The 45561-nt window shown below is 63.4% G+C and carries 55 protein-coding genes and 1 tRNA gene; 19 read left to right on the forward strand and 37 right to left on the reverse strand.

What is annotated here, in order from left to right; translation table 11 throughout:
* Positions 1–592: 592 nt before the first annotated feature.
* Complete coding sequence (locus IV113_RS20300) at positions 593–1495, reverse strand: LysR substrate-binding domain-containing protein (RefSeq protein ID WP_291088753.1); 903 nt, start codon at positions 1493–1495, stop codon at positions 593–595.
* 99 nt (positions 1496–1594) lie between these two features.
* Here IV113_RS20300 and IV113_RS20305 point away from each other — a divergent pair, with 99 nt between their 5' ends.
* The 6 genes from IV113_RS20305 (at position 1595) to cas2 (ending at position 8836) form a co-directional block, all read left to right on the forward strand.
* Positions 1595–2575, forward strand: a complete 981-nt coding sequence (locus tag IV113_RS20305) for a tripartite tricarboxylate transporter substrate binding protein (RefSeq protein WP_291088755.1) — start codon at positions 1595–1597, stop codon at positions 2573–2575.
* Positions 2576–2589: 14 nt separating this feature from the next.
* Positions 2590–4716, forward strand: a complete 2127-nt coding sequence (locus IV113_RS20310; RefSeq protein ID WP_291088757.1) for an acetate--CoA ligase family protein — start codon at positions 2590–2592, stop codon at positions 4714–4716.
* Positions 4703–5497, forward strand: a complete 795-nt coding sequence (locus IV113_RS20315) for an enoyl-CoA hydratase/isomerase family protein (protein ID WP_291088759.1) — start codon at positions 4703–4705, stop codon at positions 5495–5497. Before IV113_RS20310 ends, IV113_RS20315 begins: the two co-directional genes overlap by 14 nt.
* A gap of 7 nt (positions 5498–5504) precedes the next feature.
* Positions 5505–6944 (forward strand): aldehyde dehydrogenase family protein, encoded by a 1440-nt coding sequence (locus IV113_RS20320; RefSeq protein WP_291088761.1) that lies wholly within the window; start codon positions 5505–5507, stop codon positions 6942–6944.
* 10 nt (positions 6945–6954) lie between these two features.
* Positions 6955–7767 carry an enoyl-CoA hydratase gene (locus tag IV113_RS20325; RefSeq protein ID WP_291088763.1) on the forward strand — a complete coding sequence of 271 codons (813 nt, stop codon included), beginning with the start codon at positions 6955–6957 and terminating at the stop codon, positions 7765–7767.
* A gap of 796 nt (positions 7768–8563) precedes the next feature.
* The gene (cas2, locus tag IV113_RS20330; protein WP_291088765.1) at positions 8564–8836 is read left to right on the forward strand and encodes a CRISPR-associated endonuclease Cas2; all 273 of its coding nucleotides are present in this window, start codon (positions 8564–8566) and stop codon (positions 8834–8836) included.
* Between the two features lie 377 nt (positions 8837–9213).
* On the opposite strand, the gene IV113_RS20335 is transcribed toward cas2, so the two are convergent.
* Both IV113_RS20335 and IV113_RS20340 read right to left on the reverse strand, forming a co-directional pair.
* Positions 9214–10266: a PIN domain-containing protein gene (locus tag IV113_RS20335; RefSeq protein WP_291088767.1), complete on the reverse strand. Its 1053-nt coding sequence runs from the start codon at positions 10264–10266 to the stop codon at positions 9214–9216.
* 483 nt (positions 10267–10749) lie between these two features.
* Positions 10750–10825 (reverse strand) — tRNA-Arg (locus tag IV113_RS20340).
* Positions 10826–11062: 237 nt separating this feature from the next.
* On the opposite strand from IV113_RS20340, the gene IV113_RS20345 reads away from it, so the two are divergent.
* Positions 11063–11914 (forward strand): c-type cytochrome, encoded by an 852-nt coding sequence (locus tag IV113_RS20345; RefSeq protein WP_291088769.1) that lies wholly within the window; start codon positions 11063–11065, stop codon positions 11912–11914.
* Between the two features lie 31 nt (positions 11915–11945).
* Here IV113_RS20345 and IV113_RS20350 read toward each other — a convergent pair whose 3' ends face one another.
* From IV113_RS20350 to IV113_RS20360, 3 genes are read right to left on the reverse strand one after another with little or no spacing between them, the layout of a single operon-like run.
* A complete protein-coding gene (locus tag IV113_RS20350; RefSeq protein ID WP_291088772.1) occupies positions 11946–12482 on the reverse strand; it encodes a DUF2946 family protein in 537 nt (178 codons plus the stop codon).
* 10 nt (positions 12483–12492) lie between these two features.
* On the reverse strand, positions 12493–13428 hold the full coding sequence (locus IV113_RS20355; RefSeq protein WP_291088848.1) for an alpha/beta fold hydrolase: 936 nt from the start codon (positions 13426–13428) through the stop codon (positions 12493–12495).
* Positions 13429–13487: 59 nt separating this feature from the next.
* Positions 13488–13925, reverse strand: coding sequence for a nuclear transport factor 2 family protein (locus tag IV113_RS20360; RefSeq protein WP_291088773.1), 438 nt, complete (start codon positions 13923–13925; stop codon positions 13488–13490).
* A gap of 138 nt (positions 13926–14063) precedes the next feature.
* Between IV113_RS20360 and IV113_RS20365 the strand changes: the two genes are divergently transcribed.
* From IV113_RS20365 to IV113_RS20375, 3 genes are read left to right on the forward strand one after another with little or no spacing between them, the layout of a single operon-like run.
* Positions 14064–14672 carry a LemA family protein gene (locus IV113_RS20365; RefSeq protein WP_291088775.1) on the forward strand — a complete coding sequence of 203 codons (609 nt, stop codon included), beginning with the start codon at positions 14064–14066 and terminating at the stop codon, positions 14670–14672.
* Positions 14669–15583: a TPM domain-containing protein gene (locus tag IV113_RS20370; RefSeq protein WP_291088777.1), complete on the forward strand. Its 915-nt coding sequence runs from the start codon at positions 14669–14671 to the stop codon at positions 15581–15583. Before IV113_RS20365 ends, IV113_RS20370 begins: the two co-directional genes overlap by 4 nt.
* A gap of 5 nt (positions 15584–15588) precedes the next feature.
* Positions 15589–16116 carry a TPM domain-containing protein gene (locus tag IV113_RS20375; protein WP_291088779.1) on the forward strand — a complete coding sequence of 176 codons (528 nt, stop codon included), beginning with the start codon at positions 15589–15591 and terminating at the stop codon, positions 16114–16116.
* A 13-nt stretch (positions 16117–16129) separates the two neighbouring features.
* On the opposite strand, the gene IV113_RS20380 is transcribed toward IV113_RS20375, so the two are convergent.
* From IV113_RS20380 to IV113_RS20425, 10 genes are all read right to left on the reverse strand, one after another.
* Positions 16130–16702, reverse strand: coding sequence for a cyclic nucleotide-binding domain-containing protein (locus tag IV113_RS20380; protein ID WP_291088781.1), 573 nt, complete (start codon positions 16700–16702; stop codon positions 16130–16132).
* Between the two features lie 118 nt (positions 16703–16820).
* Positions 16821–17237, reverse strand: a complete 417-nt coding sequence (locus IV113_RS20385; protein ID WP_056266665.1) for a F0F1 ATP synthase subunit epsilon — start codon at positions 17235–17237, stop codon at positions 16821–16823.
* 117 nt (positions 17238–17354) lie between these two features.
* Positions 17355–18785, reverse strand: coding sequence for a F0F1 ATP synthase subunit beta (gene atpD / locus IV113_RS20390; RefSeq protein ID WP_291088784.1), 1431 nt, complete (start codon positions 18783–18785; stop codon positions 17355–17357).
* A 43-nt stretch (positions 18786–18828) separates the two neighbouring features.
* Complete coding sequence (gene atpG, locus IV113_RS20395) at positions 18829–19695, reverse strand: F0F1 ATP synthase subunit gamma (RefSeq protein ID WP_291088786.1); 867 nt, start codon at positions 19693–19695, stop codon at positions 18829–18831.
* A gap of 31 nt (positions 19696–19726) precedes the next feature.
* Positions 19727–21283, reverse strand: coding sequence for a F0F1 ATP synthase subunit alpha (gene atpA, locus IV113_RS20400; protein ID WP_056266677.1), 1557 nt, complete (start codon positions 21281–21283; stop codon positions 19727–19729).
* Between the two features lie 54 nt (positions 21284–21337).
* The gene (locus IV113_RS20405; protein ID WP_291088789.1) at positions 21338–21871 is read right to left on the reverse strand and encodes a F0F1 ATP synthase subunit delta; all 534 of its coding nucleotides are present in this window, start codon (positions 21869–21871) and stop codon (positions 21338–21340) included.
* A 29-nt stretch (positions 21872–21900) separates the two neighbouring features.
* A complete protein-coding gene (locus IV113_RS20410) occupies positions 21901–22371 on the reverse strand; it encodes a F0F1 ATP synthase subunit B (protein ID WP_291088791.1) in 471 nt (156 codons plus the stop codon).
* Between the two features lie 128 nt (positions 22372–22499).
* Positions 22500–22745: a F0F1 ATP synthase subunit C gene (gene atpE, locus IV113_RS20415; protein WP_291088794.1), complete on the reverse strand. Its 246-nt coding sequence runs from the start codon at positions 22743–22745 to the stop codon at positions 22500–22502.
* 80 nt (positions 22746–22825) lie between these two features.
* Positions 22826–23695, reverse strand: coding sequence for a F0F1 ATP synthase subunit A (gene atpB / locus IV113_RS20420; RefSeq protein WP_291088796.1), 870 nt, complete (start codon positions 23693–23695; stop codon positions 22826–22828).
* A gap of 27 nt (positions 23696–23722) precedes the next feature.
* On the reverse strand, positions 23723–24250 hold the full coding sequence (locus IV113_RS20425; RefSeq protein ID WP_291088798.1) for an ATP synthase subunit I: 528 nt from the start codon (positions 24248–24250) through the stop codon (positions 23723–23725).
* 132 nt (positions 24251–24382) lie between these two features.
* Here IV113_RS20425 and IV113_RS20430 point away from each other — a divergent pair, with 132 nt between their 5' ends.
* The 4 genes from IV113_RS20430 to lipA are packed head-to-tail and all read left to right on the forward strand — an operon-like array spanning position 24383 to position 27310.
* Positions 24383–25282, forward strand: a complete 900-nt coding sequence (locus IV113_RS20430; protein WP_291088800.1) for a D-amino acid aminotransferase — start codon at positions 24383–24385, stop codon at positions 25280–25282.
* Between the two features lie 14 nt (positions 25283–25296).
* Positions 25297–25581 (forward strand): DUF493 family protein, encoded by a 285-nt coding sequence (locus IV113_RS20435; protein ID WP_291088802.1) that lies wholly within the window; start codon positions 25297–25299, stop codon positions 25579–25581.
* A 47-nt stretch (positions 25582–25628) separates the two neighbouring features.
* The gene (gene lipB, locus IV113_RS20440) at positions 25629–26270 is read left to right on the forward strand and encodes a lipoyl(octanoyl) transferase LipB (RefSeq protein WP_291088850.1); all 642 of its coding nucleotides are present in this window, start codon (positions 25629–25631) and stop codon (positions 26268–26270) included.
* 26 nt (positions 26271–26296) lie between these two features.
* Positions 26297–27310 carry a lipoyl synthase gene (gene lipA / locus IV113_RS20445; protein ID WP_291088804.1) on the forward strand — a complete coding sequence of 338 codons (1014 nt, stop codon included), beginning with the start codon at positions 26297–26299 and terminating at the stop codon, positions 27308–27310.
* 6 nt (positions 27311–27316) lie between these two features.
* On the opposite strand, the gene IV113_RS20450 is transcribed toward lipA, so the two are convergent.
* Positions 27317–28180, reverse strand: a complete 864-nt coding sequence (locus IV113_RS20450) for a UDP-2,3-diacylglucosamine diphosphatase (protein ID WP_291088806.1) — start codon at positions 28178–28180, stop codon at positions 27317–27319.
* Between the two features lie 49 nt (positions 28181–28229).
* The gene (locus IV113_RS20455; protein ID WP_291088808.1) at positions 28230–29396 is read right to left on the reverse strand and encodes a galactosyldiacylglycerol synthase; all 1167 of its coding nucleotides are present in this window, start codon (positions 29394–29396) and stop codon (positions 28230–28232) included.
* 105 nt (positions 29397–29501) lie between these two features.
* On the opposite strand from IV113_RS20455, the gene IV113_RS20460 reads away from it, so the two are divergent.
* Positions 29502–30338, forward strand: coding sequence for a DMT family transporter (locus tag IV113_RS20460; RefSeq protein WP_291088810.1), 837 nt, complete (start codon positions 29502–29504; stop codon positions 30336–30338).
* 118 nt (positions 30339–30456) lie between these two features.
* Here the strand turns inward: IV113_RS20460 and ptsP are convergent, their stop codons facing one another.
* From ptsP to IV113_RS20485, 5 genes are read right to left on the reverse strand one after another with little or no spacing between them, the layout of a single operon-like run.
* Positions 30457–32208, reverse strand: a complete 1752-nt coding sequence (gene ptsP / locus IV113_RS20465; protein ID WP_291088812.1) for a phosphoenolpyruvate--protein phosphotransferase — start codon at positions 32206–32208, stop codon at positions 30457–30459.
* Positions 32205–32474, reverse strand: coding sequence for an HPr family phosphocarrier protein (locus IV113_RS20470; RefSeq protein ID WP_291088814.1), 270 nt, complete (start codon positions 32472–32474; stop codon positions 32205–32207). The genes ptsP and IV113_RS20470 overlap by 4 nt, the downstream gene beginning before the upstream one ends.
* Positions 32443–32889: a PTS fructose transporter subunit IIA gene (locus IV113_RS20475; protein WP_291088816.1), complete on the reverse strand. Its 447-nt coding sequence runs from the start codon at positions 32887–32889 to the stop codon at positions 32443–32445. The genes IV113_RS20470 and IV113_RS20475 overlap by 32 nt, the downstream gene beginning before the upstream one ends.
* A gap of 9 nt (positions 32890–32898) precedes the next feature.
* Complete coding sequence (locus IV113_RS20480) at positions 32899–34164, reverse strand: MFS transporter (RefSeq protein WP_291088818.1); 1266 nt, start codon at positions 34162–34164, stop codon at positions 32899–32901.
* Positions 34161–34715 carry a hypothetical protein gene (locus tag IV113_RS20485; protein ID WP_291088820.1) on the reverse strand — a complete coding sequence of 185 codons (555 nt, stop codon included), beginning with the start codon at positions 34713–34715 and terminating at the stop codon, positions 34161–34163. The genes IV113_RS20480 and IV113_RS20485 overlap by 4 nt, the downstream gene beginning before the upstream one ends.
* A gap of 67 nt (positions 34716–34782) precedes the next feature.
* Here IV113_RS20485 and IV113_RS20490 point away from each other — a divergent pair, with 67 nt between their 5' ends.
* A complete protein-coding gene (locus IV113_RS20490) occupies positions 34783–36048 on the forward strand; it encodes a CaiB/BaiF CoA-transferase family protein (RefSeq protein WP_291088822.1) in 1266 nt (421 codons plus the stop codon).
* An 86-nt stretch (positions 36049–36134) separates the two neighbouring features.
* On the opposite strand, the gene IV113_RS20495 is transcribed toward IV113_RS20490, so the two are convergent.
* On the reverse strand, positions 36135–36836 hold the full coding sequence (locus IV113_RS20495) for a DUF4197 domain-containing protein (RefSeq protein WP_291088823.1): 702 nt from the start codon (positions 36834–36836) through the stop codon (positions 36135–36137).
* A gap of 69 nt (positions 36837–36905) precedes the next feature.
* Here IV113_RS20495 and IV113_RS20500 point away from each other — a divergent pair, with 69 nt between their 5' ends.
* Entirely contained in the window at positions 36906–37430 is a 525-nt protein-coding gene (locus IV113_RS20500) for a TlpA disulfide reductase family protein (RefSeq protein ID WP_291088825.1), read from the forward strand.
* A gap of 78 nt (positions 37431–37508) precedes the next feature.
* Here IV113_RS20500 and IV113_RS20505 read toward each other — a convergent pair whose 3' ends face one another.
* Complete coding sequence (locus IV113_RS20505) at positions 37509–37961, reverse strand: cytochrome c (RefSeq protein ID WP_291088827.1); 453 nt, start codon at positions 37959–37961, stop codon at positions 37509–37511.
* A 147-nt stretch (positions 37962–38108) separates the two neighbouring features.
* Here IV113_RS20505 and IV113_RS20510 point away from each other — a divergent pair, with 147 nt between their 5' ends.
* Together IV113_RS20510 and IV113_RS20515 are read left to right on the forward strand one after the other, a co-directional pair.
* Positions 38109–38783, forward strand: coding sequence for a cytochrome b/b6 domain-containing protein (locus tag IV113_RS20510; RefSeq protein WP_291088829.1), 675 nt, complete (start codon positions 38109–38111; stop codon positions 38781–38783).
* A gap of 81 nt (positions 38784–38864) precedes the next feature.
* Positions 38865–39362, forward strand: coding sequence for a GNAT family N-acetyltransferase (locus IV113_RS20515; RefSeq protein WP_291088831.1), 498 nt, complete (start codon positions 38865–38867; stop codon positions 39360–39362).
* Between the two features lie 78 nt (positions 39363–39440).
* On the opposite strand, the gene IV113_RS20520 is transcribed toward IV113_RS20515, so the two are convergent.
* The 12 genes from IV113_RS20520 to rpsJ all read right to left on the reverse strand — a co-directional run bounded on the left by IV113_RS20520 (position 39441) and on the right by rpsJ (position 45497).
* Complete coding sequence (locus IV113_RS20520; protein ID WP_291088833.1) at positions 39441–39953, reverse strand: peroxiredoxin; 513 nt, start codon at positions 39951–39953, stop codon at positions 39441–39443.
* 133 nt (positions 39954–40086) lie between these two features.
* The gene (rpsQ, locus tag IV113_RS20525; RefSeq protein ID WP_056266767.1) at positions 40087–40356 is read right to left on the reverse strand and encodes a 30S ribosomal protein S17; all 270 of its coding nucleotides are present in this window, start codon (positions 40354–40356) and stop codon (positions 40087–40089) included.
* Positions 40357–40365: 9 nt separating this feature from the next.
* Positions 40366–40572, reverse strand: coding sequence for a 50S ribosomal protein L29 (gene rpmC / locus IV113_RS20530; protein ID WP_291088836.1), 207 nt, complete (start codon positions 40570–40572; stop codon positions 40366–40368).
* Between the two features lie 16 nt (positions 40573–40588).
* The gene (gene rplP / locus IV113_RS20535) at positions 40589–41005 is read right to left on the reverse strand and encodes a 50S ribosomal protein L16 (protein ID WP_056266773.1); all 417 of its coding nucleotides are present in this window, start codon (positions 41003–41005) and stop codon (positions 40589–40591) included.
* A 2-nt stretch (positions 41006–41007) separates the two neighbouring features.
* A complete protein-coding gene (rpsC, locus tag IV113_RS20540) occupies positions 41008–41886 on the reverse strand; it encodes a 30S ribosomal protein S3 (RefSeq protein ID WP_159608379.1) in 879 nt (292 codons plus the stop codon).
* Positions 41887–41901: 15 nt separating this feature from the next.
* Positions 41902–42231 (reverse strand): 50S ribosomal protein L22, encoded by a 330-nt coding sequence (gene rplV, locus IV113_RS20545; RefSeq protein WP_056266781.1) that lies wholly within the window; start codon positions 42229–42231, stop codon positions 41902–41904.
* Between the two features lie 9 nt (positions 42232–42240).
* A complete protein-coding gene (rpsS, locus tag IV113_RS20550; RefSeq protein ID WP_056266785.1) occupies positions 42241–42516 on the reverse strand; it encodes a 30S ribosomal protein S19 in 276 nt (91 codons plus the stop codon).
* 12 nt (positions 42517–42528) lie between these two features.
* Positions 42529–43353: a 50S ribosomal protein L2 gene (gene rplB, locus IV113_RS20555; protein ID WP_056266790.1), complete on the reverse strand. Its 825-nt coding sequence runs from the start codon at positions 43351–43353 to the stop codon at positions 42529–42531.
* A gap of 2 nt (positions 43354–43355) precedes the next feature.
* A complete protein-coding gene (gene rplW, locus IV113_RS20560; RefSeq protein ID WP_056266794.1) occupies positions 43356–43670 on the reverse strand; it encodes a 50S ribosomal protein L23 in 315 nt (104 codons plus the stop codon).
* Complete coding sequence (gene rplD, locus IV113_RS20565; RefSeq protein ID WP_056266799.1) at positions 43667–44287, reverse strand: 50S ribosomal protein L4; 621 nt, start codon at positions 44285–44287, stop codon at positions 43667–43669. Before rplD ends, rplW begins: the two co-directional genes overlap by 4 nt.
* Positions 44287–44958 (reverse strand): 50S ribosomal protein L3, encoded by a 672-nt coding sequence (rplC, locus tag IV113_RS20570; RefSeq protein ID WP_056266802.1) that lies wholly within the window; start codon positions 44956–44958, stop codon positions 44287–44289. Before rplC ends, rplD begins: the two co-directional genes overlap by 1 nt.
* Before the next feature lie 224 nt (positions 44959–45182).
* Positions 45183–45497, reverse strand: a complete 315-nt coding sequence (gene rpsJ, locus IV113_RS20575; protein WP_056266806.1) for a 30S ribosomal protein S10 — start codon at positions 45495–45497, stop codon at positions 45183–45185.
* Positions 45498–45561: the final 64 nt, after the last annotated feature.

Consider the following 45561-nt stretch of genomic DNA (forward strand, 5'->3'; position numbering starts at 1 on the left):
CTCAGCTTCGTACTCGTGGCCGATGGGCTTCGCGGTTTGTGTTAACAGGCCCTAGTCTTTCATCGCTCCAGGTCTGCTCGGGTTCAGCTGCGCCATTTCACTGCATGCGGGGCAGTTCGTTTGGTGACAGGCTGCGAATACACGTCTTCCTGTACCCGGTCTTTATGGCATAGCCGTCCCCCGGAACTCCGGCAGTCGAATGTCAGGTGCTGAACGCCTCCGCCCTTTGGGGCATTTAAATCGAACGACTCCACCCAGTCTTGAGTTGCCCCTCAGGATCTCAGGACCCGCTTGGCAGCGGTTGGTAGTTCAATGCAACGGGGGTGTCAGCCGATCTGTTGTTGTGGCCCAGTGGATGGGCGAAATGCTAGCTATTCCGATGCCGCAGTTGGGGGATCACGTCCACACGTTGGAGGCTGCGAATCCTCGGGTGTTGAGGCTGCTGGACAAGGCCGCAGCCGAATGAGCGAGGTTGAGTGGGTGAGGCCTAGTTCGGTGTGGTGACAGACACTGACCCGTGTGGCGGCTGCAGACCTCTTGCCTGGAACCTTGGGCAAAACTCGACAGTCGACCCTGTGGACATTGACGCGCTCTACAACTCCGACAACAACCCCAATGCCAACAATCGCACTCGCGACGCCACTAGCCGGGCCCCTTCCGACAGCGGCCGCTGACGCGTGAGACTCAGTGCAATAGTCCGACGGATGCTTGGACTCTTGACGCAACAGGCGTCGAGCACTCCAGCCTTGACCTCTTGCGCCACAGCAGTGATTGGCAGTAGCGTGAAGGCGTGACCGCTGGCGGCGACATCCTTCATCGCGGTAGCGGTATCCACCTCCATCACGATGTCGAGTTTCACGTCGTGCCGGCGCGAAAGCACGTCGAGCGTAGTGCGCAGGCCATTGGGCACCGCGGGCAGAACGAGCGGAATGCCGGTTAACGCACGGAAAGGAAACGTCTTCGCAGAGAGTTCTTTGCGACCAGCCTTGCCGATCAGAAAAGTCTCAACCTTGCCGAGCACGTCTTCTCCGCGCAGCGCCGAAGTGCCGTAACGGTTGACAACGATCATGTCCAAGCGACCCGACGCCAGTTGCTCGTCGAGCGATCCACTGAAGCCCTCCGTGACGTGCAGCCGTAGCGCCGGAGCTTTCTCTCGCACATCGGCCAGCAGCATCGGAAGTAGTTGACGCGAAAGCGAGGGCAGGACGCCGACATGCACCGTACCAGTCAACACGCCGGCCGCTTCGCTGGCTGCTGCGTCAAGCTGACGCACCTGATCCAGCAGGCGTCTAACTTCAGGGTACATCCGACGTCCGAAGTCGGTCAGCGCCATCCCGCGTCCGGTGCGATCGAACAGCCGTCGCCCCCACTCCGTCTCGAGCAGGGCGATCTGCCGGCTGATCAACGACTGGGCCGTGTCTGAAGTGATCGCCGCACGTGAAAGCGACTGCATGTCGGCCACCAGCAAGAAGGTGCTGAGCTGTTTGAAGTTCATGCTTTCACTTTAATGGAAATCTGACATCGATATTTTCGTCTTTACGGAATGATCAGCGGCGCCTAATCTCACTCTGAAACCAACCAAAAGGAGACAACCTTGAAATTCACGTACTCATCTGCCGCTGCATTGACGGTGGCATGCCTTCTGGCCGCTCCCTCGCTCCAAGCGCAGGAATTGGCCTATCCCGTTAAACCCGTGACGCTTGTCATTCCCTTCCCGGCGGGCGGCCCGACCGACAACATGGCGCGCGTGCTGGCCCAGAAGCTCAGTGACCGGCTCGGCCAGTCGGTGATCGTCGACAACCGCGGCGGTGCGGGCGGCGGCATCGCCGCCGAACTGGTGGCTCGAGCACCAGCGGACGGTCACACGCTCTTCTTCGGAACCACGGGCACGATGGCGATCAATCCGAGCCTCTACAAGAAGCTGCGCTACGACCCGGTGAGAGACTTCGCGCCGGTGAGCCTGATGGCCACCACGATGAATGTTCTGGTCGTGAGCCCGCAGGTGCCTGCCAAGAACCTGTCAGAGCTGATCGCGCTGGCCAAGGCTAAGCCTGACGAACTGACCTATGGTTCTGCCGGCAACGGCAGCTCGAACCACATCTCGGGCGAGTTGTTCCGCAACTCTGCCGCCATCGAGATCAGTCACATTCCCTACAAGGGTTCCGCTCCAGCGCTCGTCGACTTGTTGGGCGGCCGCTTATCGATGATGTTCGACACCGTTGCCCAGCAAACCAAAAACATCGCCGCGGGCAAGGTTGTTGCGCTGGCGGTCACCGGGCCCAACCGCTCCCCGTTATTGCCCACCGTGCCCACCGCCCAGGAAGCGGGCATCAAGGACTTTGACGTGACGATCTGGTTTGGTGTCCTTGCACCTAAAGGCACGCCCGCTCCGGTGATCGACCGCTTGCAGCGCGAGATGGCCGCCGTGATGGCCACTGAGGAAATGAAGAAACGCATGGAGGCCGATGGCGCCGAGGCGCGAACCACTACACCCACCGAATTTGCTGCACTCATCAAGAGTGACACAGCCAAGTGGGCGCCGGTGGTGAAGAACTCGGGCGCCAGCCTCGACTGAACCAAGTAACTGCTATGCCCTCTTTGCTCGATCCTCGCCTGCAGCAGGCCTTTTCGCCCCGGCGCATCGCCGTTGTCGGCGCCACCGAAGACCGCAACAAAGTAGGCGGTCGGCCACTTCATTACCTTCAGCGCTTTGGCTTCCTGGGTGACGTGTACCCGATCAACCCCAAGCGTTCCATCGTACAGGGCCTGGCAGCCTTCCCATCGATTGCGGCACTGCCTGAAACGCCCGATGTGGCGATCGTCGCAGTCGGCCAGGAGTCCGTTGCCGGCGTCATCGACCAGTGCGCAGCGCGCGGGATCGGGGCGGCCATCGTTATGAGTTCAGGCTTTGGCGAAACGGGCAGCGAAGGCATCGCCAGGCAACAGACGCTGATCGCGCAAGTGCGGCGCCAAGGCATTCGTCTTATAGGGCCGAATGCGCAAGGCGTGGCCAATTTCCGTACCGGCGCGGTGATGAACTTCAGCACGATGTTCATGGAGGTCGCGCCGAAGGACGGTCCTGTTGCCATCATTAGCCAGAGCGGCGCCGCCAGCGTCATGCCCTACGCGATGCTGCGCGAGCGCGGCGTGGGCGTGCGCTACCTAGTGGCTTCCGGCAACGACGCCGACGCTTCTGTCTGCGAATTGGCACTTGCAGCAGCGGCCGACCCGGAGATCCGCGTCGTGCTGCTATACATCGAGTCACTGGGCGACCCGGGCATGCTGGTCGAGGTGGCGCGTTTGGCTGCAGCGCGCGGCGCCGCGGTGGTGGCGCTCAAGTCGGGGCGTAGCGTTAATGGTGCGAAAGCCGCCGCATCGCACACGGGCGCCATAGTGAACGACGACGTGGTGGTCGATGCCTTCTTCGAGCGCCATGGCATCTGGCGCGCACGCGACGTCCACGGCTTGGTCAATGCCGTCGAGCTTTACCTCGCAGCGACACCACGGCCCTCTAGGCACCTGGTCGTGATGAGCCACAGCGGAGCCGTCGGTGTGCTGTGCGCAGATGCGGCCGAGTCGCTCGGTTTGCCGCTGGCGGAACTGGGCCAACCGGCCGTAGAAGCTCTAGCCCGAATCATGCCGAGCTTCGCCACGGCACAGAACCCGGTCGACCTCACCGCCTCGCTCATGACAAACGGAGGCATGTACGCCGACACCTTGGACGCACTGGCAGTCGATCCGCAGGCCGACATGTTTCTCATCGGCGTGCCAGTGGCTGGCGAGGGCTACGACGTGCAAGGCATGGCGCACGACACGGCGCATTTCGCCGCCACGCGTGGCAAGCCGACAGCAGTGTCGGCACCGCAGGCCTCGGTTCGGCAGGCCTTCCGTGACGCCGGTGTGCCCGTATTTGGCCACGAGACAGATGCGATCGAAGCCCTGCATCAATGGAGCCGGCACGGATCACTATTGCGACAGGCGGCCGCGCGCACGGCAGCAGAATCAGCGGGACCGCGCGTGCCGCCGTTGCCGGCAGGCACTGCTCCGTTGCTGAGCGAGGTGGATAGCTTGGCGTTGCTGGCCTGTGCCGGAATTCCGACCACGCCTCATCGCCTGTGCCGGAGTGTCGATGACGCCACAGCTGCCTGGCAAGCACTCGGCCCGGAAGTGGTCGTGAAGGCTTGCTCTGCACAGATTCCGCACAAGTCGGAACACGGCTTGGTGATACTCGACGTGCACAGCGCTGCGCAGGTCGCCGACGCTTGGACCACCTGCACCGAGCGCGCGTCTGCAATGGGCATACCGCTCGATGGCGTGATAGTCGCCCAGCGCGTACGCGGCCGCCGCGAGTTCGCGCTCGGCGTGCGGCAGGACTCGCTCTTCGGCACCGTCGTGATGGTGAGCGACGGAGGTAAATACGTCGAGGCACTGCGCGATTTCGCCGTGTTGCTCTACCCCTTCTCCGAAGCCGATGTGATCGCCAAGCTGCGCGCCCTGCGCATCGCACCGATCCTTGCTGGCGTGCGCGGCGAGCCTCCAGTCGATCTCGACGTGGTGGCGAGGACGGCGGTAGCACTCGGCGCGCTGGCAGCCGCGCATCGTCATGCGATTGCGTCGATCGACCTCAATCCTCTAATCGTCGGCGACGCTGGCCAGGGCGGCTGGGCGGTCGACGCGGTGATCGAACGCAGGGGAGGAACTCATGAATCCAAGTGAAGCGGTCCAGGTCGAAATGCAGGACGCAGTGGCCGTTCTGCGGCTCAATCGTCCGAACGTGATGAACGCGGTCGACCATGCGCTGCGCACTGCCCTCAGGGATCGTCTGTATGCGCTTGATGCCGACGCAGCAGTACAGGCCATCGTGCTCACAGGGAGTGGCGAGCGCGCCTTCTGCGGCGGCCAGGATCTAGAAGAAGCGGCCGCCATCGATGTCGGCACGCTCGCCGACTGGCTCAACCAGCAGCATGCGATGTACCAGGCGGTGCGTGATGTGAACAAGCCGATCGTTGCCGCGCTCAATGGCACCGCTGTCGGGGCCGGATTCCAGATGGCGCTGATGTGCGACCTGCGCGTGGCGCACCCCACGTTGCGGATGGGCCAACCTGAGGTCAAGGCTGGGCTCGCGAGTGTTGTCGGTTCGTACCTCATGTCGCTGCAGATCGGCCATTCACTCAACCAGCAACTTTCGCTTACCGGCGAGCTGATCACCGGCGAGCGTGCGTACCAGTTGGGTCTCGTCAACGACCTTGTCTCGCCTGACCAGGTCCTGCCGCGCGCGCTCGAACGGGCGCGCGCTCTAGCCGCACTTCCAGGCGCCGCCTTACGGAGCACCAAGCAGCGCTTTCGCGGACTCACACAGGCCGGCTTCGAGGACGCGTGCAGCGCCGGTATCCGCTACCAGTTGGAGTGCTACTCGACTGGCCAGCCGCAGCGCGTGATGCGCGAGTTCCTGGCTCGGCGCGATACACACAAGATTCCTAATTCAACCAAGGACTGAGCATCAGATGGCGAAACATACCCAGCTTTTCATCGAAGGCGCGATGGTCACCGCTCGCGGCGAACACGACCTGCCCGTCGTCGACAGCTTCACAGAGGAAATCATTGGCAGCTACCGCACCGCGTCGGCGCTCGACGTGGAGGCCGCCGTGGCGGCCGCTCGACGCGCCTTCGACGGCTGGGCGGCAACGCCTGTCGCCGAGCGCGTAGCGGCCGTTCGCCGTGTCGCCGCTAGGCTGCGCGACCAGGCCGATGCCCTGACCACCGCTATCTCTCGCGAAGTTGGCATGCCCCGGAAGCTGGCCGCTCGCATCCAGGTCGGTGCACCGATCGCTGCTTGGGACATGTATGCGGACCTGGCCGAGCAATTCGAATGGGAATCGCGTGTCGGCCATTCGCTGGTGCAGCAGGTGCCCACGGGTGTGATCGCCTGCATCACGCCGTGGAACTACCCTCTACACCAGATCACAGGCAAGGTTGCTCCAGCGCTTCTCGCGGGCTGTACCGTGGTGTTGAAGCCCTCCGAGCTGGCGCCTACGTGTGCTTTCTTGCTGGCCGAAGCCGTGCACCAGGCGGGGCTGCCAGCAGGCGTGTTCAACCTGATTCATGGCTATGGTCCCGAAGTTGGCGAAGCGCTGGTGCGGCACCGCGATGTGGACATGGTCTCCTTTACCGGGTCGACCCGCGCGGGCCGTCGCATCGCGGCATTCGCGGCCGGCGACATCAAGCGAGTTGCGCTCGAGCTCGGTGGGAAATCTGCCGCGCTGGTATTGCCTGGTGCGGACCTCACCGCAGCGGTCAAGGCCACGTTGGCCAGCTGCATGTTGAACTCCGGTCAGACCTGTTCTGCAATGACGCGCCTCTTGTTGCCACGCAGCATGCTGGAGGCCGCCGAAAGCATCGCCTGTGACCTGCTGAAGGGCTACCGGATGGGGGATCCAGCCGACGCTACAACGCGGCTTGGTCCCCTGATCTCGAAGGCGCAGCAGCTGAAGGTGCAGGGCCTGATCGACGATGCCCTAGAAGCCGGCGCGCGGCGAGTGGGAGAGACGGCTACGATGCCTTCGCATGGCTTCTTCGTGCCTTCGACCGTGCTCACTGGCGTAACGTCGGACATGGTTGTGGCGCAGGAAGAGATCTTCGGCCCCGTGTTGGTTTTGATGGGGTACGACGAGGTCGAGGACGGCATCGCACTGGCCAATGGCACCGACTACGGCTTGGCTGGCGCCGTGTGGGGGCGTGCCGTGCCGGAGACGCTATCCGTCGCACGTCGCTTGCGGGCCGGCCAAGTAGATATCAACGGCGCACCCTTCAATCCGATTGCGCCATTCGGCGGATTCAAACAATCAGGCATTGGCCGGGAGAACGGCCGCTTTGGCATCGAGGAGTTTCTTGAGCCAGTGTCCATCCAGTTGCCCAACGCCTTCCCCGAAACCACACTTGCCTGAGAGAAAAGCCATGGCCTACGAACAACTTCTCTACACTGTCGACGGCTCGGTCGCGACGATCACACTCAATCGGCCAGAGCGGATGAACGCGCTCACAAAGGTCCTTGAAGCCGAACTGCGTGCAGCCATCGACCAAGCCACTCGAGAAGTGACCGTACGCGCGATCGTATTGACGGGGGCCGGCCGCGCTTTCTGCGCTGGCATGGACATGGAAGAGCTTGAGGTCCTCCCTCCGGAGGACATTCAGGCAGAGCAATGGATGCGCCCTTACGACATGAACCGGCGCGCGGACTATCAGACGCGCTACTCGTACTTCCCGGCAGCGCCGAAGCCCATCATCAGCGCAATCAATGGCGCGACGGCCGGTCTTGGCCTGGTCATGGCGCTCTACAGCGACTTCCGCATCGCGTCGGAGAAAGCCGTCTTCGCCACAGCCTTTGCCAAGCGTGGGCTCATCGCCGAGCATGGCATAGCCTGGATGCTGCCGCGTATCGTCGGCCATGCGCATGCAACCGACCTGTTGCTCACATCTCGCAAGATCAACGCGAACGAGGCGCTCACCATGGGCCTCATCAATCGCATCGTCCCCGCCGACGATCTGCTCTCTCAGGCACAAGCATTGGCCAACACTCTGTCGACTGACGTCTCACCGCGCTCAGTTCGTGTGATGAAGCGCCAGCTATGGGAAGCGCCCTATCAATCCCTTGGTGAATCCGTGGCACTGGCCAATGCGGAGATGGTCGAGAGCATCCGCAGCGAGGACTTCACCGAAGGCGTTAGGCACTTCGTCGAGCGTCGGCCGGCACAGTTTTCAGGCCGTTGAAAGGGCCCTTCTACATCCCTGTCCGGGGCCTTCTTCGCCTCTCTGGGGGATTTCAGCTGTCGACTCAGCGCACTGTATCAAGCGATTCGGAGACGTCACGATCCTTCTTTAGTGAGGATGCCCACCTGCTGCAGGAGCGACGCGGCTTGCCTGCGCCCTAGCAGCCTCGCCTGCTGTTGGTCGACGCTACGACGGCCGTAGGCTTTGGCGGCACCGTAGGTGTCCTCACCTGGCTCGCGCCTATGCTGTAGCAGTTCTCCGACTGCAGGCCAGCGCCCCGGCTGTGTGATGCTGGGACGAGGACCGCGCCCGAGCTGATGAATGCGCAGAGGATCGTCGAACTCATCAGCGGTATCACCGTGCTACTGAAGCGTTACCGACTGTGCATTGTCACTAGTGCTCTGACGACTCCGGCCCTTGACATTTGCGCGTTTAACCTCGTTAGCGGTGCCTGGGCAGTCGAAGCCGGCAGCATTCGGTCCAGAGTCGCTATCAAAGAACGCACCGCCGCGCAAGTCACACTGACCTAACCGTCCGTATGGCTAGGGAACCTCGTGCCCGTCCGCCTTTGCGCGCTCCGGTACGCCAGATCAACACCAAGGGCGCACAGTGCAGTTCTGACCAAAGGCCCGTCAAGCCGGAGAAAAACTGGCTGGGGACGGAGCAGCTCGATGCTGACGATGACTGCTCGCGGACCTTTGATTCGATCCGGGGCATGACTGGCGGTGCCAGCTCCAATCGGTCCGAGGCGCACCCATTCCTGATATAACGTTTCGACTTCGAAAGGGACTGGAGTATGACGACCTACACCGTTAGCTATGACCTGATTAAACGCAAAGACTATGCATCGCTTTGGGAGGAACTGGAGAGGCTCGGAGCCCATCGGACGCAAGCTTCCTTCTGGCTGGTCAATGTCAACAATGCAGCGAAGGAACTTCACGATCATCTCAAGACGTTTGTCGACGGAGACGACAAGATTTGGGTGTCTGAGTTGACGAAGAACCACTGGTACTCCAACGCCATGGCGGGTACCAACGAGTGGATCAAGAGCAACTCACCCTCGCGGTGACCTGCAGGTCTACCGCCTTTCCATTACGAATTTTCGGCACCGATGGGTACGAGCAATGGCCGCGAGCTGCGGGATGCCATGTTGGTCAATGCTGACGCATGTCGACAAGCTCGTTCATGGCTGCGCAGCCAGCGCCGAAGTAGAAATCCAATGCTGGTCGTAGCGGGACGCTGGGCTTGACCGACTGCTGTACCGGATACGTTCGTGGTTCCAATGTGACAAACGGGTTTCTCTGCGAGGCGGCCCCTCAGAATTCGATACTTGATGGAGGCTGAACGATGTCGGCCGACACTGAGAGGCAGAAACGCCCGAGCTTTTGAAAGTTGCCGTTGGCATGATCCAGTGACGATCGACTGGTCCGCATCTTCACCCGTAGTTCAGGTGTCAAGCATGTCCCACTCGTCACCCAGCACCCAACGCAGCGCCGACAATTTTCCGTTAATCATCCCCCACTCGAAGTCATCGTACGGGCCGAAGTTGCCCTTTCCAAGTTGCTTCTCTGCCGCCCTCGCGGCGCGTCTTGCGCCCTCCCAGATGTCAATCGGGGTGTGGTTCTGGTTGTAGCTGGGGTTCTTTTTGTAGCCCTCTTCCCAATCCTCTCTGCTGACTATCGTGTCCCTACCTTGTTTAACGCGCGAGACCCAGTTCATGTGCCGGTTATGCCAGACCTGGGTCGTCAGGCGGTCAGTCCAATTCAGAATCTCGGTTAGCCCGCGTGGCTGTTGATCCCACTCCAGCTCCCACATCATGTGGGTGACGCGCATCGGATCGATCCGTCGAAGGCAGTCGGCAAGATTGACGAAGTACATCGACTTGATCTTTGAGAAGCTGTTTGCAATGTCGGCGTGCGGCAACTTCTGATTGCCATTCGCGAGGCTGAAGTCGTTCTTGTTGTGCGTGACAAAGGCGAATCGGTTCCCGGCTCCCGCATGAGATCTCAGGTACTCGAAGTAGGTTTCGATCAGAACGGCGTCGGCCATGGAGTTCTTGTTCTCGTGATGGCATGGGGCTTGGCGACTGATTGCCCGGTCCGCTGCCCGAGCCTTGGCTTGATCGGACGGTTCAACGACAGTCGTCTTCTTGAACAGTTCGTCGATTCGAACAAGAGTCGCTTGAGCCGCGCCGCCGATCAGCGGAATGCGGTGGTCCACATCGGCCAGGAAATTGAGGACCTTTTCCTTCTGGCGCTTGTCGCCACCTACCTTCTTGATCGCGTCGCGAACTTGACCGAAGTGGGATGCCAGGCTTTTGGCGCTGGCCTTCGCCACGCGCTCGCGGTTTTTGTGGAACTCATTGACGACGGTGCTCGGCAGCACAAGGGTAGCTTGACCCTCGGCAAGGAACTCGATCAGCACGTCGAGCAGCGAAGATTGCCGCTGGTCGGCCGCGAGATCGAGCCAAACGCTTGTGTCGATGAGTAGGTGAAACATTTTCGATGGAATCGTGCTTCTCAGGCTTGATTGCGAAGGCCGCCGGGTCGCGGGCTAGCAAGCCATCAGCACTGGGAGTATGTCTGAAGTACGTAGATTCCCTTGGGCCGAAAACGCCCGATTGCCAAATGCCAAATGACCGGATTGGAGTGGAGACCGTGAGTTCGTACGTCAACCGCGAGGGGCCGGAGACGCTGCAAATCAGCCCCACAGATTTAGCAAGTCAATGACAGCGAGGGTACGAGTTCCTCACTCGACCATGGAACGGCACAAGGGCAAGGGTCGCTTTCAACGACCTGAGTTGCACTGAGGGGGTGGGCGCGGCACAAGCAAGGCACACATCGGGCACAGGCTTTTTTCAACAGACCAGTCCCGACTATTGGTCCATCAGTGCGATGTGCCGCAATCCGTGGGAGTCAGTTGCAGCGAAAGATGAATGTGTTTCGCACGATGTGTGCAGGCACTTGCTCGGTACGCAAGGCTTGGTGCGGCTGGCGGGGATCGAACCCACGACCCTCGGCTTCGGAGGCCGATACTCTATCCACTGAGCTACAGCCGCATGCTGTTTGGAGACCAAGAGTCTATCTGGTGTGCTTTTGTCCGATGACGACAGCCTTCGGAGGCCAATACTCTATCCACTGAGCTACAGCCGCAACCACCTGAATTCTATCAGGCGAGGGGTATTTGAAAGGCCTGTGCAGAGGGGCTTGGCTATAATCGAAGGCTGTTCCGACCCCTTCCACGCGGGCAAGCTCCGTCGGTTTGTTGACCCGCCTTGCCACCCCTTGAGGACACCATGAGCGACCACGCGCACGAACACCACACCGGCCCGATCAAGACACCTTCGCAGTTGCTGTGGACGTCGTTCTTCGCATTTGTCGCTCCCATTTTCATCATCATCGGCTTGGTCTATTACGTGACCTCGGGCGACAAGCCCGCCATGGGCGCCGGTGACCCCGAACTGGCCATTGCCAAGCGCATCCAGCGTGTGGGCACCGTTGAACTGCGAGATGCCAACCGTCCACTGGCTTCGGGTGAGGCGGTTTACGCCGCCCAGTGCGTGGCCTGCCACGCCGCCGGTGTGGCGGGTGCGCCCAAGTTTGGTGATGCAGCCGCCTGGGCCCCACGCATTGCCTCGGGCTACGAAGCGCTGCTGACATCCGCACTCAAAGGTAAAGGCGCCATGGGCGCACAAGGTGGTGGCGCCTACCGCGACGCGGAGATCGGTCGCGCCGTGGTGCACCTGGCCAATGCCGCTGGTGGCAAATTCGCCGTGCCCGAGGCAGCCCCCGCCGCCGCGCCGGCTGCAGCTCCCGCTGCTGCGGCCCCGGCAGCCACGCCAGCGCCTGTTGCTGTGGTCGCGGCTGCGCCGGTGGCTCCAGCGCCAGCAACCAGCGCCACGGTGGCCGCTGGCGCGGGCGAAGCGCTTTACAAGCAGGCTTGTTCGGTCTGTCACGTGGCCGGTGTGGCTGGTGCGCCCAAATTCGCCGACAAGGCCGCATGGGCTCCCCGCATGGGCCTGGGGCTTGAGGGTCTGACCGCGAGCGTGATCAAGGGCAAAGGCGCGATGCCACCCAAAGGTGGCTCCGCTGCGTCTGACGCCGACATCAAGGCGGCTGTGCAGTACATGCTCGCCGCGGTCAAGTAAGACCGCAACCTCGATGGCAAAAAAGCCGGCTTCAAGCCGGCTTTTTTGTGGGCGTCAGTTGGGGGCTGCGCACGAAACGGCCCCGGGTGGGCAAGTCGGCGGCCAGTACGCCCTGCGGGGACCACAAGCCGGTATCCACATGGTCGGCGGCCTGGACCATGTCGGCGCTGTGCACGAGCCCAATGCCGAGATCGGTCACCAGGTACAGCTTGCCGGCTTCGTCCAACAGACTGGCCTGGACCTGCACCAACACGCCGGTGTGGCTGAGCACGCGTCCATCGGGCTGCAGGCGCCAGATCCACGGTGTGGCCTCCAGCTCGACGTACACGCGCTGCGGACCGTTCTGGAAGTACCACTGCCCATCGTCATCGGGCGCGTAGTTGCGCTGAATGAAGTCGATAAGTTTCTCGTGCTTCAGCAGCGAGCCCTTGCTCGCTGGAAACGGCCCGGCGGCCTGCACGCGGTCGTCGCGCATGTACCAGTTGCCACGCGCATCCAGCCCCAGCCAGCCGAAGCAGTTCGGCACATTGGGCCACTTGGCCATCGCGGCCTTGACGATGTCGTCCATGGGCGTCCGATCAAAGGTGGGCGAGCAGCCAGTGTCCCACGGCTTCGGGCATGGCGCGCACATGGCCGGGCATTCCGAAGGGTCCGTGTGACACCGGGAAGCCCACGTGTCCGCCCTGAGCTGGCTGCCACAGCGTCACACAGCTGCCGGCGTCTTGGACGGTGGGCAATGAGCTCGCGGGCACGAAGGGATCGTTGCGTGCGTTGAGCGCAAGCGCCGGCACGCGGATGCAGTGCAGCACCGGTTTGGCCGAGGCGCGCGACCAGTAGTCGGCGGTATCGCGAAAGCCGTGCAGCGGCGCTGTGAACAGGTTGTCGAACTCGTAGAGGTCGCGCGCGCGCAGCAGGGCCTCGCGATCAAACAGGCCCGGGTGTTGCTCCAGCTTGCTGAGCGCCTTGGGCACCATGGAGCGCATGAACATGCGCGTGTACACCAACCGGTTGAAACCACGCCCGATCGCGTGGCCGCCCGCGGCCAGATCGAGCGGCGAACACACGGACGCGATGGCGCGCACCCGTTGCGCCGCGGCATCGCCCAGTTCACCAGCCCAGCGCATGAGCGCATTGCCACCCAGCGAGACCCCCACGGCCAGCAAGGGGCGTCCTGGGTGCTCGCTCGCGAAGCGGCGCAGGATCCAGTCGATCTCGGCGAAGTCCCCGGAGTGGTAGGCACGCGGTGCGTGGTTGAGTTCGCCCGAGCATCCTCTGAAATGCGGCACCGCGTAGGCCAGGCCGTGGGCGGCCGCGAAGTCGGCGAAGGCCACAGCGTACTGACTGGTGGACGAGCCCTCGAGGCCATGAAACAACACGAGCAAGGGAGCGTCGGGTGCGCTGGGATGCAAGGCCTGGTCGACGTCGACGAAGTCGCCATCGGGCGTGATCCAGCGACTGCGCGCCCACCGGGGCGCGGGGCCGAAATGGCGCCGGCTGACCAACGCGGCCCACATGGTCTGCGCATTGCCACCGGGCAGCCACCACGGCGCAGCGTAGGGGAAGCCGTCGGGGTTCAATGCAGTATGGGCTTGGTGGTGAGGATTTCCGGTGGCTCGGTGCGCATGCCCGGACTGGCGTGGTGCGCCACCATGCGCCAGCCTTGCGCCGTCTTGGCATACACGTTGGTGGCCACGACCCAGGCGTGTTGAAAGCCATCGTCGCTCATCACGGCCACACGCTCGACCACGCTGTGCACACTGCAGGCACCTGCGTCCAGGCGCCGCACTTTGTCGGGTGTGGCCTGCACGCTGCCGTTGGCAAACATGGCTTCGAATGCCGAGCGCACCGCTGCATGGCCGACCAGGCGGGGCCCACCCGGGTGCACGCAGACGATGTCGTCCTCGTCCGCCCAGCAAGCCATGAGGCGTTCGATGTCGGCGTGTTGCAGAGCGTCGTAGAACGCGGCTTCCGTGTCGTCCGGGGAGCCGGGCGGGAGTTTGGGTTTTCGCATGCGCCGTATTTTGACGGCAGCGCCGATCTTGTGCGACCGGGCGCACCGCCAAGTGCCATGCCCCGGGGGTATAGTCCCGCAGATTCAAGGCTCAGCCAGAGCCTCAGCATGAACGGCCCGCCGGCCATTGGAGGTTTTATGCATACATCCTTGCGCTCCCTCACCACTTGGGTTGCCGCCCTGCTGCTGTCGTTCAGCCTCACGGGCTGCGGCTACAACGACTTCCAGCGGCTCGACGAACAGACGCAATCGGCATGGTCCGAGGTGCTCAACCAGTACCAGCGCCGCGCCGACCTGATCCCCAACATCGTGGCCACCGTCAAGGGCGAGGCCAACTTCGAGCAGGAGACGCTCACGCGCGTGATCGAGGCGCGCGCCAAGGCCACCAGCATCCAGGTGACGCCCGAGACACTGAACGACCCTGCCGCCATGCAGCAGTTTCAGGCCGCGCAGGGCGAGCTGGGCAATGCGCTCAGCCGCCTGATGGTGGTGGTGGAGCAGTACCCCAACCTCAAGGCGAACCAGGGCTTCAGCGACCTGCGCGTGCAGCTCGAAGGCACCGAGAACCGCATCACCGTGGCACGCAACCGCTACATCCAGACGGTGCAGGAGTACAACGTGCTCTCGCGCAGCTTCCCCACCAACCTCACCGCCATGGTGTTCGGCTACAAGCCCAAGGCCAGCTTCCAGGTGGCCAACGAAGCGGCCATCTCCGCGCCGCCCACGGTGGACTTCAAGAAACCATGACGCGCTTCTGGGCCCGGTGCCTGCTGGCACTGGGGCTGTGGTGGATGGTGGCCTTCGCGTGGGCCCAGGGCCTGGTGCCCGTGCCCGCGCTGAGTGCGCGTGTGATCGACCAAACTGCCACGCTGGATGCCGCGAGTCTCGCCGCCATCGAGGCCAAGCTGGCCGCGTTCGAGCAATCCAACGGCTCGCAGGTGGTGGTGCTGATGGTGCCGACCACCGCCCCCGAAGACATCGCCGATTTCACCCAGCGCGTGGGCGATGCCTGGAAGATCGGGCGGGCCGACGTGGGGGACGGTGCGCTGTTCGTGATCGCCAAGGACGACCGGCGTTTGCGCATCGCCACGGCCAAGGCGCTCGAAGGAGCGATCCCCGACCTAATGGCGCGCCGCATCCTCGACAGCGCTGTGACGCCCGCGTTTCGCCAGGGCGACTACGCGGGCGGCATCAACGCCGGCATCGACCAGATCCTGGCGCGCATTCGTGGTGAAGAACTGCCCCTGCCCGATGCATCGGCGGCGCAACGCAGGGCGGGCTCCAGCAATTTTGAGTGGATGGATGCGCTGATCTTCCTCGTGTTTGCTGTCCCCATGCTCTCGGGCTTGCTGCGTGGCATGTTCGGCAACAAGCTCGGTACCGTGTTCACCGGGGTGGGCGCGGGTGCGCTGGCCTGGGTGCTCACCACCGTGCTCTGGGTAGCCATCGGCGCCGGCTTGCTTGGCATGCTCGCGGCGCTGTTCATGCAGTTCCTGCCAGCGGCGTCCATGGGCGGCTCGGGCCGAGGGGGCCGCGGCGGGGGCTGGGGTGGTGGTGGGTTCGGCGGAGGTGGTTTTGGTGGCGGCCGCGGTGGTGGCGGGTTCAGCTCGGGCGGTGGCGGCAACTTTGGAGGGGGCGGCGCCTCGGGCGGCTGGTGAGACCCATGAACAAGCTGCTGCGCATCTTCAAGCACCGCTGGATGGACCGCTCGGACACCGTGCGCGCCGTGCCCGACGACATGGCCGGACGGATCGCGCGCCGCGTGGCGGCCAGCGAAGGGCGGCACACCGGCGAGGTCCGCCTGTGTGTCGAAGCGTCGCTGCCGCTGAGCTACCTCTGGCGCATCGGGTCGACCAACCCGCTGCCAGCCGTGGTGCGGGAGCGCGCCCTGACATGGTTCGGGCGCATGCGCATCTGGGACACCGAGCACAACAACGGCGTGCTCATCTATGTGCTGCTGGCCGAGCACGCCATCGAGTTTGTGGCCGACCGTGCGCTCTCGCGCCGCGTGAACCCTGTGGAGTGGCAGGCCATCGTGGATCGGCTCGGCTCGCGCCTGCGCTCGGGGGAATTCGAAGACGGCCTCACGCAGGCGCTGGAAGAAGTGTCTGCCCTGCTGGTAGCGCATTTTCCGGCCGATGCCGGGACGCAGCGCCCCAACGAGCTCCCAGACGCTGTCGTTCGCCAGTAACCAAGCCAGCGGCTCAGCCGCCTTTGCGTTTGTCCAGCGGACTGCGGCTGTTCATCACCACCTGCAGCTCCTGCTGCAAGGCCTTGTTCATCTGGGCAAAGGTCTTGAGCTTGCGGGTGGTTTCGCGCAGGCGGTCGGCCATGCGCTTGGAGATGGCCAGCAACAAACGCGAGCCCAGGCGCGGGTCTTCCTTGAGCAGGCGCATGAGTGCGGTGCGAGACAGCACCGCGGCGGCGATGTTGGTGTTGGCAGTGCAGGTGGCCGAGCGCGGCGCACCATCGAGAACACCCATCTCACCGATCAGGTGACCCGGCCCCATGATGTTGACCACCATGCTTTCGTGCAGGCCAGGCAGCTCGTTCTCCACGGCGATGTCGCCTTCGAGCACCAGCAGCATGTAGTCGGTCTGCCGGACCTCACCCTCCTGGATGATCACCGTACCCGCTTTGATCAGCTTCGGTCGCATGTAGCCCACCACCTTGAGGGCATCGCCCAGCGTGAGGTCGGCCAGGGCCGAGGGAGTGACCAACAACCGCGCGGCAACCTCTTCGGGTGCCAGTTCCGGACTTTGAAAAATCGATGACATCGTCTGCCTTTGTTCGCACTCACATGGTATTCGGTTGCATGTTGCAGCGAACAACAGGCAAAAAAAAGACCGGCCTGCAGCCGATCTTTTCACGCGAAGCAGACCGAGGTCTGCGCGCTCACTTCTTCTGCCGATACTTGCGCAGTGCAGCAATCTGGGCCGCCATGACCGCCAGCTCCGACGTGGCCTTGGCCAGATCGATGTCGCTCTTGGCGTTTTTCAAAGCCTCTTCGGCCTGCTTGCGGGCATCAAGGGCCTTGGCTTCGTCGAGGTCCTTGCCGCGGATCGCGGTGTCGGACAACACGGTGATGTGGTGCGGTTGCACTTCCAGGATGCCACCGGCCACAAACACAAACTCTTCGCCGCCATCGGCTTTTTCGATGCGCACGGCACCGGGCTTGATACGGGTGATGAGCGGAATGTGACCAGGCAGAATGCCCAGCTCGCCCGCTTCACCCGGCAGGGCCACGAACTTGGCTTCGCCGGAAAAGATGGAAGCTTCGGCGCTCACCACATCGACGCGGATGGTGCTCATAGGGTCTCCTTTGGAAGATGGTTGGAAAGCAAGCAGCGGGGTGACTGGCCAGGCGCCGCGGAGCCGTACATCGGTACGGCGAGCACGGCAACAAAGCCAAACGCCCCGGGCGCAGCTTTACGCCATCTTCTTGGCTTTCTCGAAGGCTTCGTCGATCGTGCCGACCATGTAGAACGACTGCTCGGGCAGGTGATCGCACTCGCCAGCGGTGATCATCTTGAAGCCACGGATCGTCTCAGCCAAGGTCACGTACTTGCCGGGCGAGCCAGTGAACACTTCAGCCACGTGGAAAGGCTGCGACAGGAACCGCTGGATCTTGCGGGCGCGGGCCACGGCCAGCTTGTCTTCCGGTGCGAGTTCGTCCATGCCAAGAATGGCGATGATGTCGCGCAGTTCCTTGTAGCGCTGCAAGGTGTTCTGCACGGCGCGGGCGGTTTCGTAGTGCTCCTGGCCCACGACCAGCGGATCCAGCTGGCGGCTGGTGGAATCCAGAGGATCGACCGCGGGGTAGATGCCCAGCGAAGCGATGTCACGGCTCAGCACCACGGTGGAATCCAGGTGGGCGAAAGTGGTGGCAGGCGACGGATCGGTCAAGTCATCGGCCGGCACGTAAACGGCCTGGATGGAGGTGATCGAGCCGACCTTGGTGGAGGTGATGCGCTCTTGCAGACGGCCCATTTCTTCGGCCAGCGTCGGCTGGTAGCCCACGGCGGAAGGCATGCGGCCCAGCAGAGCGGACACTTCGGTACCGGCCAGCGTGTAGCGGTAGATGTTGTCCACGAAGAACAGCACGTCACGGCCTTCGTCGCGGAACGACTCGGCGATGGTCAGGCCGGTCAGCGCGACGCGCAGACGGTTGCCCGGGGGTTCGTTCATCTGACCGTAGACCATGGCCACTTTGGACTCGCCCAGGTTCTCCAGATTCACGACGCCGGAGTCGGCCATCTCATGATAGAAGTCGTTGCCTTCACGGGTGCGCTCACCCACACCGGCGAACACCGACAGACCGCTGTGGGCCTTGGCGATGTTGTTGATGAGTTCCATCATGTTCACGGTCTTGCCCACGCCGGCACCACCGAACAGACCCACCTTGCCGCCCTTGGCGAACGGACAGATCAGGTCGATCACCTTGATGCCGGTTTCCAGCAGCTCTTGCGAAGGCGACAGCTCGTCATAGGCCGGGGCCTTGCGGTGGATGGAGGCGGTCAACCTCTGGTCAACCGGGCCGCGCTCGTCGATGGGCGCACCGAGCACGTCCATGATGCGGCCCAGCGTGGCTTTGCCCACTGGCACCATGATCGGCTGGGCGGTGTTGGTCACCACCATGCCGCGGCGCAGGCCGTCGGATGAGCCCAGCGCGATGGTGCGGACCACGCCGTCACCGAGCTGCTGCTGGACTTCCAGCGTCAAGGCAGAGCCTTCCATTTTCAGGGCGTCGTACACGCGGGGCATCTGGTTGCGTGGGAATTCCACGTCCACGACGGCGCCGATGCACTGAACGATCTTGCCCTGAACACCGGTGTTCATTTGTGCGGTAGCTTGAGACATGATGGGTACCTTTTCGTTTCTCGGATTCTGTTGAGCAGCTGCTTCAGACCGCTGCGGCGCCGGCGACGATTTCCGAAAGCTCTTTCGTGATCGCAGCCTGGCGCGTCTTGTTGTAGACCAGCTTGAGTTCGCTGATGACGCTGCCGGCGTTGTCGGTGGCAGCCTTCATGGCCACCATGCGCGCGGACTGCTCGGACGCCATGTTTTCAGCCACGGCCTGGTAGACCTGGGCTTCCACGTAGCGCAGCAGCAGCTCATCAATGACGGACGGTGCATCGGGTTCGTAGATGTAGTCCCAGTCGCGGCCACCGGCACCGTTGTGCAGCGTGTCCGCGTTCAGTGGCAGCAGCTGCTCAACCACCGACTCCTGCTTCATCGTGTTGATGAACTTGGTGTAGCAGACGTAGACCGCGTTGACGCGACCTTCGGTGTACGCATCCAGCAGTGTCTTGACCGGGCCGATCAACTTCTCCAGGTGCGGGGTGTCGCCCAGACTGGTCACGCTGGACACCACCTTGGCGCCAATGCGGTTCATGAATGCCAGACCCTTGTTGCCGATGGCGACCACTTCGGCGGTCTGTCCTCGGGCTTGCAGGTCCTTGAGCTGGAGCGTCACCGCACGCAGCACGTTGGTGTTCAAACCGCCACACAGACCCTTGTCGGTCGTCACCACCACGAAACCGGCGACCTTGGAGTCGTTGGTCTGCATGAAGGGGTGCGTGTACTCGGGGTTGGCTCGGCTCAGGTTGCCGGTGATCTGGCGCACTTTCTCCGCGTAAGGCCGGGCCGCACGCATGCGTTCCTGCGCCTTGCGCATCTTGGAGGCGGCGACCATTTCCATGGCTTTGGTGATCTTCTTGGTGTTCTCCACCGATTTGATCTTGCCGCGTATTTCCTTGCCTGCTGCCATTGTGTTTCCTCTAAGAAGTCAATGGACCGGATCAGTAGGTGCCGGTTTTCTTGAAGTCGGCAATGGCTGCTGCCAGTTGGGCTTCCGCGTCCTTGTCCATGGCCTTGTCGTTTTCCAGCTTGGCCAGCAGCGCTGCGTGCTTGTCCTTGAGGAAAGCGTGCATGCCGTTTTCGAACGAGAGCACTTTCTTGACTTCGATGTCGTCCAGGTAGCCCTTGTTCACGGCGAACAGCGTGGACGCCATCAGGCCGATCGACTGCGGGCTGTACTGGGCCTGCTTGAGCAGTTCGGTCACGCGGGCGCCGCGGTCGAGCTGCTTGCGGGTGGCTTCGTCGAGGTCGGAAGCGAACTGCGCGAACGCAGCCAGTTCACGGTACTGGGCCAGGTCGGTACGGATACCGCCGGACAGGCTCTTGATCAGCTTGGTCTGGGCAGCACCACCGACGCGCGACACCGAGATACCGGCGTTGATGGCGGGGCGGATACCGGCGTTGAACAGGCTGGTTTCCAGGAAGATCTGGCCGTCGGTGATCGAGATCACGTTGGTCGGCACGAAGGCGGACACGTCGCCGGCCTGCGTTTCGATGATGGGCAGTGCGGTCAGCGAACCGGTCTTGCCCTTGACTTCACCCTTGGTGAAGGCTTCGACGTAGTCGGCGTTCACGCGGGCTGCGCGCTCGAGCAGACGGCTGTGGAGATAGAACACGTCGCCGGGGTAGGCTTCGCGGCCTGGTGGGCGGCGCAGCAGCAGCGAGACCTGGCGGTAGGCCACGGCCTGCTTGGACAGGTCGTCGTACACGATCAGGGCGTCCTGGCCGCGGTCGCGGAAGTACTCGCCCATGGTGCAGCCGGAGTAGGCCGACAGGTACTGCATGGCAGCGGATTCGGAAGCCGAAGCGGCCACGACGATGGTGTATTCCATCGCGCCAGCCTGCTCCAGGGCACGCACCACGTTCTTGATCGACGAGGCCTTCTGGCCAATCGCGACGTAAACGCAGGTCATGTTCTGACCCTTCTGGTTGATGATCGCGTCGATCGCCACGGCGGTCTTGCCGGTCTGGCGGTCGCCGATGATCAGCTCGCGCTGGCCACGGCCCACGGGAACCATCGAATCGATCGACTTCAGGCCGGTCTGCACTGGCTGGTCAACCGACTTGCGGGCGATCACGCCGGGCGCAACCTTCTCGATCACGTCGGTCATCTTGGCGTTGATCGGGCCTTTGCCGTCGATCGGAGCGCCCAGGGCGTTGACCACACGGCCGATCAGCTCGGGGCCGACCGGCACTTCCAGAATGCGGCCCGTGCACTTGACGGTTTCGCCTTCGGAGATGTGCTCGTACTCACCCAGAATCACGGCGCCCACGGAGTCACGCTCCAGGTTCAACGCCAGACCGAAGGAAGGCACGCCGTCCTTGTTGGCCGGGAATTCCAGCATCTCGCCCTGCATCACGTCGGACAGGCCGTGGACGCGGACAATACCGTCGGTCACGGACACCACGGTACCCTGGTTGCGCACATCGGTCGATGTGCCCAGTCCCTCGATGCGGGACTTGATCAGTTCGGAAATTTCGGCGGGATTGAGTTGCATGACTCTTTCCTTCTTTCGTTAAATGGTGAGCAGGCGGGCGCGGGGTGACAGCGGTCAGGCCGCGGTCAGGGCGGTTTTCATGTGTTCCAGGCGGGCTTTGATCGAGGTGTCGAGCACTTCGTCGCCCACCACCACGCGAATGCCACCGATCAGCTCGGGCTGCAGTTCGACCTGGAGGTTGAGCTTGCGGGCAAAGCGCTTTTCCAGCACGCCGGAGAGATCGGCCAATGCGGCGCTGTCGATCTCAAAAGCGCTGTAGACCACCGCATCAAAGGCACCTTGCTGCGCGTTCTTCAAGGCGCGGAACTGGTCCGCGATTTCAGGCAGCGCGGCCAAACGGCCATTGTCGATCACGGTGCGCAGAAAATTCTGCGCCATCGCGGGCAGGCTGGTCTTGATCACAGCGGTGACCAGGCTGAACACCTGTTCAGGCGTGGTCCTGGGGTTGTCGGCGTATTGGCGAAGCTGCTCATCGGCAGCCACCGACGCCAGCTCGTCGAGCCAGGCGGCGGCGCCTGCCGCACCAGTGCCTGTGGCCTGGAACAGCGCTTCCGCGTATGGGCGGGCAATGGTGGCGATTTCGGCCATGGTTTACCTTTGAATGCCGTGGCGGTGGATCAAAGCTCGGTCTTCAGGCGACCCAGCAACTCGGCGTGAACGCCGGCGTTGACTTCGCGCTTGAGGATCTGCTCGGCCCCTTTGACAGCCAGCGCAGCGACTTGCTCGCGCAGGGCTTCGCGGGCCTTGACGACCTGTTGCTCGGCTTCCTGGTGAGCGGCAGCCACGATCTTGGTGGCTTCTTCGGTCGCACGCGCCTTGGCCTCTTCGATCACGGTTTGCGCACGGCGCTCGGCATCGGCCAGACGGGTAGCGGACTCGTTGCGCGATTTGCTCAACTCCTCTTCCACCCGCTTGTTGGCCACGGCCAGTTCGGACTTGGCTTTTTCGGAAGCCGCCAGCCCTTCGGAAATCTTCAACGCACGCTCATCGAGCGCTTTGGCAATCGGGGGCCACACGAATTTCATCGTGAACCACACCAGAATTGCAAAGACGATGGCTTGCGCAAAGAGGGTTGCATTGATATTCATCGCAACGCCTTTCTGTGTGTTGACAAGAGTGGTGACGCACTTGTTGCCCGGGAGCGGGAAAGAGGGCCGAGCGAATCAGGAAATCTGATCACGACGAACACTCCCGCTGCACCAGGCAGCAAACCCGATTACAGCGTGAAGGGGTTGGCGAAGGCGAACAGCAGGGCAATGGCCACGCCGATCAGGAAGGCGGCGTCGATCAGACCGGCCAAGATGAACATTTTGGTTTGCAGGTCGTTCATCAGCTCGGGTTGACGGGCCGACGCTTCCAGAAATTTGCCGCCCATCAGCGCGATGCCGATGGATGCGCCGATAGCGCCCAGACCGACGATGAGACCGCAAGCCAGTGCGACAAGACCCAGAACGTTTTCCATGATGACTCCTATGAGATGAACGAAAGTTGAGAAAAGGAAAGAAAGAAACGAAAACTCAGAGCGAGGACAGGCCGCGCAGCTTAGTGAGCGTCATGCGCCTGCCCGAGATAAATCAGGGCCAGCATCATGAAAATGAACGCCTGCAAGGTGATGACCAGAATGTGGAACAAGGTCCATACCGTGCCTGCGATCACATGTCCGACGAAGAACAGACCGCCGCCGAGCGACAGGGAAGCAAAGCCCCCCAGCAACGCAATCAGCATGAAGACCAATTCACCCGCGAACATGTTTCCGAACAACCGCATGCCGTGGGAGACCGTCTTGGCCACGAACTCGATCATTTGCATCAGGAAGTTGACCAAGCCCAGCAGCAGCGCCCAGACGGGATTCTTGCTGGTGCCGAAGGGTGCCGTGACGAGCTCGTGCGTCCAGCCGCCGATGCCCTTGATCTTGATGTTGTAGAACAGGCACATCAGCAACACGGAGACGGACAAGCCGAGCGTGGTGGAGAGATCGGCGGTGGGAACCACGCGCAGGTAGTCGGGGTAGCCCATGGCCGGGCCGGCGGCGTGCCAGATGGATGGAATCAGGTCGACTGGCAACATGTCCATGAAGTTCATCATGAAGATCCAGACGAATACGGTCAGCGCCAGGGGTGCGACCAGCTTGCGGCTGTGTGCGTTGTGGATGACGGCCTTGGCCTGCGTGTCTACCATTTCAACCAGCATCTCCACGGCGGCCTGAAAGCGGCCAGGCACGCCAGCGGTGGATTTGCGAGCGGCAAGCCACAGCACGAAGCAGACCAGAGCACCGATCAGGGAACTCACGATCACCGAGTCGATGTTGATGATCGAAAAATCGACGATCGATTCCTGCTTCTTGTTGGACAAATGGACCAGATGGTGGCGGATGTATTCGCCGGGGGTCAGAGCGCTGCCTTCAGTTGCCATGTTCGTTTGCACCGATTTGTCGGAAATTCAACCGTTTAGATTTGCGCGCCGGGTCTGGATCCAGAATCCAAACCAGTACACCTTGAGAACCAACACCAGGCCCGCCAACAGGCCCATCCAATTCAGCTCGGGGACGATCCAGGGGGCCGACCACAACATGGCCACCACCAGCAGAATCTTGACCCCCTCCCACAACAAAAAACCAGCAAATGCAGCTTGCGCATAACCCGCCAACAGGCGGCTCAATGCACTGGAAGTCAAGCCGTAGGCCATCAAGGCCGAGGGCACCACCACCGCTGCCGCGCCGTACAGGACCGACCACGCCACCGAAGCCGATTGCGTGAACAACCCAGCCAGCGCGCCTGCAACCAATCCCACCAGCAACTGCACCACCACCAGACGCCACAAAGAGAAGTGCGGCTGGCTGGCTCGCCACTGCTGCGCTTCTTCGCGCGTCAGTGGCTTGAATTCGGGCTCTTGCGCACCATCTTCCCAATCAGCCGGGCTCTCGGCCTGGGTCTGCGACTCCGAATCGACGCGTTGCATTGTCGACATGGAAGGTTACAGACAGGTTACGGTTGGGCGACGTTCGCAAAGCCGCTGATTATACGTAGAAACCCCATGGCTCCGTCAAGGCTGAGCAGCGTTTGCCTGTGCAGCGCTGGCGCTGCCACCGATAATCTTTTGATGAATGCTGCGAACTGGGGCGCATCCCCCGATCTGCCCGACTCCCTCTGCTACCTCAACGGCGAGTTCACCGCGTTGCGCGATGCCCGGGTCAGCGTGCTGGACCGGGGCTTCATTTTTGGCGATGGTGTATACGAGGTGCTGCCCTGTTACGCCACACGACCGTTCCGGCTTGAGCAGCACATGGCGCGCCTGGACCGGTCGCTGGCCGAATTGCGCATCACCAACCCGTTGCCTCGCGCCGAGTGGGCGTCTGTTGCGCAGCGCCTGTCGCAGTCGCTGCGAGACACCCAAGGCGCCGCCAACCAGTTGATCTACATACAGGTTACCCGGGGCGTGGCCGTGCGGGATCACGCCATGCCGGCCGGTCTCATGCCAACCGTGTTCGTGATGGCCAGCGAAATGAAGCTGGCCACCTCTGCGCAACGCGAGCACGGCGTGGCCTGCGTTACGGCCGACGATTTCCGCTGGGAAAAGGCCCACATCAAAAGCACCAGCCTGTTGGGCTCCGTGTTTGCGCGCCAGATCAGTGTGGACGCCGGCGCCGTGGAAACCGTGATGTTCCGCGGCGATCACCTGAGCGAGGCCGCTTCGAGCAACGTCTGGGTGGTGAAGAACGGTGTGGTCATGGGTCCGCCCAAGGACAACCTCGTGCTGGAGGGCATCCGCTTCGGGCTGATTGAAGAGATATGCCGAGCTCACGGCCTGCGGTTCGAATTGCGCCCCATCACACGGGCCGAGGTGCTCGACGCCGACGAGCTGCTGCTGTCGTCCGCCACCAAGGAAGTGCTGCCCGTCACCCGCCTGGATGGTCAGCCTGTGGGTATGGGCCGACCCGGCCCCATCTACACGCGCCTGTACGCTGGTTACCAGCACGCCGTGGCCGCTCTGACGGCATGAACCGGAGAAACACCATGGATCAACCGCGCGAGATTCCCCCCGAACAATCGCTCATCGAGTACCCCACGCAATTTCCCATCAAGGTGATGGGGGCGAATGTAGAGGGCTTCGTCGATGCCATGGTGCACGTGGCCAAGGCGTTTGACGCCACCTTCGACACCGGCACCGTGGAGCAGCGCCCCAGCAAGGCGGGCAACTACATGGGTCTGACCCTGACCGTGCATGTGACCAGTCGCGAACAGCTCGACGAGCTCTACCGCACCCTGACGACACACCCGATGGTCAAGATCGTCTTGTGAACATTCTTTCACTCGGACAGGTGCCTTACGACACCACCTACAAGGACATGCAGGCCTTCACGGCAGAACGCACTGCCGACACACCCGACGAGCTCTGGATCTGCGAGCACCCCCCCGTCTTCACCCAGGGCCTGGCCGGACGGGAAGACCACTTGCTCGCCCCCGGCCATATTCCCGTGGTGCAGACCAACCGCGGTGGACAGGTGACCTACCACGGCCCCGGTCAGGTGGTGGCGTATCCGCTGATCGATCTGCAGCGCGCGGGCTATTTCGTCAAGGAGTTCGTCTACCGGGTCGAAGAAGCGGTGATCCGCACGCTGGGCGCTTTCCAGGTGACGGGCCACCGGGTGGCGGGAGCACCGGGCATTTACGTGCGGCTGGACGATCCGTTCAGCCACGCCATGTTGCCTCAGCGCCCGCAGCGGCGTGTGCCTGGCGCGCCGGCGCCAGAACCCGACTTCACCGGGCTGGGCAAGATCGCCGCGCTCGGCATCAAGGTCAGCCGCCATCGCACTTACCACGGCGTGGCGCTCAACGTGGCGATGGACCTGCAACCCTTCGAGCGCATCAACCCCTGCGGCTACACGGGCCTGCAGACGGTGGACCTTTCTACAATCGGAGTGGCGGTTTCCTGGGATGAGGCCGCGCACGTGTTGGGCCAGAAGCTCAGCGCCACCCTCTCACCCTGACTCCAAGCGCCATCCGCGCCGACGCCATGAACCCAACCGACACCCCGACTGCCACCGCCGACACCACCGTGCGCGAAGCCCAGCCCGCCGCCAGCTACGACGCCTCGGCCAAGCAGAAGAGTCAGGCCAAAACCGCGCGAATCCCTATCAAGATCGTGCCGGCCGAGGTGCTGAAGAAGCCAGAGTGGATCCGCGTCAAGGCAGGCAGCCCGACCACCCGCTTCTACGAAATCAAGGACATCCTGCGCGCCAACAAGCTGGTGACGGTGTGCGAGGAGGCGAGCTGCCCCAACATCGGCGAGTGCTTCGGCAAGGGCACGGCCACCTTCATGATCATGGGCGACAAGTGCACGCGGCGCTGCCCGTTCTGCGACGTGGGCCATGGCCGCCCCGACCCGCTGGACGTGAACGAGCCCGACAACCTCGCCAAGACGATCGCGCAACTCAAGCTGAAATACGTGGTGATCACCAGCGTGGACCGCGACGATCTGCGCGACGGCGGCGCCGGCCACTTCGTCGCCTGCATCGAGAAAACCCGAGCCCTGTCGCCGCAGACGCAGATCGAGGTGCTGGTGCCCGACTTCCGCGGCCGCGACGATCGCGCATTGGAGATCCTCAAAGCCGCGCCACCGGACGTGATGAACCACAACATGGAGACCGTGCCACGCCTGTACAAAGAAGCGCGCCCGGGATCGGACTACCAGTTCAGCCTGAACCTGCTCAAGAAGTTCAAGGCGCTGTTCCCCGACGTGCCGACCAAGAGCGGCCTGATGGTCGGGCTGGGCGAGACGGACGAAGAAATCCTGGAGGTCATGCGTGACATGCGCGCGCACGGCATCGACATGCTCACCATCGGCCAGTACCTCGCGCCCAGCGGCCACCACCTGCCGGTGCGCCGCTACGTGCACCCCGACACCTTCAAGATGTTCGAGGCCGAGGCCTACAAGATGGGTTTCAGCCACGCCGCCGTGGGCGCGATGGTGCGCAGCTCGTACCACGCAGACCAGCAAGCGCACGACGTGCTCAACACTGCGCGCTGAGCCGGTTCAGACCACCGCGGGCTGCAGGGCGGGGGCAGTGCCCAGCCCCTTGGCATCCGGCTGGCTCGGCAGAACCGACCAGTCCAGTATCTCGAGCCGACCATCGGCGTGTTCGACCAGGGCCGTGAGGCTCTCCACCCAATCGCCGTCGTTGCAGTACAGGATGCCGTCGATCGTGCGGATCTCGGCGTGGTGGATGTGCCCGCACACCACGCCGTGCACGCCTCGCTCACGCGCCTCGCGCGCCACCGCGACCTCGAAGTCGCTCACATAACTCACCGCGCGCTTGACCTTGAGCTTGAGGTAGCGTGACAGGCTCCAGTACGGCAGTCCAAGACGGGCGCGCATGGAGTTGAGGTGGCGGTTGATGCGCAAGGTGAGCTCGTAGGCCCAGTCGCCCACATGGGCCAGCCACTGGGCGCACTGGATCACGCCATCGAAGTAGTCGCCGTGCGTGATCCACAGGAGGCGCCCGTCCGCGGTCTTGTGGATGGCCTCCTCAACCACCTCCACACCACCGAAGTTGTGCCCCAGGTACTTGCGGGCGAACTCGTCGTGGTTGCCCGGCACGAAGACCACCCGCGTGCCTTTGCGCGCCTTGCGCAGCAGCTTCTGCACCACATCGTTGTGGGTCTGAGGCCAGTACCACTGCCGCTTGAGTTGCCAGCCGTCGATGATGTCGCCCACCAGGTAGAGCGTGTCGCACTCCACGCGCTTGAGGAAATCCAGCAATGGCACGGCCTGGCAGCCCGGCGTGCCCAGGTGCAGGTCCGATATCCACACGGTGCGCACGCGCAGACCATCGGGCGCATCCACATCGGCGTCCGTTGAGTCCGCAGGGCCCAGCAAAGGAAGAAGGTCTCGTCGCATGGAGGTTCAGTTTGAAGATCGATTGCGACGTGTCAATGAAGCTCCGGCGTCAATCGCATGACAGCGCGGGCTCGGCCACCGGATGCGCCACGGCTGCCTGCCGCGCCTTCAGGATGGCCGCGAGACGCTGCGGCACCTCCAGCGCCGCGCGGTTCTCGACGGCGGCAACACGGCGCTGAAATTCCGCCAGCCGGGGCAGCAGTTGCCCCACCGCGACGCCAATCTGGCTGAAGCTGCGCAGGGTCAGGCCCACACCTTGTTCACGCACCCAGTCGGTGTTCCACCGCTCCTGCGGCATGGTCCAGGCGTTGCGCGCAACAATGACGGGCAAGCCCATCTGCACCGCCTCGCTGATGGCACCAGGCCCCGGTTTGCCGACGAAAAAGTCAGCCAGCTGCATCCAGCGCGCCACATCGGGCGTGAAGCCCACCACCACACGCGGCGCCACCGCGGGCATGACGCGCAGCGACTGTGCCAGCGCCTCGTTGCGACCGCACAGCAGGATCAGCTGCACATCGGGCAACGCTGCGGCGATCCGCCTCATGGCGCGTGAACCTGCGCCACCGAACATCACCAACCCCACCGGTCGCTCAGGGTCCAGCCCCAGGGCGGCGCGCTCGCGGGCGCGGTCCAGCGACGCGGGTGCGTGGAAGGCAGGGCGCAGCAGCATGCCGCTGACACGGTGCACCTGCGCCGACGAAACCCCGGCCTGCAGCGCCTGCGCGTGAGCATGCGCCGTGCCGCAAACGACATGCTGCCCCGTGCCTGGCTCCACCCAGAACACGGGCGGGTGATCGGCCATGTCGGTCAACACCGTGACGAACGGCGTCTGCGGTTGAACCTGGGCCAGGCTGTCGTGCAGCGCGCGGTTGAAGTTCGGAATCAGCGAGACCACCAGGTCGGGCTTGGTCTCGCGCCAGTGGGCCGCCAGCCGCTCCACCAGCAGGGGGTGGCTCCAGCGGATGGCGCGTTGCAGCAGCTTGAGTTCTTGCGACAGGCCCAGCGTGAAGCCGCTGGCCAGGCGTTTGTTGTAGAGGTCTTCGGGCTCGAAGCCCATGACGCGGCGGAACCGGCCCGCCGGGTCGATGACTTCGGTGAAGTTCACCTTGCGCACACGCCAGGGCAAGCCTTGGGCCTCGATGGCCAGCGACAGCGCCTCGGCGGCGGCGCGGTGACCACCACCCGCATTGAACCAGACCAGATCGACATTGAGCATGCGGCGATGGTGTGTTCTGCGCGCGACGAAAGCATGACGAAACGGTGACACGCGCATGACGAACCCGCCTCGGGAACGCCCCGCGCGGCGCGGTAACCTATCCGCATGAACGCCAACCTGCTTGCTTTGGGCGCGATCGCGCTGTGGGCCTCCCTCGCCGCACTCGGCGTGGCCCTGTCGCACGTGCCCCCCTTCCTGCTCACCGGACTCTCGCTGATGGTCGGCAGCCTGATCGCCTTGCCGCTTTCGCGCTTCGACTTCAGCCAGTGGCGTGTGCCCATGAGCACGCTGGCGCTGGGGGTCTACGGCCTGTTCGGTTTTCACTTCCTGCTCTTCATCGCCCTGCGCCACGCGCCACCGGTGCAGGCCAACCTGGTGAACTACCTCTGGCCGCTGGGCATCGTGGTGATGGCCCCGCTGTTCCTGCGTGGTGTGTCGCTCACTGCGCGGCACATCTTCGCCGCCCTGCTGGGTTTTGCAGGCGCGGCGCTGGCCATCCTGGGCGGTGCCGGTGATGCTGGCAGCACGGGGTGGGCCTGGGGCTACATCCCGGCGCTGGCCTCGGCCTTCATCTGGGCCAGCTATTCACTCATGACGAAGCGCGTGCGCGCCTTCCCCACCGCCGCCATCGGCAGCTTCGCGTTGCTCTCGGGCGTGCTCTCGCTGCTGTGCCACGCGCTGCTGGAGCCCGCCGTCTCGCTCTCGACCCAGGACATGCTGCTCATCGCCGTGCTCGGCCTGGGACCGCTGGGTGGCGCGTTCTTTCTGTGGGATGCGGCACTCAAGCGCGGTGACGCGCGGCAGATCGGCGTGTTGAGTTTTCTCACGCCGCTGCTCTCCACGCTGACACTGCTGCTGGTGCGGGGAGAGATGCCGAGTCCTGCGATCGGACTGGCGGCACTGATGATCGTGGGCGCGGCGGTGGTTGCCACGCGACGCTGACTGACGATCCGGCGCCGGGCCGCCCCAAGCCGGATCAGCCCCCGGACCCGGCAAGGACCGGGGCCCTTCCCCGTCCTGGGCAGCGACCCGCGCAGCGGCGGAGCGTGGGGGCCAGTGCTCAGTCGGTCATCAAGGCCGCGGGGTCTTCAGCCGCCAGCACGGTCTGCGCCCACGTCTGCAGTCTCGTCGTGTCGCAACGCAAAATCTGCTGCTTGACGGCGAGTATCTGTGAAGGGTGCATGGAAAAACTGCGCAGGCCCAGGCCGAGCAGCAAGCGCGTCATGGCCACGTCGCCCGCCATCTCGCCGCACACGCTCACGCCTTTGCCCTGCTCGTGACACTGCGTGATGGTGTTGGCCAGCAGGTGCAGCACGGCAGGGTGCACCGGGTCGTAGAGGTGCGAGACGGCTTCGTCGGCGCGATCGATCGCCAGCGTGTACTGGATCAGGTCGTTGGTGCCGATCGACAGAAAGTCGAAGTGCTTGAGGAACAGCGGGATGGTGAGCGCCGCCGCGGGCACCTCGATCATGGCGCCCAGCTTCACCACCCCCTGGCGCACACCCGCTGCCTCCAGTTGTTCGCGGGCGCGATGCACCAGCGCGAGCGTCTGGCGAATCTCACTCGCGTGCGCGAGCATGGGAATGAGCAGGTGCACCGGCCCGTGCGCGGCCGCGCGCAGGATGGCGCGCAACTGCGCGAGAAACATGGCGGGGTCCGCCAGGCTCCAGCGGATGGCGCGCAGGCCCAGTGCCGGGTTGAGGTGGTCTTCACCAGCGCGTTGGGCCACGCGGTCCAATGGCTTGTCGGCCCCCACATCCACCGTGCGGATGGTCACCGGCAAGCCCTGCATGCCCTCCACCGCGCGCTTGTAGGCCTGGTACTGCTCTTCCTCGTCGGGCAGTTTGCCGTTGCGTCCCATGAAGAGGAATTCGCTGCGGAACAGCCCCACGCCCACGGCACCGGCCTTGAGGGCTCCCACGGCGTCTTCGGGTTGTTCGATGTTGGCCAGCAGTTCGATCCTCTGTCCGTCGAGCGTGACAGCGGGCGTGTTCTTCAGGCGCGAGAGACGCTCGCGTTCGACCTCACCCTGGCGCTGCTTGAAGCCGTATTCGGCCAGCAGGATGGGCGAGGGGTCGATCACCACCACGCCGGCATCGCCGTCGATGATGACCCAGTCGTCCTGCTCGATCAGCTGGCTGGCCGAGCGCGCGCCGACCACGGCCGGGATGTCCATGCTGCGCGCGACGATGGCGGTGTGGCTGGTCTTGCCACCCACATCGGTGACGAAGCCGGTAAACACGCTTTGCTTGAACTGCAGCATGTCGGCCGGCGAGAGATCGTGCGCAATGAGCACCAGCGGCACGTCAACCGCGCTGTCCTGCCCGGGGCGCGGTTGGCCCACACCCACCGGGGACGTCACGCCGCGCATCACCCGCAGGATGCGTTCGACCACTTGCTCCAGATCGGCCTTGCGCTCGCGCAAGTAGGGATCTTCCATTTCGTCGAACTGGCGCGCGATCACCTCCAGCTGGGTGGTGAGCGCCCATTCGGCGTTGTAGTGCCGCTCGACAATCCAGTGCTTCACGCCGTTGGTGAGCTGCTCGTCCTGCAGCAGCATCAGGTGCACGTCGAGCAAGGCGGTGAGTTCGGGGTGCGCGTCCGAGGGACCCAGATCGTGCAGGCTCTGCTGCACCTTCAGGATTTCTGTTGCCACCTCGTTGCGCGCATGGCGCAGCCGCTCGATCTCGCCTTCGACCTGCTCGGTCTGCACGAAGTAGTGCGCCACGTCGATGCGGCTCGACGCCACGATCACGGCCCGCCCGATGGCAATGCCCCGGGAGACGGCAAGACCGTGGACTGAAAAGCTCATTCGCCTTCGCCGAACTTGTCGTTGATGAGTGCGATCAATGAGTCCATCGCCACCTGTTCATCGGCCCCGATGGTCTCGACCTCGACCGTGCTGCCCAGACCCGCCGCCAGCATCATCACGCCCATGATGCTTTTCGCATTCACGCGGCGATCCCCCCGCGACATCCACACGTCGCTGGCGAAGCTGCCAGCGAGTTTGGTGAGTTTGGCCGAGGCGCGTGCGTGCAGCCCGAGCTTATTGCTGATGGTCACGGTGGTCTTGATCATGGGTGGCTCGTCTGGCCTGGTTCTGCGGAGCGGTCACCGCCACCTGAATCACCCCCTGCGTGGCGCCGATCATGCCGCGCGAGATCAGCGCGTCCAGCGACTCATGGCGGTACGACACGGTGCGCAGCAGCATGGGCAGGTTCACGCCTGTGATCAACTTGGAGTTGATGCCGTCGATGAGCTTTTGCGCCACGTTGCAGGGCGTGGCGCCGAACACGTCGGTCACCACCAGGATTTGCGGCAGGTGCATCTGGCGCATGAGCGCACGCGCCTGTGCCAGCGATTCTTCGGGAGGTACGTTGGGTTGGACATCCAGCGCCGAGACGGCCTCGGCGCTGTCGGGGAACACATGCATGACGCACTGACGCAAGGCCGAAGCCAAGGGTGCATGCGCGATGATGAAGATGCCGTTCATGGACGCAGTTTAGCTGGCCTGCGCCCTGGGGCGGGCACGCCAGGCGCGCCAGAAAGCGAGGTAGGCGAAGACGCAACACACACCAAAGATCGCCATGGCGCCGCGGTAGCGATCCGCTTCGCTCCAGCCGAACACCATGAGTGCTTCGATCAACAGGCCAATTCCCCACTGCACACCGAACACCCCGCCGAAGATGGCCAGGTTGTAGGCCGACAGCGCACGACCAGCCGCCTCGGCCGGCAGGGCCAGCGCCACCGCGGGCTGAGACAACGACACGAATGTGCTGGTCACGCAGAACAGGGCCCACAACTCCCAGCCCGCGCCTGCGCCCAGCAAGACGATGGCCGTCAGCACGACAAAGCTGGTGGGCAGACCCCAGGCGATCAACCGTTCGGGCCGCAGGCCGCGGCGCGCCAGATGGGGGTTGATCACGCCCCAGAGCCAGAATGTGCAGAGCATGGACAGGTTGATGCCGAACAGGCCGGCGGCCGCTTGCTGCGGGGTGTAGCCCGCCACCTTCACCATCCACGGCCCCGCCCACAGGGTCTGCACCGCCACCATGCCGCCGTAGTTGACGAAACCGATCGGCAACATCTGGCGGAAGTAGGCATTGCGCCAGATGAAGCCGTAGCCCTTTGAGTTCGGCGAAGGGTCTTGCGGCGAAGGATCTGCCGCCTGGCGCCAGCGCGGCACGATGAGCGCGATGCCCACCATCGACAACGCAATCAGCGCGGCCAGCATCCAGAACAATCCACGCCAGCCGGTGTAGGGCATGAGCCACTGCACCGGCAACGTGGCGGCGACCATGCCCAGCGAACCGGTCATGAGCATCCATGAGTTCGCACGCAGCTGCGTGGCGGGTGTGAGCCAGCGGCGAAAGCCGGTGAGCGGCGCCATCAGGCAGGCGCTCACGCCCATGCCGGTGAGCATGCGCGCGGCCAGCAGACCCGAGAAACTCGTGGCCAGCGCAAAGGCCATGCAGCCGAGCACGGCCACTGTCAGAAACGCCAGGATCACCTTGCGCGGTCCGTGGCGGTCCAGCCAGTTGCCCAACGGCAACTGGGTCATCGCGAAACCCAGAAAGTAGCCGCCCGCCAGCAGACCGAGGTCACCGGCGTTCAGGTCCAGTTCCACGCTCAGTGTGGGTGAGAGCGTGGCCGTGATGGCGCGCACCAGGGCCGAGAAAAAATACGCGAGCGCAAACGTCAGGAAGACGATGACTGCGGCCCGCGTCCCCAACGCGTCGCCGGCGGCGTGTGTCGGTGCGCGGGTCATGGGAGCTTCAGTCCGTCAAAGAACGTGCTGCTCACCTCGTCACTGGGCGCAGCGCCATACATCGCCGCCTGGAACACCTGCGAGCCACGCGCGAAGTACACCGCTCGGCTCTGCACCGGTTGGCCTTGTGGGTCGATGCCCTGCGCGGTGATGCCTTGCGCCAATGTCGAACCGGCCACAGTCGCGGCCCAGCGGTGGGACGGATCGCCCTGCAGCGCCGGGTCCACGCGGATGGCGGCGAGCGCGGCGCGTTGCCAGTCGATCAACGCGGCGGGCACGGCAGCGGCATCGGGCACATCGGCCCAGGCGAGTGCAAAGGTGAGGCCTCCTGCCTTGCAACTGTGCATGTGCAGTACCGTGGGAGCACCGCCCAGCGGCACTGTGCGATCTGCGGTTTCGGGCTTGCACGGCATGAGCGCCTGCAGAGGCGCCCCCTCGGGGCGCAGTTCGCGCCAGTTGAAGGTGGGGCTGCAGGCGGTCAGCGTCAGGACGCTCAGCACGCCGGTCAGCCGCAGTCGGCGCATCGCGTGGTGGAGTGCAGTTGAGGACATCGGATGGGGAGGGGCGCGCCACCGCGGGGACAGCGCAGCCGCCGCAGCGTCGCGCACAATGGCAAACATGAATGCTCTGGATGGTATCCGCATACTCGATTTGTCCCGCGTGCTCGCGGGCCCCTGGTGCACGCAGACGCTGGCCGATCTGGGCGCCGATGTGGTCAAGGTCGAACGCCCACCCGGCCACAACCACCCCGGGGGTGACGACACGCGCGGCTGGGGCCCACCTTTCCTGCGGGGGCGCGACGGTGCCGACACCGCTGAGGCCGCCTACTACCTCGGCGCCAATCGCAACAAGCGCTCCATCACCTGCGACATCGCCACGCCAGCGGGCCAGTCGCTGATCCGCGAACTCGCCGCCAAAGCCGACGTGTTCGTGGAGAACTACAAGGTTGGCGACATGGCGCGCTACGGCCTGGATTTCGACAGCCTGCGCGCCCTCAACCCCCGACTGGTGTACTGCTCCATCACCGGCTTCGGCCAGACCGGCGCCTACAAGGAGCGCGCGGGTTACGACTTCGCCATCCAGGCCATGGGTGGCCTCATGAGCGTGACCGGCGAACGCGACGACCTGCCCGGCGGTGGCCCGCAAAAAGTGGGTGTGGCCGTGGCCGATCTGTTCACCGGGCTGTACGCCACGGTGGCAATCCAGGCCGCGCTGCGCCACGCCGAGCGCACTGGCGAGGGGCAGCACATCGACATGGCCCTGCTCGACACACAGGTGGCCATGCTGGCCAACCTCGGCGCCAACTACCTGGTGCGCGGCCGCGAGGACGGCAAGGTGCCGGGCCGCGCAGGCAATGCCCACGCCAACATCGTGCCCTACCAGGTGTTCGAGGTCGCCCCCGATGCGCAAGGTCAGGCGCAACACATCATCCTGGCGGTGGGCAACGACGGCCAGTTCGCCAAGTTCTGCGCCGTGGCGGGCCAACCCGAGCTGGCCACCGACCCGCGTTTTGCTCAGAACCAGAACCGGGTGCGCCACCGCGCCGTGTTGGTACCGCTGCTGGAAACCATCCTCAAGACCCGGAGCAAGGCCGACTGGCTCGCCGCGCTGGAAGCCGCCAAGGTGCCCTGCGGCCCGATCAACAGCCTGGCCGAGGTGTTTGCCGATGAGCACGTGCTCTCGCGCGGCATGGTGCAGCGCTGGTCGCACCCGCTGGCCGACGAGGTGGATCTGGTTGCCAGCCCGCTCAAGCTCAGCGCCACCCCCGTGCGCAACGACCTGCCCCCGCCGTTGCTGGGCCAGCACACGGCCGAGGTGCTGGGCGACTGGCTGGGCAGCACGCCCGAACGGCTGGCCGAATTGCAGCGCAGTGGCGCGGTCTGAATCGCCGCGGCGAATACCTGAATGCCTGTCTGATCAAGCCGCGCCCGAAGCTCAAGAAAACTTGAGCTTCGGGCGTCAGCCTGCGCTCACTTCAACGCGCCGAACACCTTCTTGAGGATCGCGCTGCCCGTGCCCACCGGGTCCTGACGGATCTTGCGTTCTTCCTCGCCGATGATGGTGTAGAGCCCATCCAGCGACTTGCCAGTCACGTACTTCTGGATGTTGGCGTCTTCGGCCTTGACCAGCCCGATCCCCGCCGCCTTGCCCGCCACCTTGTTGTACTGGTTGGCCAGGCCCACTTTTTCGGTGGCTTTGGTGACGATCGGCAGGAATTTTTCACCCAGAGGCGAGCGGGTTTTTTCAGCAAAGAACTGGGTCACCGAGTTGTCGCCACCGCCCAGGATGTTCTTGGCATCCGAGACGCTCATGGACTTGACCGCATTCACCAGCAGATCGCGCCCCATCGGCACGGCCGCCTCGGCCGCGCGGTTCATGCTGGTGACGAGTTCGTCCACGCGCTTGCCCTGTCCGGTCAGTTTCAGCAACTTGGACGCGTCTTCCAGAAAACCGGGCAAAGGAATCCGAACTTTCGGGTTGCCGAGGAATCCATCGGTCTTGCCCAGCAGCGCCACGGCCGCCAGAGCACCTTTTTCCAGAGCCACCTTGATGCCCTTGGTGGCGTCGCCTTCGGTGAGATCGCCCAACGACAAGGCCCGCGCCTGCTGGTGGGCAGCCAGGATGAGGATGCCGATGGCGGCGGTGGACTGGGTAAACTGGCGGCGCTGCATGCGGTGTCTCCTGGGATGCTGGTGAACAAATGGCGTGGGGCAATGTAGCCCCCGGGAAATGAAAACACAATGACCGAACTTGACCGACCTGGCCTCTTGCGCCGTCGCAGCCTGGCCACCGCCGCTGCGCTGGGTGCCGCTGCCGTGCTGGGCCTCTCGGGCTGCGCGGGCGGGGAAACCGCCCCCAACTCGACCTTCGTGCTGCTCGACGGTTCCAAAGCCACCACCGCCGACCTCAAGGGCAAGGTGACCCTGGTGAATTTCTGGGCCACCACCTGCGTCTCCTGCGTGAAGGAAATGCCGCAGATCGTGGCCACCTGGCACAAGTACCAAGCCCAGGGATTCGACACCGTGGCCGTGGCCATGGAGTACGACCCACCCAACTGGGTGCTCAATTTCGCGCAAAGCCGCAAGCTGCCCTTCAAGGTGGCCCTCGACAACACCGGTGAGGTCGCGCAGCAATGGGGCGACGTCAAGCTCACCCCCACCACCTACCTGGTGGACAAGCAGGGCCGCATCGTCAAGCGTTTCGTGGGTGAGCCCGACTTCGCGGCCTTGCACCAGCTCATCGAGAAACTCCTGGCCCAGACCTGAGCGAACAGGCTCCAAACAACAGAAAGCCGGGACCTGCGTCCCGGCTTTCTGCATTCCGGCTTACACCGGGCGGGTGCGTCAGTCTTTGCGGTAAGCGTCGTGGCAGGCTTTGCAGGTTTGTCCCACGGCGCCAAAGGCCGTTTTCACCGCGTCCAGGTTGCCCGTCTTGGCGGCAGCGGTCAGCTTGGTGGCTTCGGCCTGCAGCTTGTCGGCGCCTTCCTTGAACTTCACCTGCTCGGTCCAGATGGCGGGGAGCGCGCGCATGTCACCCTTGTCCGTGCCCGGGGCAAACCCTTCCCACGGCAGCTTGCTCATCGCCTCGACAATGGCCGCGCTGTCGACCGCCACCTTGGGGTCAAACGGCACGCGGCCGTTGGCCATGGCACCCACGCGTCCGAAATGGCTGGCCATCACGGTGAAGGCGGCCTTGCGGTACTTGACAGCATCCTCAGGCTTCTGGAACTGGGCGAATGCCGGGGCAGACAGGCTGGTGATTGCAACGGCCATGGCCAACGGGGCGAGAAATTTCATGAGCATTCCTGTACGTGGTTGAATAATTGATACAAAAAGTAGCGAAATTGCTACCAGCGCGTGAGTAGCCGGCCCGGCGTTAAGTTCCGTTGGAACTGTTCCAACCTCTGCGGCTCCACCCTTCTTTGAACTCCTTTCACGTCTACCATGCAAACCATTCGCGTCTGGGACCTGCCCACCCGCCTGTTCCACTGGCTGCTCGCCAGCGCCGTCGTCGGCCTGGTGATCACCGCCAACATCGGCGGCAACTGGATGAGTTGGCACTTGCGCCTGGGCTACGCAGTCCTGGCACTGCTGCTGTTCCGAGTGGTCTGGGGCTTCGTGGGCGGACATTGGTCGCGCTTCGGCAACTTCGTGTTTGCACCATCGACCGTCGTTGCCTACTTGCGGGGAGAGGCCAAGCCGGAGCACCGCGTAGGCCACACGCCTTTGGGTGCCTTGTCGGTGTTTGCCCTGTTGTTCATCCTTCTGGCCCAAGTGGCCACCGGCCTCATGAGCGACGACGAAATCGCCTTCTTCGGCCCGCTCGTGCGCTTCGTTTCGGGCGACACGGTCGCCCTGGCCACGAGCTACCACAAGAACGTGGGCAAGTTCATCGTCATTTCCCTCGTGGTGCTGCACGTGCTGGCCATCGTCTTTTACAAATGGGTGAAGAAGGACAGCCTCGTGCGTCCCATGGTGAAGGGTGACAAGCACATCGCAGCGAACCTCGCTGTGCCGCACACGCGCGATTCGGCGGCTTCGCGAATGCTCGCGTTGTTGGTGCTGGCAGTGTGCGGCGGGGCGGTGGCTTGGCTGGTGCAGGTGGGCAGCGCGTTCTGACACGCAGGCCTCTCCAACGGAGCTGTCGTATAGTGGTCGACCCAGTATCCGCCCGGCTCCGAAGGAGCCCTCTCGCCCAGCATGAAACCCACCGAGACAGCCGACGTCAGCCTGCGGCTGGCCCAGTTCCCCGCCGATCTGGACACTGTGCGGGCGCTGTTCAAGGACTACCAGGCCGACCTCGGCATCGACCTGTGTTTCCAGGGCTTCGATGCCGAACTGGCCAGCCTGCCGGGTGAGTACGCGCTGCCGGCCGGCTCCATCCTTGTCGCCAGCGTGGGCGGTGAGCCTGCCGGTTGTTGCGCCTTCCGCCCCTTGACCAACACCGACCATCTCGATGCATGCGAAATGAAGCGCCTGTTCGTGCGCCGCGCGTTCCGGGGTTTCGGTCTTGGTCGCCTGTTGGTGGAGCGCGTCATGAGCGACGCGCAGCTCGCTGGCTACACCACCATGCTGCTGGACACGCTCAGCGACATGGAGACCGCGCGCGCCCTCTATCAGGAATCGGGCTTTGTCGAGGTGGCGCCCTACTATCACAATCCCATTCCAGGCGCCCACTACCTCAAGGTCGATCTCTGAATCGGCACCCCGTGCAGGCGCCATGAAAAATGCCGCCGGTGTTGCCGCCGGCGGCTTTTTACTGCCTCAATCCCGCGATCAGACGCCGGCTTTGGCCTGGGCCAGCAGCGTGGCGGCATCGCTCACCTCGAACTTGCCCGGACCTTCAACGTTCAGTGCCTTGACGACACCGTCCTTGATCAGCATCGAGTAGCGGTTGCTTCGCAGACCCATGCCGCGGCCGGTCAGATCCAGCGTCAGGCCCGTGGCCTTGGCAAAGTCGGCACTGCCGTCGGCCAACATGCGCACCTTGTCGCCGGTCTTCTGGTCACGCGCCCAGGCGCCCATCACGAAGGCGTCGTTCACGCTCAGGCACCAGATCTCGTCCACGCCGGCGGCCTTGAAGTCGGCCGCGTGCTCGACAAAACCGGGGACGTGCTTGGCCGAGCAAGTCGGCGTGAAAGCGCCCGGCAAAGCGAACACGGCAATCGTCTTGCCCGAAGAGGCCTTGTGCGCGTCCACGGCGTTGGGGCCGATGCTGCAACCGTTGCCTTCAACTTCGCTGTACTCCATCAACGTCGCCGCCGGGATCTTGTCGCCAACCTGAATCATGCTGTGCTCCTCGTGGTTTTGGGCCTGTGGGCCGTGGTGTGAGGGCTCCAAAAAATCGAGCCCGGAAAAAGAAAAAGCGACCGGCATTGTCGGTCGCTTTTCAGTTCGGCGCTGCAAGCAGCGTGAATCGCGCTTAAACCAGCTCGGCCTTTTGGACCAAACGGGTGGCGACCCAGTTTTTCGTTTTCGACAGCGGACGGCTCTCGGTGATCTCGATCGTGTCGCCGGTCTTGTACTCGCCCTTTTCGTCATGGGCGTGGTACTTGCTCGACTTGGCAACGATCTTGTCGTAGAGCTCGTGCTTCACACGGCGCTCAACCAGAACCGTCACGGTCTTGGTGCGCTTGTCACTGACGACCTTGCCAATCAAGGTGCGCTTGAGGGATGTTTTAGCTTCCGTCATGGTCGCTCCTTATTTGGCCGAAGCCGCGGTGCGCTGCTTCTCGGCAAGAATGGTCTTGGCACGAGCGATGGCGCGGCGGGTGTCGCCCAGCACGGCGTTGTTGTTGAGTTGTTGCGTGGCTTTTTGCATGCGCAGACCGAAATGGGCCTTTTGCAGCGATTTCACTTCGGTTTCGAGGCCGGCCACATCCTTTTGGCGCAGTTCAGCAGTTTTCATCTTGTGTTCTCCTGAATCACTGACCCAACAAGCGCGTCACGAACGTGGTGCGCAGGGGAAGTTTGGCGGCGGCCAGCTGGAACGCCTCACGGGCCAGCTGTTCCGGCACGCCGACGATCTCGTACAGCACCTTGCCGGGCTGGATCTCGGCCACGTAGTACTCCACGGAACCCTTGCCGTTGCCCATGCGGACTTCAGCAGGTTTCTGGGAGATCGGCTTGTCCGGGAACACGCGGATCCAGATGCGGCCGCCACGTTTGACGTGACGGGAAATCGCGCGACGCGCGGCTTCAATCTGGCGTGCCGTCAGGCGACCGCGGTCGGTGGACTTCAGACCGAAGTCACCGAACGCGACGGTGGCGCCGCTGGTGGCGACACCGGTATTGCGGCCTTTTTGTTCCTTGCGGAATTTGCGGCGAGCAGGTTGCAACATGGTTATTCTCCTTTGCCGTCCGCAGCTGCAGATGCGGGCGCGGCGTCTTTGCGAACGCGCTTAACGGCGGGTTTGGTTTCGGTACCGGTCGTGGCTTCGGCAGGCTTGTCGCTGCCATCGGCCGGAGCAGCGTTCGCACCTGGGCGACGAACCGCAGCGCGGGCAGGAGGACCTGCAGGACGCTCACGGCGCGGACCACGTGGGCGACGCTCTTCTTCAACACGGGGCTCGGCGGCCACGGGCGCATCGTTGCGACCCAGGGTGTCGCCCTTGTAGACCCAGACCTTGACACCAATGATGCCGTAGGTGGTCTTGGCTTCGGACGTGCCGTAGTCGATATCAGCGCGCAGGGTGTGAAGTGGCACGCGACCTTCGCGGTACCACTCGCAACGGGCGATTTCAATGCCGTTCAAGCGACCCGACGACATGATCTTGATGCCCTGTGCACCCAGGCGCATCGCGTTCTGCATGGCGCGTTTCATGGCGCGGCGGAACATGATGCGTTTTTCGAGCTGCTGCGTGATGCTGTCGGCGATCAGCTTGGCATCGATTTCGGGCTTGCGCACTTCTTCGATGTTGACCGCAACCGGCACGCCCAACTTGGCGGCCAGTTCTTTCTTCAGCTTCTCGATGTCTTCGCCTTTCTTGCCGATCACCACGCCCGGACGTGCCGAGTAAATGGTGATGCGGGCGTTCTTGGCGGGACGCTCGATCACGACGCGCGAGACGGCGGCGTTCTTCAGCTTGCCCTTGAGGTACTCACGCACCTTGATGTCTTCGGCCAGCATGCCGGCGAAGTCACGGTTGCTCGCGTACCAGCGGCTGGCCCAGTTGCGCGAAACTGCGAGGCGGAACCCGGTGGGGTTGATTTTCTGTCCCATATTCCTGTGACCTCTTCAGTTGCCAACCGTCACGTAGATGTGACACGTGGGTTTGCTGATGCGGTTGCCGCGGCCTTTGGCGCGGGCCGAGAAGCGCTTGAGCGTGGTGCCTTGCTCGACGTAGATGGTCGTGACCTTCAGTTCGTCGATATCGGCGCCGTCGTTGTGTTCAGCATTGGCGATGGCGGACTCAAGAGCCTTCTTGACGATGCCAGCGGCCTTCTTCTGCGTGAACGCCAGGATGTTGAGAGCCTGGTCGACCTTTTTGCCACGAATCAGGTCGGCAACCAGTCGGCCTTTGTCGACCGAGAGGCGAACGCCTCGAACGATTGAACGGGTTTCCATGGTTGTTCCTTACTTCTTCGCTTTTTTGTCGGCCGGATGGCCTTTGAACGTCCGCGTCAGCGAAAACTCGCCGAGCTTGTGTCCAACCATCTGATCGGTGATGTACACGGGCACGTGCTGCTTGCCGTTGTGCACAGCAATGGTCAAGCCGATGAAATCGGGCAGGATCATCGAGCGACGCGACCAGGTCTTGACGGGCTTTTTGTCCTTGGTGGACACGGCCTTCTCCACTTTGGCCATCAGGTGATGGTCAACGAAGGGGCCTTTTTTGAGTGAGCGAGTCATGTTGTCAACCCTTTACTTCTTGCGACGCGAGACGATCATCGACTGCGTGCGGCGGTTGTTGCGGGTGCGGTAACCCTTGGTCAGGTTGCCCCACGGATCCACCGGAGCGCGGCCTTCGCCGGTCTTGCCTTCACCACCACCGTGCGGGTGGTCGATCGGGTTCATCGCGGTACCGCGAACGGTCGGACGGATGCCCATGTGACGCTTGACACCGGCCTTGCCCAACTGGCGCAGGCTGTGTTCCTGGTTGGACACTTCGCCGATGGTGGCGCGGCAATCCACGTGGACCTTGCGGACCTCGCCGGAGCGCATGCGGACCTGGGCGTAGATGCCTTCGCGAGCCAACAACACAGCCGAGGCGCCGGCGGAACGGGCGATTTGCGCACCCTTGCCGACCTGCAGCTCGATGCAATGGATGGTCGAACCGACCGGGATGTTGCGGATCGGCAGGGTATTGCCCACGCGGATCGGCGACTCCGAGCCGGACAGCAGCGTTGCGCCCACTTCAACGCCACGCGGGGCGATGATGTAGCGGCGCTCGCCGTCGGCGTAGCACACCAGCGCAATGTGCGCCGTGCGGTTCGGGTCGTACTCGATGCGCTCGACCTTGGCCGGAATGCCATCCTTGTTGCGACGGAAGTCGACAACGCGGTAGTGATGCTTGTGACCACCGCCCTTGTGGCGGGTGGTGATGTGGCCGTTGTTGTTGCGACCAGCCTTCTGGAACTGAGGTTCCAGCAGGGGCGCATAGCCCTCACCCTTGTGCAGGTGGTCACGCGTCACCTTCACCATGCCGCGACGGCCTGGTGAGGTGGGTTTCATCTTGATGACTGCCATGATTAAACGCCCTCCCCGCCGAAGTTCAGCTCTTGACCCGGCATGAGGGTCACATACGCCTTGCGAACGTGGTCGCGACGACCCACCGTTTTGCCGAAGCGTTTGGCCTTGCCTTTTTGGTTGAGCACGGACACGCCCTTGACCTGGACCTTGAACATCAGTTCAACAGCGGCCTTGATCTCGGGCTTGGAAGCATCGCGCAACACCTTGAACATCACGGCGTTGGTCTGCTCGGCGACCTGGGTGGCCTTCTCGGACACGATCGGTGCCACGAGGACCTGCATCAGGCGGCCTTCGTCGTATTTTGTGACGCTCATGCGAACATCTCCTTGAGCTGGTCAATCGCCGCCTTGGTGACGATGACCTTCTTGTAATGCACCAGCGACAGCGGATCGGCGTAACGCGGCTCGACCACCAGCACGTTGGGCAGGTTGCGCGAGGCGAGGTACAGGTTCTCGTCGACTTCTTCGGCGATCACCAGAACCGATTGCAGGTTCATGGCCTTGAACTTGTCGGCCAGCTGCTTGGTCTTGGGCGAGTCCACCTTCATGGAGTCGACCACGGCCAGACGGCCTTCACGCACCAGCTGCGAGAAGATGGACGCCATGCCGGCGCGGTACATCTTCTTGTTGATCTTCTGGGTGAAGTTCTCGTCCGGGCTGTTCGGGAAAATCCGACCACCGCCACGCCACAGGGGCGAAGACGTCATACCGGCGCGGGCGCGGCCCGTGCCTTTTTGCTTGAACGGCTTCTTGGTCGAGTGCTTGACCATCTGACGGTCTTTTTGTGCACGCGTGCCTTGACGGGCGTTCGCCTGGTAAGCCACCACGAGTTGGTGGATCAGGGCTTCGTTGTAATCGCGACCAAACACGGTCTCAGGCACGTCCACGTTGGACGATGACTGACCCTGGTCGTTCAGGAGTTCAACTTGCATCAGTTTGCTCCCTTGGATTTGGCCTTGATGGCAGGACGCACGGTCAGGAAACCGCCGTTCGAGCCGGGCACAGCGCCACGGATCATGAGCAGTTGACGGGCTTCGTCCACGCGCACGATGTCGAGGTTCTGAATGGTCTTGGTGTCATCGCCCATGTGACCGGTCATCTTCTTGCCCGGAAACACGCGACCCGGATCCTGGGCCATGGAGATGGAACCTGGCACGTTGTGCGAACGGCTGTTGCCGTGCGACGCGCGCTGGGATTTGAAGTTGTGGCGCTTGATGGTGCCGGCGAAGCCTTTACCGATCGAGGTACCTTGCACGTCCACCTTCTGGCCCACCGCGAAGATCGCGTTGGGGGCCACCACGGCACCGGGCTGGTACTGGGCAGCGACGTCGGAGGCGACGCGGAATTCCTGGATGATTTCACCCGCTTCGACACCGGCCTTGGCCAGGTGGCCCGCTTCGGGCTTGGTCACGCGGGAAGCACGGCGGGCACCAAAGGTGACCTGCAGCGCATCGTAGCCATCATGGGCCAGGGTTTTGACCTGTGTCACACGGTTGTTCGACACATCGACCACCGTGACAGGAACTGCGTCCCCGTCATCGGTGAACAGACGCATCATGCCCACCTTGCGACCCAACAACCCGAGGGAGTTGCTAAGACTCATTGTTTTCTCCGTTCCCGACTTCAATTGGCCGGGGCTGATGGTGCATCGACTCTCCCCGAAGGGCGCCGACACGTTTTAAAAATACGACCTGCATAATTGACAGGCCGCATCGGCAAAGCCGAACTCCCCGGACCAAAATCCAGGAAAGCCTGCGAGTATAACCAGCAGGCCTTGTTTGTGCAAGCCAACCGACGCGCAAAGCGCCGATTGGCTTCGCAACTGCTTTACTGCAGCTTGATTTCGACGTCCACGCCAGCCGGCAGGTCGAGCTTCATCAGGGCGTCAACCGTCTTGTCGGTTGGGTCCACGATGTCCATCAAACGCTGGTGCGTGCGGATTTCGAGCTGGTCGCGGCTCGTCTTGTTGACGTGTGGCGAGCGCAGGATGTCGAAACGCTTCATGCGGGTCGGCAGGGGCACGGGGCCCTTGACGATCGCGCCCGTGCGCTTGGCGGTGTCAACGATCTCGGCAGCCGAGCTGTCGATCAGTTTGTAGTCAAACGCTTTCAGGCGAATGCGGATTTTCTGCTTGGTAGACATGTCCGCTCCTTAAGCAATGATCTTGGCAACGACGCCGGCGCCAACGGTACGGCCGCCTTCGCGG

Origin of the sequence: Hydrogenophaga sp. (assembly GCF_018780385.1) — a bacterium.
Taxonomy (GTDB): Bacteria; Pseudomonadota; Gammaproteobacteria; order Burkholderiales; family Burkholderiaceae_C; genus Hydrogenophaga.

What these genes read in the sequence shown, in the direction of transcription:
- IV113_RS20300 (WP_291088753.1), bottom strand. Translation starts at nt 1,495, where the DNA reads ATGAACTTCAAACAGCTCAGCACCTTCTTGCTGGTGGCCGACATGCAG.
- IV113_RS20310 (WP_291088757.1), top strand. Translation starts at nt 2,590, where the DNA reads ATGCCCTCTTTGCTCGATCCTCGCCTGCAGCAGGCCTTTTCGCCCCGG.
- IV113_RS20315 (WP_291088759.1), top strand. Translation starts at nt 4,703, where the DNA reads ATGAATCCAAGTGAAGCGGTCCAGGTCGAAATGCAGGACGCAGTGGCC.
- IV113_RS20320 (WP_291088761.1), top strand. Translation starts at nt 5,505, where the DNA reads ATGGCGAAACATACCCAGCTTTTCATCGAAGGCGCGATGGTCACCGCT.
- IV113_RS20325 (WP_291088763.1), top strand. Translation starts at nt 6,955, where the DNA reads ATGGCCTACGAACAACTTCTCTACACTGTCGACGGCTCGGTCGCGACG.
- cas2 (WP_291088765.1), top strand. Translation starts at nt 8,564, where the DNA reads ATGACGACCTACACCGTTAGCTATGACCTGATTAAACGCAAAGACTAT.
- IV113_RS20335 (WP_291088767.1), bottom strand. Translation starts at nt 10,266, where the DNA reads ATGTTTCACCTACTCATCGACACAAGCGTTTGGCTCGATCTCGCGGCC.
- IV113_RS20345 (WP_291088769.1), top strand. Translation starts at nt 11,063, where the DNA reads ATGAGCGACCACGCGCACGAACACCACACCGGCCCGATCAAGACACCT.
- IV113_RS20350 (WP_291088772.1), bottom strand. Translation starts at nt 12,482, where the DNA reads ATGGACGACATCGTCAAGGCCGCGATGGCCAAGTGGCCCAATGTGCCG.
- IV113_RS20355 (WP_291088848.1), bottom strand. Translation starts at nt 13,428, where the DNA reads ATGTGGGCCGCGTTGGTCAGCCGGCGCCATTTCGGCCCCGCGCCCCGG.
- IV113_RS20360 (WP_291088773.1), bottom strand. Translation starts at nt 13,925, where the DNA reads ATGCGAAAACCCAAACTCCCGCCCGGCTCCCCGGACGACACGGAAGCC.
- IV113_RS20365 (WP_291088775.1), top strand. Translation starts at nt 14,064, where the DNA reads ATGCATACATCCTTGCGCTCCCTCACCACTTGGGTTGCCGCCCTGCTG.
- IV113_RS20370 (WP_291088777.1), top strand. Translation starts at nt 14,669, where the DNA reads ATGACGCGCTTCTGGGCCCGGTGCCTGCTGGCACTGGGGCTGTGGTGG.
- IV113_RS20375 (WP_291088779.1), top strand. Translation starts at nt 15,589, where the DNA reads ATGAACAAGCTGCTGCGCATCTTCAAGCACCGCTGGATGGACCGCTCG.
- IV113_RS20380 (WP_291088781.1), bottom strand. Translation starts at nt 16,702, where the DNA reads ATGTCATCGATTTTTCAAAGTCCGGAACTGGCACCCGAAGAGGTTGCC.
- IV113_RS20385 (WP_056266665.1), bottom strand. Translation starts at nt 17,237, where the DNA reads ATGAGCACCATCCGCGTCGATGTGGTGAGCGCCGAAGCTTCCATCTTT.
- atpD (WP_291088784.1), bottom strand. Translation starts at nt 18,785, where the DNA reads ATGTCTCAAGCTACCGCACAAATGAACACCGGTGTTCAGGGCAAGATC.
- atpG (WP_291088786.1), bottom strand. Translation starts at nt 19,695, where the DNA reads ATGGCAGCAGGCAAGGAAATACGCGGCAAGATCAAATCGGTGGAGAAC.
- atpA (WP_056266677.1), bottom strand. Translation starts at nt 21,283, where the DNA reads ATGCAACTCAATCCCGCCGAAATTTCCGAACTGATCAAGTCCCGCATC.
- IV113_RS20405 (WP_291088789.1), bottom strand. Translation starts at nt 21,871, where the DNA reads ATGGCCGAAATCGCCACCATTGCCCGCCCATACGCGGAAGCGCTGTTC.
- IV113_RS20410 (WP_291088791.1), bottom strand. Translation starts at nt 22,371, where the DNA reads ATGAATATCAATGCAACCCTCTTTGCGCAAGCCATCGTCTTTGCAATT.
- atpE (WP_291088794.1), bottom strand. Translation starts at nt 22,745, where the DNA reads ATGGAAAACGTTCTGGGTCTTGTCGCACTGGCTTGCGGTCTCATCGTC.
- atpB (WP_291088796.1), bottom strand. Translation starts at nt 23,695, where the DNA reads ATGGCAACTGAAGGCAGCGCTCTGACCCCCGGCGAATACATCCGCCAC.
- IV113_RS20425 (WP_291088798.1), bottom strand. Translation starts at nt 24,250, where the DNA reads ATGTCGACAATGCAACGCGTCGATTCGGAGTCGCAGACCCAGGCCGAG.
- IV113_RS20430 (WP_291088800.1), top strand. Translation starts at nt 24,383, where the DNA reads ATGAATGCTGCGAACTGGGGCGCATCCCCCGATCTGCCCGACTCCCTC.
- IV113_RS20435 (WP_291088802.1), top strand. Translation starts at nt 25,297, where the DNA reads ATGGATCAACCGCGCGAGATTCCCCCCGAACAATCGCTCATCGAGTAC.
- lipB (WP_291088850.1), top strand. Translation starts at nt 25,629, where the DNA reads ATGCAGGCCTTCACGGCAGAACGCACTGCCGACACACCCGACGAGCTC.
- lipA (WP_291088804.1), top strand. Translation starts at nt 26,297, where the DNA reads ATGAACCCAACCGACACCCCGACTGCCACCGCCGACACCACCGTGCGC.
- IV113_RS20450 (WP_291088806.1), bottom strand. Translation starts at nt 28,180, where the DNA reads ATGCGACGAGACCTTCTTCCTTTGCTGGGCCCTGCGGACTCAACGGAC.
- IV113_RS20455 (WP_291088808.1), bottom strand. Translation starts at nt 29,396, where the DNA reads ATGCTCAATGTCGATCTGGTCTGGTTCAATGCGGGTGGTGGTCACCGC.
- IV113_RS20460 (WP_291088810.1), top strand. Translation starts at nt 29,502, where the DNA reads ATGAACGCCAACCTGCTTGCTTTGGGCGCGATCGCGCTGTGGGCCTCC.
- ptsP (WP_291088812.1), bottom strand. Translation starts at nt 32,208, where the DNA reads ATGAGCTTTTCAGTCCACGGTCTTGCCGTCTCCCGGGGCATTGCCATC.
- IV113_RS20470 (WP_291088814.1), bottom strand. Translation starts at nt 32,474, where the DNA reads ATGATCAAGACCACCGTGACCATCAGCAATAAGCTCGGGCTGCACGCA.
- IV113_RS20475 (WP_291088816.1), bottom strand. Translation starts at nt 32,889, where the DNA reads ATGAACGGCATCTTCATCATCGCGCATGCACCCTTGGCTTCGGCCTTG.
- IV113_RS20480 (WP_291088818.1), bottom strand. Translation starts at nt 34,164, where the DNA reads ATGACCCGCGCACCGACACACGCCGCCGGCGACGCGTTGGGGACGCGG.
- IV113_RS20485 (WP_291088820.1), bottom strand. Translation starts at nt 34,715, where the DNA reads ATGTCCTCAACTGCACTCCACCACGCGATGCGCCGACTGCGGCTGACC.
- IV113_RS20490 (WP_291088822.1), top strand. Translation starts at nt 34,783, where the DNA reads ATGAATGCTCTGGATGGTATCCGCATACTCGATTTGTCCCGCGTGCTC.
- IV113_RS20495 (WP_291088823.1), bottom strand. Translation starts at nt 36,836, where the DNA reads ATGCAGCGCCGCCAGTTTACCCAGTCCACCGCCGCCATCGGCATCCTC.
- IV113_RS20500 (WP_291088825.1), top strand. Translation starts at nt 36,906, where the DNA reads ATGACCGAACTTGACCGACCTGGCCTCTTGCGCCGTCGCAGCCTGGCC.
- IV113_RS20505 (WP_291088827.1), bottom strand. Translation starts at nt 37,961, where the DNA reads ATGAAATTTCTCGCCCCGTTGGCCATGGCCGTTGCAATCACCAGCCTG.
- IV113_RS20510 (WP_291088829.1), top strand. Translation starts at nt 38,109, where the DNA reads ATGCAAACCATTCGCGTCTGGGACCTGCCCACCCGCCTGTTCCACTGG.
- IV113_RS20515 (WP_291088831.1), top strand. Translation starts at nt 38,865, where the DNA reads ATGAAACCCACCGAGACAGCCGACGTCAGCCTGCGGCTGGCCCAGTTC.
- IV113_RS20520 (WP_291088833.1), bottom strand. Translation starts at nt 39,953, where the DNA reads ATGATTCAGGTTGGCGACAAGATCCCGGCGGCGACGTTGATGGAGTAC.
- rpsQ (WP_056266767.1), bottom strand. Translation starts at nt 40,356, where the DNA reads ATGACGGAAGCTAAAACATCCCTCAAGCGCACCTTGATTGGCAAGGTC.
- rpmC (WP_291088836.1), bottom strand. Translation starts at nt 40,572, where the DNA reads ATGAAAACTGCTGAACTGCGCCAAAAGGATGTGGCCGGCCTCGAAACC.
- rplP (WP_056266773.1), bottom strand. Translation starts at nt 41,005, where the DNA reads ATGTTGCAACCTGCTCGCCGCAAATTCCGCAAGGAACAAAAAGGCCGC.
- rpsC (WP_159608379.1), bottom strand. Translation starts at nt 41,886, where the DNA reads ATGGGACAGAAAATCAACCCCACCGGGTTCCGCCTCGCAGTTTCGCGC.
- rplV (WP_056266781.1), bottom strand. Translation starts at nt 42,231, where the DNA reads ATGGAAACCCGTTCAATCGTTCGAGGCGTTCGCCTCTCGGTCGACAAA.
- rpsS (WP_056266785.1), bottom strand. Translation starts at nt 42,516, where the DNA reads ATGACTCGCTCACTCAAAAAAGGCCCCTTCGTTGACCATCACCTGATG.
- rplB (WP_056266790.1), bottom strand. Translation starts at nt 43,353, where the DNA reads ATGGCAGTCATCAAGATGAAACCCACCTCACCAGGCCGTCGCGGCATG.
- rplW (WP_056266794.1), bottom strand. Translation starts at nt 43,670, where the DNA reads ATGAGCGTCACAAAATACGACGAAGGCCGCCTGATGCAGGTCCTCGTG.
- rplD (WP_056266799.1), bottom strand. Translation starts at nt 44,287, where the DNA reads ATGCAAGTTGAACTCCTGAACGACCAGGGTCAGTCATCGTCCAACGTG.
- rplC (WP_056266802.1), bottom strand. Translation starts at nt 44,958, where the DNA reads ATGAGTCTTAGCAACTCCCTCGGGTTGTTGGGTCGCAAGGTGGGCATG.
- rpsJ (WP_056266806.1), bottom strand. Translation starts at nt 45,497, where the DNA reads ATGTCTACCAAGCAGAAAATCCGCATTCGCCTGAAAGCGTTTGACTAC.